This window comes from Macrococcus sp. PK (genome assembly GCF_022501545.1).
In the GTDB taxonomy this organism is placed as follows: domain Bacteria; phylum Bacillota; class Bacilli; order Staphylococcales; family Staphylococcaceae; genus Macrococcoides; species Macrococcoides epidermidis.
The window spans coordinates 1-57,168 of sequence record NZ_JAEPRF010000011.1 but is presented as its reverse complement, the minus strand read 5'-3'; the positions used below and the strand labels follow the sequence as shown (position 1 = coordinate 57,168).

The following is a 57,168-nucleotide window of genomic DNA, read 5'->3' as shown; positions in this document are numbered from 1 at the left end:
GAAATTGGTGAACCCCCAATTTCGAGAGAGGAGTCAAAGACGAAATGGATAAAACCCCAATTTCAGCATCAATTAAATTTATTAACGATAAAATGTTAATGGCCCATTCTTAAATATTTTATGATGTGTATTCAAATATGTACGTATCTTTTCGCTACTAATATGATTTTCTGTCCATTTTTTGACCAGATTCACGTTTAATCGTTCCATCGGATAAATTAAATGGATGTCTTCGATTGCTTTTTGTAAATAGTCATTACAGTTAACTTCTTTTTTGCATGCTGGACACTTAAATTTTCGATTCGAAACTTTTTCGTACTTTGCAACATGACAATGACATACAACGCCCATGCCTAAATCTTCAATATTAATACGCTTTCTAAAATTGAATTTTTCATCAGTGTATTGCAAATCTATTAATTTTTTAGCAATATGTTCATCATATTTATCGATAGTAATCTTGCTATTCTCTGTAATTATTCTGTAAATATCATGATACTCTAATATATTGTCATGAACTTGGTAACCATAAACTTTATAATCGGGATTAACAAATGTAGTGTAGTAGTTGAAGGGCAGGTCAATGTGGTTTTGTGTAAGAAGTATTTTAAATAATTTAGGTGTTCTAATTCTTTGTTCTTTTAATTTATCAATAGGTGTACCATTTAGAAAATAGAATAGATTGTCTTTATAGCAGACATCACAGTACATATTTTTGATTTCAAATATAAATATTTGTCCGTTCATAATAATGAGCGCATCAATTTGAAAGTATTGTTTACTAACTAAAAATCTTAAATTGTTTAGTATTAGCCCGTATTTGAGATTTTGCTTCACAATAGCATCAAAACTTCGTTCACCGTTTATTCCTTTTATCCGCGTATCAATATCTTCATTATCATCATAAGAAAGTTTAGCCCGAATACTTAGCTGCAGTAAATAGGATAAATCCATATCAAATTTTCTTTCTTTAATAATCATTAAAAATCTCCTTTTAACATTTCAATGATAAAATAATAATAACAAAATAGTATTAAACACATGTAAAATAATTGTAAAAATGGAGTGAGAATATGAAAATTGCGATTTATCAAATGGAGATTATTCCTGGTGAACCCGAGAAAAATATTGAGAAAGTTGCAAATTGGTTATCGACACTCGATGACGTTGATATTGCTGTATTACCAGAGATGTGGAACACGTCATATACATTAGAGGAATTAATAAATATAACATCTGAAGCAGGACAGCGAGAAATCGAAAAATTAAGTGAACTTGCAAAACAATATCAGATAAATATTGTTGGAGGATCAATTGCAGTCAGAGTCGAAGATAAGATTTACAATCGGGCAATTGTTATTAATAAAAATGGTGAACATATACATCAGTACGATAAATTACATCTAGTACCGATGTTGGATGAACCAAATTATTTAACACAAGGGAATAATATTTCAATTTTTGAAATAGATAATGTAAAGATGGGCGTTATTATTTGTTATGATCTGCGATTCCCTGAAATATCGAGGAAATTAGCTTTAGAAGGAATTGAAGTACTATTTGTTGTAGCAGAGTGGCCGATAGAACGTATCAGTCAATTTGAAAAATTACTCTATGCTAGAGCAATTGAAAACCAGGTTTATGTCATTGCAAGCAACAGTATCGGAAAATGTGATGATACGGTATTTGGTGGTAAATCGATGGTGATAAATCCATTAGGAGAAGCCACTACAAAAATAATATTAGGAGAAGGCACAATACAATCTAAAATTAATATAGAAGAGATTAGAAGTATTAGAAGTGACATACCTTTATTGAAAACACGTAGAGCAGATATATATTAGCACTTAATGTAAAAAAAATCGCTATATATAATTTGTCACAATTTAGACACATTTAAAGTAAATAATTCTACACAGAAATGATTATTTTTAACATATTAAATAATAAAGTGAATTAATCTGAAAAATATTATAAGAATATATTATTAAAATTAAATTTTATTCAAAAATATTTCATAATGATTGGTCTAACTGTTAAATTTCTATTTAATTGATCTATAAATATGTAGTAATGATTAAAATATTATTAAAATAAAGTTTAATGTAAATATTTTCAAAATAAATAACTTAGATTTGTAAATATAATACTTTTTCAAGAATACTGAAAATTATATTAATTTTAATCTTAAACGATTTAATAAGGGTTTACTTAGGAAAATAAAGTCTATAGAATTAAAGTGTATAATGTATTCATTGTAGCATTATTGCATGTTTTTATTTTAAAGGAGGATTTTGTATGAAAAAATCAAACAAAAGTAAATTAGATTTCCTTCCTAACAGATTAAATAAATTTTCAATCAGAAAATTTTCATCTGTGGGTACAGCTTCAATTTTAATTGGATCTTTAGTGTTTACAGGAAGCCAAGCAAGTGCAGCAACAGATGATACAGCAACGACTGAGGCAGCGACTACAGAAGCAGCGGCAGAAGCTACTTATTCTATTAGTGGTAGCATTTTTGATGATTTACAACAATACGATGCAAACGGTAATTACCTTGCAGCTAATGATAATTTAAGAGGAGCTAACGAGACTTTATTATTAGCGACTCCAGAAGAATTAGCAAACTTTAAAGTTGTATTGAAAAACGGTGCAGGTGAAATAGTAGAAACTAAGTCATTAGATGCATCAGGCGCATACTCATTCTCTGGTTTGAAAAATGGAGTATATCATTTAGATTTCCAAAATCCATTAACATGGTCGCCGGTTATTGCAAATATTGATAACAATGCACATGATGCTAATGATTCAGATGGACCAACTGGCGTTCGTATTGAAATTAAAGATGCGAATGTAACGAATGTAGACCAAGGGTTTGCTTCAGGACATACAACTAAAGATATGGCAGAAGTAATCAATCCAACACCAACAACAGAAGCGCCAACAACAGAAGCGCCAACAACAGAAGCGCCAACAACAGAAGCACCAACAACAGAAGCACCAGTTAAAGATACTGGCGATCACAAGATTGCTGGTCGTATCTTTGACGATCTTTTAGGCGCTAACGGTGAAGCGAACAACAACTTACGTGATGAAAATGAAAGTTTAGTGTTAGCTACTCCAGAAGAGTTAGCGGCTTTCAAAGTTGAATTACGTGATGAAGCTGGTAATGTCGTTGCGGAAAAATCTTTAGATGCAACTGGTTACTATGAGTTTACTGGTTTAAAAAATGGTACTTATAATGTAACGTTTAAAAACCCATTAACTTGGTCACCTGTTATCGCTAACGTTGATTTTGATGCAAGTGATGATAGAGACTCAGATGGTCCAACAGATGTACGTGTTGTAATCAACAACAATGATTCATTACATGTAGACCAAGGATATAAAAAAGGTGCAGGACATTCAGTAAATGATTTACCAGATACAGAAGCGCCAACAACAGAAGCGCCAACAACAGAAGCACCAACAACAGAAGCACCAACGACAGAAGCACCAACGACAGAAGCACCAACGACAGAAGCACCGACAACAGAAGCACCAGCTAAAGGTAAATATTCTTTAGGTGACAAAGTTTGGGAAGATAAATTAGAAGAAGATACTAAAGCGCCAAATAATGTTCAGGATGCTGACGAAAAAGGTATCGAAGGTATTAAAGTAACTTTACATGACTATGCTGGTAACTTTGTAGGTGAAACTTACACGGATGCTAACGGTCAGTACAGATTTGATAACTTACCAAATGGTACTTACCGTGTTGATTTTGATACACCACTTGGCTGGTCACCAGTTATTGCTAACTTAGGAGACGAAGTTATTGATTCAGACGGTCCTGTGGCAGTTTTAGCTGATATCAATGGTAAAGACAATCTGGATGTAGACCAAGGTTATGTAAATAATGGTGGAGGTGGAGTAGTTACTCCGGTTCCAACGCCAGATCCTGGTAAACCAGAACCGACTCCAGAACCAACCCCAGACCCAGTTAGACCTGAAGGGAAATACTCTATCGGAGATAAAGTATGGTGGGATGATCAAGATAAAGAAGGCAACTTAGATAACTTACAAGATCCAAATGAAGCACCTGTTAAAGATTTAAAAGTTACAATTCGTGACGAAGCAGGTAACTTAATCGGTACAACTTATACTGATGCAAATGGTCATTATCAATTTGATAACTTACCAAACGGCACTTATATCGTTAATTTCCACAATCCATTAGATTGGTCACCAGTTATTGCTAACTTAGAAGCTGATTTACATGATGTAATCGATTCAGATGGACCAACAGATGTACGTGTAGTAATTAATGGTGCAAGCAACTTTGATGTAGACCAAGGTTATGTATTAAAAACTGGTTCTCCTGTTATCGTACCTCCAGGTGGCGGTGGAGAAGTAACACCACCAGTAACGCCTCCAGGTGGCGGTGGAGAAGTAACACCTCCAACAAAATTACCATTACCTCCAGAAGTATGTTCTGTCGTTTCTATCGGCGAAGGTGCAGCGGGTAACTTATCTATCGGAAACAAAGTATGGTGGGATGCTAACCGTAACAACATGCAAGACGCGGGAGAAAACCCAGTTGTAGGATTACGTGTAACACTACGTGACTACTCTGGTAATACAATTGGTGAAACTTATACTAATGCTTGGGGAGAATATGCGTTCCACGGTTTAGCTGAAGGAACTTACATCGTAAACTTCCACAATCCATTAGACTGGTCACCAGTAATTGCTAATATCGAAGCAGACTTACATGATGAAGTAGATTCAGATGGTCCAATCGATGTAATCGTAAATTTAAAAGATAAATCTAATGCTAACGTAGACCAAGGTTATTATGGTACTGGCGAAGCAGGTCCTAATTGTGATACAGGTATTACACCTCCTGGCGACAAYGGTGGCGGAGATAAAGATCCTGGCACTAAACCTGGCGACAACGGTGGCGGAGACAAAGATCCTGGCACTAAACCTGGCGACAACGGTGGCGGAGATAAAGATCCTGGCACTAAACCTGGCGACAATGGTGGCGGAGATGACAAAACTCCAGTAACACCTCCAACAGATGGTGGCGGAGACGATAAGACTCCAGTAACACCTCCAACAGATGGTGCTCAATTACCTGACGTTAAAGATTCTGAAAAAGCTACTGTAACTCCGGATAGCAATTTACCGGACACAGGTGAAGCAAACAACGCAGCAGTTGCAACTGGTGCAGCAGCAGCATTATTAGCTGGTGGCGCATTAATCGCAGCTTCTCGTAAAAGAAGAGACGAAGAAATTTAATAATTAACCTGAAAAGGAAGATCTCAAATTTGAGGCCTTCCTTTTTTGTATATTATTTAAATATTTGTTTGACGTATCTGAATTTTCCTTTGTAAGGTGGAAACATAATACCGGATTCCAATTTCGTGCTTTTTGTCATATAAGCTTTTTGATGACTGAATAATTCAAAGGTATATTTCCCATGATAGTGTCCCATGCCTGAATGCCCAACACCACCGAATGGCAAGTATGGATTCGCAACATGCATGATTGTATCATTTATACAGCCACCACCAAATGATACACGTGTGAATACGTCTCTAATAAAATCATGATCATCGCTAAATATATATAATGCCAATGGTTTTTCATATTGCTGAATTGTTTCAAAAATTTCTTCTTTGTAATTGTAACCGATGACCGGTAAGATAGGTCCGAATATTTCTTCCTGCATTGATAAGTCGTTTAATCGAGCATCAATAAGTGTCGGTGCAATATGTAGTACATCTGCTTTTGAAGCGCCTCCAATAAGAATACGGTCATGTGCTTCATCAATCATTGCTGTTAAGCGATTAAAGTGCTGGTCATTGATAATGTGACCATAGTCTTCACTTTCTAAAGCATTTTTCCCGTAAAATTCATTCAATGTAGATTGCATCGCTTTAAGAAATTTGTCTTTCACTTTATTGTCAATCAATACGTAATCAGGTGCGATACAAGTTTGTCCGGCATTCATGAATTTACCGAACGCAATGCGTTCAGCCGCCACTTTAATATTAGCTGTATCATCTATGATTGTAGGGCTCTTTCCACCGAGTTCCAGCGTAACTGGTGTAAGGTGTTTACTAGCTTTTTCATAGACGATTTGTCCTACTTTTGTACTACCTGTAAAGAAGATATAATCAAATCGAACGTCCAGTAAAGCTGACGTTACTTCTTTTTCTCCTTGAATCACTTTTACGTATTCAGGTTCAAAGACTTCCTTCAAAATTTGTTCGATAACAATGCTTGTTTGAGGTGTATGTTCTGAAGGTTTGACAACTACACAGTTTCCAGCTGCGATAGCACCAATTAATGGGGACATAACAAGTTGGAATGGATAGTTGAATGGTCCGATGATAAGCACAGTACCGTATGGTTCATACATTAAATAACTTTTACCAGGAAATTGCATCATCGGCGTATTGATTGATTTCACCTTGCTCCAGTTTTTGATTTCCTTGATATATGTAGAAAGTTCTTTTAACACGATGCCAATTTCAGTAGCGTACGCTTCAACTTTTCCCTTCCCAAGATCGCTGTTTAAAGCATCGATAACATCTGTTTCATGGGCTTTTATTGCTTTTTTTAACGCTTTTAATTTTTTTCTTCTTAGTTTAATCTGCTTTGTTTCGTGCGTTGCAAAATAGTCTTTCATCTTTTTGATATCTTCGTGAATATTCATGAAAATTCCTCCATTTAGCATTGTTAAGGTGTATACTATTTAATAAACAAACGATAAAAATTACGGGGTGAAATAAATGAAATTTGGTCTTATCGGAACAAACTGGATTACTGATCGATTTATCGAAGCAGGTATTACTGTTCCAGAATTTGAACTACATAGCGTCTATTCCAGAACGATTGAACGTGCGCAAAGTTTTGCAGAAAAACATCATATTCCTAACTTTACAGATAATATGGATAAATTGTTGAATGATGAAGCAGTGGATATCATTTATATAGCTACACCAAATATATTACATCATCAACAGGCAATACAAGCAATGAATCGTGGGAAACATGTTTTATGCGAAAAACCGATCGCCACAAGTGAAAAAAACTTTAATTTAATGTATCAGGCGATGGAAAATAATGATGTGTTCTTCATGGAAGCGATGAAAAGTATCTACTCACCATCTTTTAACAAACTTCATGAATGGATTAAAGAAATCGGAATCATTCGTCGTGCCAACTTCCACTATAATCAATATTCCTCTCGCTATGATAAATATAAAGATGGTATAGTAGAAAATGCTTTTAAACCTGAACTGGGAAACGGAGCATTAATGGACTTAGGTGTCTACACGATTAGTCCTTTAGTTAATTTATTTGGAATGCCTAAAACAATTCAGGCGACTGGCAAACTGTTGTCAACTGGCGCTGATGGGCAAGGTACGATTATTTGTAATCATCATTATATGACATCTGTACTCAGCTATTCAAAAATTATTGATAGCCATTTACCATCAGAGATTATTGGCGAAGAAGGTATTATATTAATTGATAAAATCTCTGCACCAAATAAAGTTCAGAAGTTGAATCGTCATGGAGAAGTTATTGATGAAATAGTGAGTGATGCACCACCTATGTCATATGAAATAGCCCATTTCATAGAAGCGATTAAAAATAAAGATTTTAAGGCGCTCAATTTAGAGACTTCACATCAAACAATGAAAGTAATTGATGAAGTAAAAAAACAAATTGGCATTTTAATAAAATAAGTTATTGATTATTCAGAAAATTTAAATTATAATAAAGCCATACCATTTTTTCATTCTTTCAAATATAACAAAAAGAGACGCACCCCGCGTCTCTTTTTATTATTTAATCAGTTCTTTTAACTCGGTATCACGCTCCATTACGATACGTGCATATGAACATAAAGGAATAATCTTTAAATTATTTGCCTTGGCATAATCTGTAACTTTTAATACTAAAGCTTTAGCGATACCCTGACCACGTAACTTTGGATCTGTATATGTGTGGTCGATTGCGATTGTGTCTTGTCCTGAAGGCTGGAAAGTGATTTCTGCTTCTGGTTGTGCTTCATCACCGATATAAAATTTATTATTTCCTTGAATAATTTCCATGACAAACACCTCTTCTATTTATGATAATACATCTGTAAGCTGTGGAACAACTTGTTTCTTACGAGATACGACACCTTCAAGTACAGCTGTGTTTTTATCTAATACGACATTGAATGCTTTTTCAACTGCTGCTTGTTGTTGTCCTAATGCTAACACTTTAGAGTTAGAGTTTAAGATGTCAGTAACAACAAGGACAAATAATGCATATCCTTCTTGTGCTGTTTCAGCATTGATTGCATTTTCTAATTCTTCCTGACGGCTTAATACTTCATCGATATCAACAGTATTTACTTGAGCAACGCGAACTTCGTGCTCACCCATTGAGAATGATTTTGCATCGATATTTAATAATTCTTCAGCTGTCTTATCGGCAGTATTTGCGCCAGCTTTTAACATATCTAATCCGTAAGATTGAATATCAACGTTAGCAATAGCAGCTAATTCTTCAGCAGCTTTAACGTCTTCATCTGTACAAGTTGGAGATTTAAATAATAATGAATCTGAAATAATAGCAGATACCATTAAGCCTGCAATTTCAGGTTTAATTTCAACACCATGTTCTTTATACATCTTGTTTAAGATTGTTGCTGTACAACCAACTGGTTCTGCACGGTAGTATAAAGGTCCTGCTGTTTCAAAGTTAGCAATACGGTGATGATCTACTACCATTAAGATATTCGCATCTTCAATGCCGTCAGCTGACTGTTGAAACTCGTTATGGTCAACTAAGATAACATCTTCACCATGTAAGCGTTCGATCACGCGGGGAGCATTTACATTGAAGTGTTTTAAAGCATATTCTGTTTCACCATTTAAGTCACCTAAACGAACCGCTTCGATGTCTTTTCCTAAAGCTTTTTGTAAATCTTCCATTACTAAAGCTGATGTTACTGTGTCTGTATCTGGGTTTTTATGTCCGAAAGTTAAAATTTTCATAATAGTCTCCTTTTAGTATAATTCTTATCTATTTTATCATGATTATTTGATCTCTTCTACAGTCATGCCTAATACGTTCTTGAAGTGTTGTAGTGCATAACGATGACCTTCCGGATTGAATGAAGCAACCGCGCGTTCATCGACTGACATTTCAAAGCCTAAATTATACCCTTCTACTGCTGTATGAAGTACGCAAATATCAGTGCATACCCCAGCAAGTTCGATCTCTTTTATATTTCTTTCGCGTAAAAGTTGTAATAAAGGCGTACCACTAAACGCACTATATCGCATTTTATCAATCCAGAATACGTGGTTATTATCTTTATCACGCAAATAGAGTTCATGCAACTTACCATAAAGATGTCTACCATCCGTATCTTTAATGTTGTGCGGTGGGAATAATTTCGTTTCAGGATGATAAGTATCATTTTCAAAATGTAGATCCATCAATACAAAAATCGGCTTATTGTTATCTTTATAGTCATTCCATTTTTTAACCATCGTATCTTCCAGTGCAATTGCAGGTTCTCCGCACGTCAGTTTACCATCAAGTGCTACAAAGTCATTAGAATAATCAATAATTAATAAAGCTTCACTCATCGTCAACGCTCCTTTAAACGTAAGTTTTAAATTTAGAGTATACTGTTGATTAAAACAGGGTATAATCTTAATTACATTATAAATGATTTGAAGGTGTTATAAATGAAAAAGATTGATATTAAAGATTTTGGTGCGAAGGGTCGCCATGTTCTTTTTGATACGATTGGCTTACAGCGTGCACTGAATCAGGCAAAAAAAGAGCCTGTAGAAGTTTATGTTCCAGAAGGGACATATTACATCGGTAAAGAATTAGTGATTTATGCACACACTTATTTACATTTGCATCCTGATGCTGTTTTGCGCCGAATGAGTCCTTTTGCAATGCTTAAAAATGGTAGGAAAAGTGAAGGATATAAAGGGTACGATGGTAATGGTTATATTAAGATTGAAGGTGGGACGTTTGATCAATATGGTCATGTCCTAAATTTCAATAATAGTATTATGTCGCTTGGTCATGCGCGTGAAATTGAAATTAAAGATGTAACCTTTAAAAATGTTGTTCAGGGCCATGCGATAGATGCATGTGGTATCGATGGTTTTAAAGTATCGGGATGTAAGTTTCTCGGGTTTCGTGATGATAGTGGAGAACGTGCTTTTAGTGAAGCGATTCAACTAGATCTACAACTGAAAGACTCTTTCCCTAAGTTCGGTGAATATGATGGCACAGTGACGAAGAATGTCATCATTGAAAACTGTTATTTCGGTAATTCTAATGAACCGATGATGAAACCGTGGAACAGAGCGATAGGCAGTCATGCCAGCACATATGAAATTTATTATGAGAATATCACTGTAAAAAATAATACGTTTGACAAGATGGGAGATTATGCACTTACTTTCCTAAAATCAAAAGTATTGCATGTATATGATAATACCTTTAATGACTGTAATGGTGGTATACGTTATTTAGCAACGAAGCAGGGGAAATATTCACTTGATCTATACGGGAGAGACCATGGTGCTCAAGCAGGTGAAATGACTGTTATACGTAACAATCATTTTCACTCTATCAATGATAAATACGCAATATTATTTCAGAGTTATGATGGTAAGAAGAATAAAGATATCTATATCATCGATAATCAATTCAGTGAAGACAATACATGTACCATAAAGATAGGTGCAGCGAAAAATGTCGTGTGTATGCAAAATAAAAACTTAAAAAAGATTAAAAAGATAGAAGTAGATGATTTTTATGCAGAAACGATTGCTAAAGATGAATCTGTTGGTGAGTTATAAAAGCAACGTGTCCTAATGAAACGGACACGCTGCTTTTTTATTTTTATAATAAAAATTCGGTTCGTGATACGTATTGTCGTAACCTTTGTGCCAGTTATGAACAAGGGAAGGAGATATCGGAGGAATAAGCCACGTCCAGTCTCCAGTTACTTTTCTATTATTTGCCGCTTCATTCTCTTCAAATTTTAAAAATTGTCTGCTGGCGTTGTAATGATCAACGATGGAATAGCCTTGCTGTTTAAATGAATGATAAACTGCATAGTTTAATTCAACGACGACTTTATCGCGCCAGTAACTCGTCGTTCTGCTTGTATCTAAATCCATACTGCGGGCGATAGGCTCCAGTAAGTTATAACGATAATCATCTAGAAAATTACGACTTGCAATCTCACTTTCCATATACCAGCCATTAAAAGGACAAAGTGGATAAGTAATACCGCCGATAGATAAATCCATGCCAGATATAATCGGTACAGCATACCAATGAAGATTTAAGTCATTAAACTTTGGAAAGTCAGGATGTTCAATACGTACTTCTTTTATAAGGTCAGGATGAATTTCATATGTTTTGTATTGATTATCATAACGATAGAGTAACGGTAAAAATTTTCCGAATGATTTGTAACCGGTATGTTCAATTAATTTTTTCGTATCACTAACAATTGGATCATCAGCATATCGAATAAGCTGATCGTTTAGCAGTTCGAAATTAATGTTAGCTTGCTGATTAAAGATTGTGATAGTCGGAATAATTTTCCCGTTATTTGTTGCACGCTCGATATGTGTTTCAAGTGCAGTGAGATAGTCTTTTTCCTCTGTTACATGGCGCATATCAACGACATTTAACTTATCCCATATAAGACGACCGATACAGCGATTACTATTGCGCCAGGCAAGACGTGCACCGTATGTCAATTCTTCTGTTGTATGGATATAAGAGCCGGTATGCTCGATTTCTTGTTGAATTGACAGTAATCTTTTATTAATCGTATCTTCTTCAATGTTTAATTCATTGCCCATCTGTTTTATAAATGATTTAGCTTTTTCGAATAACAATTGTATCACCTCACTTTTATTTATTCTTATTATTTCTATTCTACAATAAAAAAAGCCCGATTTGGGCTTTTTGATTAATCTGTTTGTGGTTGTTGTCGCTTTTTATAATCGTAAAATGTAGCACAGCTTATTGCGAGTAATATAAAAGCGATATAGCTAAAAAATTGTGTGTTATGAGATATTTGAATCACTAGTCCTCCTAATATCGGACCTAATATACTGCCGATACTGAATATGAGACCGCACATTAAATTGCCTGCAGGTAACAAATATTTTGGAGTAATCTCCGTCATAAATGTTACACCTAAAGAATACATTGAGCCGACAAAGATACCGGTAATAAAAAAGAGTCCGACTAACACATAGCCTGAGTGACTGAAGATTTGGCACATCATAAATAGCATTGCACCGATGAAAGTCACGATAGTAAGTAAGATATTACGATTCATATTATCTGAAATCATACCAAGAGGTACCTGGAAGATAATCGCACCTAAACTGAACGCAGGTAAGATAATAATAATCAGATTAACAGGAATATCCTGCTTCATCGCATAAACAGGAAAGTTGCTGTTGAGACATGCTTCCAATATGCCGTACATCATCGGAAATAAGAATGCAACCCAGCTCGTCTTCATTACTTTACCAAAGTTGATAGTTGTTGATTTAAACGATATTTTTGAATGATTGTCTTCAGGAAATTCATTTTTTAGCATAAATACAAGGGCACTCGCTGTAATTGTGAATACTGCACTTAATAGAAACGGAAGGCTTGTATGTACTTCGTATAATTTAGCAAGTAATGGTCCTGCCATAAAGCCAAGTGAGAAGCTTAAGCCATAAAAAGAGATGATTCGGCCGAGTTTATGCTTCGGTGTTGTTTCAGTAAGCCATGATTGTGTAGCAAAGTGGAGCATATTATCGCCGACACCAACAAGCAGTCGTAATATAAACCAGAATGTCATTGCTTTATACACTGGGAAAAGTGACATCGATATTGCAATAATGATTGCGCCAATGACGACAAGATTCTTGTAACCTACTTTCCTTAGCAGACCTTCTAAAAATAATGATGCTAAAAAAACACCGATATATAAAGATGATGCATGTAATCCGTTGATAAAACTAGGGACATCATCACGTTCAAAGATGATGGCGATAAGAGGTAATAACATACCTTGTGTTAAACCGGAAATTGATACAATGATGGTGAGTATAATGAAATTTTTCTTAAACATAACGACCTCCTTATTTTTGATTGTATCAGAATGCGTTGGTAATGCCTAAATGTAAGCGGTATGTTAATATGAATTTAATATATATCAGTTCAAAACGTAAAATAAATCATTAATTGATAATTATAAAATTGTTGGGGAGATGAAGCAATGTACAACTATGCTGACGATAGTCTAATGTTACATACAGATTTATACCAGATTAATATGGGTGAAACTTACTGGAATGATGGTATCCACGAGCAAATAGCAGTCTTTGATGTTTATTTCAGAAGTATGCCATTTGATGGTGGTTATGCTGTGTTCGCGGGTCTGGAACGTGTCATTCATTACGTTAAAGGATTTAAATTTTCTGAAACGGATATGGAATATTTAAAGTCTTTAGGATATCAGGATGATTATCTCGCATATTTAAAAGATTTAAGATTTACAGGTAATATCCGTTCGATGCAGGAAGGAGAAATCTGCTTTAATAACGAACCGTTATTACGTATAGAGGCACCATTAATACAAGCGCAGTTACTGGAGACTGCAATATTAAATATTGTGAACTTCCAGGTACTTATTGCAACGAAAGCAAGTCGTATTAAACAAGTTGTTGGTGATGAAATTGTAATGGAATTCGGAACACGACGTGCGCAGGAAATGGATGCTGCAATTTGGGGGACACGTGCAGCATATATTGCTGGATTTGATTCGACAAGTAACGTTCGTGCAGGTAAGTTATTCGGCATTCCAGTGTCAGGGACGCATGCGCATGCGATGGTACAAGCGTATGATGATGAATATATTGCGTTTAAAAAATATGCAGAACGTCATAAAAACTGTGTCTTCCTTGTAGATACTTTCCATACGTTAAAGTCTGGTGTACCGAACGCGATTCGTGTAGCACAAGAATTAGGTGATAAGATTAATTTTGTCGGCATCCGTTTAGATTCCGGAGATTTAGCATACTTATCAAAAGAAGCACGTCGTATGTTAGATGAAGCGGGATTCCCGGATGCAAAAATATTTGCCTCAAATGACTTAGATGAAGAAACAATTACTAATTTGAAGTTACAAGGTGCAAAGATAACTGCCTGGGGTATCGGTACTAAATTAATTACAGCGTTTGATCAACCCGCATTAGGTGCAGTTTATAAACTTGTTGCCATTGAAAATAAAGCAGGGCAATTAGAAGATCGTATTAAAATATCAAATAATGCTGAAAAAGTAACGACACCGGGTAAAAAGAATGTATATCGTATTATAAATAATCAGACGAAAAAATCAGAAGGTGATTATATCACTTTAGATTTCGAAGAGCCATCTAAAGAAAAGCCGTTAAAGATGTTTCATCCGATTCATACGTATAAACAAAAATGGATCAATGATTTCACAGCAAAAGATCTTCATAAGGACATCTTTGTTGATGGAAAGTTAGTGTACGATGTACCTAATTTAGAACAGTCACGTGAATATTTAAAAGAGAATCTGGCATTATTATGGGAAGAAACAACGCGCTATTTAAATCCTGAAGAATATCCTGTAGATTTAAGTACGCTATGTTGGGAAAAGAAAAATCAGGAAATTTATGAAGTATCTAAAAAAGTGAAAGAAGTGAAGTAAATGTCATTACAACAAGATATTATAAAATCACTTTATGTTCAACCAGAGATTAATCCCGAAGAGACTTATAGAACTATCGTAGACTTCATAAAAAACTACGTTAAACAAAATCCATTTATCAAATCTCTAGTACTAGGCATTTCAGGCGGACAAGATTCTACTTTAGGGGGCAAACTATCACAAATTGCAGCAACTGAACTGCAAAGTGAAGGATTAGATGTGAAGTTTGTTGCTGTTAGATTACCTTATGGTGTGCAAAAAGATGAACAAGATTGTCAGGATGCACTTGACTATATCAATCCGGATAAGATTTATACAATAAATATTAAAGATGCAGTTGATGCGAGTATTGCGACATTAATTACTCAAGGTGTTACTTTAACGGATTTTCAAAAAGGCAATGAAAAAGCACGTGAGCGTATGAAAGCACAATATTCTATCGCAGCATTTCATAGTGGTATTGTTATCGGTACGGATCATGCAGCAGAAAGTATTACTGGTTTTTACACGAAGTTTGGTGATGGTGGAGCAGACATCTTTCCGCTTGCAGGCTTAAATAAACGTCAAGGTAAATCAATTCTTCAACTTCTTGATTGCCCGGAGCATCTTTACAATAAGGTACCGACTGCAGATCTTGAAGAGGATAAACCACAATTACCAGATGAAGTTGCACTGGGTGTAACATATAAGCAAATTGATGATTATTTAGAAGGCAAATCGATCGATGCTAAAGCTGCTAAGACAATAGAACAGCATTATTTAAGAACGCAACATAAACGTATGTTACCGATTACGCGTTTTTCTGTCCATGAAATCATTCGATAATAATGGTATAGTGTTAATGTATTAAAGCCAGGAGGATTGAAATGGATATATTAAGTAATCAATGGGCAGTAGTGGCACTGATATTTATCATTAATATTTTTTATGTCACTTGCCTAACAATGCGTATGATATTAACGTTAAAAGGTTATCGTTATTTAGCAGCTGCCGTATCAGTAGTGGAAGTTATTATTTATGTAGTAGGACTAGGACTTGTCATGAACAGTCTAGATAAAATCGAGAATATTATTGCTTATGCACTAGGATTTGGTGTAGGGATTATTGTCGGAATGAAAATAGAGGAGATGATAGCTTTAGGTTATATTGTTGTCAATGTTACGACAGCAGAATATGATAAAGAAATCCCTCGTACGTTACGTGACTTAGGTTATGGTGTAACGCATTATGCTGCACAAGGTCGTGACGGAGAACGTTTAGTCATGCAAATCTTAACACCACGTAAATATGAATTAAAATTAATGGATACAGTAAAGAATCTTGATCCAAAAGCGTTTATTATCGCATATGAACCTAAGAATATCCACGGTGGTTTCTGGGTGAAGGGTGTTAAAAGTACTCGTTTAAAGGCGTATGATGCAGATGAAATTTGAAGTGAGAGATAATGAGACGATTGCCGAATGTTTAGAACGTATGAGAGAAGCTGGGTATACGCCGGTAAAAAGATTCCAAAAACCAATTTTCAAGGAAAACGAAAAAGGTGAAATCGAAGTATATAAAGAACAGATCATCTTTACCGGCAAGAAGATAACCGAATAAATGAAATGGCAGACTGAAACATATGTTTCAGTCTGTTTTTGTAAGCAAATATGAATGGTACATGATAAACTAAATATAATAAATGACTAGTTGCTAATTTTTACGAACTTTTTTAGTAATCAAAATAACAATGTACGGATTTTGATTTTTTTGTTATACTACTATTGACTTTAAAAAACGGAGGAATTTATTCATGATTGAACGTTATTCAAGAGAAGTAATGTCTAATATCTGGACGGAGCAAAACAGATTTGAAGCATGGTTGGAGGTAGAAATTTTAGCAAGTGAAGCTTGGGCAGAGCTTGGATATATCCCGAAAGAAGATGTTAAATTAATCCGTCAGAATGCACGTGTAGATGTAGAACGTGCGAAAGAAATAGAACTAGAAACGCGTCATGATGTCGTTGCATTTACACGCCAGGTATCTGAAACTTTAGGTGAAGAGAAGAAATGGGTGCATTACGGTTTAACGAGTACAGATGTTGTCGATACTGCATTAAGCTATATGATCAAGCAAGCAAATGACATTATCGAGGAAGACCTTGAGAAATTCATCGAAGTATTAAAACAAAAAGCTTTAAAGCATAAAACGACTTTAATGATGGGTAGAACGCACGGTGTACACGCAGAACCTACAACATTCGGTTTAAAGATGGCATTATGGTATATGGAAATGCAACGTAACTTAAAGCGTTTCAAAGAAGTACGTAAAGAAATCGAAGTTGGTAAGATGAGTGGTGCTGTTGGAACATTTGCGAACATTCCACCTGAAATTGAAAGCTACGTATGTGAGAAATTAGGATTAGGATGTGCTGAAATCTCTACACAGACATTACAACGTGACCGTCACGCTTACTATATTGCTACATTAAGCTTAATCGCAACATCTATCGAGAAGTTTGCAGTAGAAGTGCGTGGACTTCAAAAGACCGAAACACGTGAAGTTGAAGAAGCGTTTGCTAAAGGTCAGAAAGGTTCTTCAGCAATGCCACATAAACGTAATCCGATTGGTTCAGAGAACGTTACTGGTATCGCGCGTGTCATTCGTGGCTACTTAACAACAGCTTATGAAAACGTACCATTATGGCACGAACGTGATATTTCACATTCATCTGCTGAACGTATTATGTTACCAGACGTTACAATCGCGTTAGATTACATGTTAAATCGTTTCACAAACATCATCGATAACTTAACAGTTTACGAAGAAAACATGAAAGCGAACATGGAAAAAACTTTTGGTTTAATCTACTCACAACGTGTAATGTTAACGTTAATTGATAAAGGTATGGTACGTGAGGAAGCGTATGATACAGTGCAACCGAAAGCGATGGAATCATGGGCAACGAAGACACCTTTCCGTGAGTTAGTTGAACAGGATAGCAAAATCACTGACTTATTATCAAAAGAAGAATTAGATGAATGCTTCAACGAAAATCATCATTTAAATCAAATCGATACATTATTCAAACGTGCTGGTTTAGAATAACGTTTAAAAAAGAATCTCTTCGGAGATTCTTTTTTTTAGTACTTTTAAACTTTTTTAACAATATTAAATTAAAAAGTAATTTACATTTTTTTAAAATTTGAATAAAATTATATTATACGTTTTTTGGTTAAATGATATAGAGTGATATACTGTATTGCTGTACTTTAACAATGTAATGCATTAAAATATAAGTACTAAAGTTTAAGGGGTGTTGATATTGCAAATCGAGAAAATTAAGGGGAAACAACTAGATGAATTGTTCGATGCAATTCTAACGCTGGAATCTCGTGAAGAATGTTATCAGTTCTTTGATGATCTTTGCACAGTGAATGAAATTCAATCTTTATCACAACGTCTACTTGTTGCTAAGATGATTAAACAAGGATATACATACGCTGCAATTGAAAAAGAATCAGGTGCATCAACAGCTACTATCTCAAGAGTGAAACGCTCTTTACAATGGGGAAACGATGCCTATACGATGGTTTTAGACAGAATGAATATCGAAACAAAATCTTAATTTCCAAGTACTGGGTCATATTTGATTCAGTACTTTTTTTGGCATATAATAGTAAATGAAATGAGGAGAAGACATGAAAAAATCTTTGCTTGTATTGTCAGCTATCCTATTAGCTGCCTGTAATCAAGGTGAAACCAATCAACAAACACATAAGAACTCAACACAGCAGACAGAAATGTCTTCAGAAAAAGAGACTACTGTTTCTGATGCTACTACAACGCCGTCAAACCATAAAAAACATCAAAAAGAAGTCAAAGATGGTATAACTTATGTTGATAATATATTAATCGTGAATAAAGATATTGCCTTACCTGAGTCGTATGCACCAGGCGAAATACAAGAAGCAAGACAAGCGATTGATCAGTTAATACAGCAAGGTAATGCACAAGGTCTAAACCTGGTATTACGCAGTGGATTTAGAAGTTATGAGACGCAAACTGAATTATATAACAATTACGTAGCACGAGACGGTCAAAGTAAAGCGGATACGTATAGTGCGCGTCCAGGGCATTCTGAACATCAGACAGGATTAGCATTTGATTTAGGCAATACTGCCGGAACAGATGATTTTAAAGTTTCTTTTGAAAACACGGCTGAAGGTAAATGGATAAAAGAAAATGCTCAGGATTATGGATTTATCATAAGATATCCTAAAGGCAAAACAGATATTACCGGTTATCAATATGAACCTTGGCATTTGAGATATTTAGGTAAAGAAATAGCTCAGAAAGTCAAATCAAGTGGATTGACACTAGAAGAATACCTTGATTTGAAGTAGTTAGATATTAAGGAGAAACAAATGAAGAAAATATTATTAGCATCAGTGTTATTACTTACAAGCTGTAGCCTTCCAGAGTCTATAGTTAAGCCTGAAAAAAGCGAAGAAAAAGCAGCTGATACAAAAGACGCACAAAAGAAAAATAAAGCAGTACAACAGAAAAAAGAAACATTGCAGAAAAAACAGGTAACAAAATACAAGAAAGAAGTTAAAAATGGTGTGACATATATTAACGGAATTCTTATTGTAAATAAAAAAATTAGTTTACCATCAACGTATAATCCTGGAGAAAATAAAAATGTCAGAAAGATATTAAATAAGATGATTGTGGATGCCCAAAAAGATAATATGCATCTTGTTGTACGCAGTGCATATCGCAGTTATGCTGCCCAGAAAGCATTGTATGATAAATTTGTTGCTTTAGATGGTCAGCAAATTGCAGAATCATATAGTGCAAAACCTGGGCAATCAGAGCATCAGACAGGTCTTGCATATGATATCGGTTCACGTGAATCAGTAGCCAACATGAGTATTCAGTTTGGACAAACACCCGAAGGAAACTGGTTAAAAGAAAATGCACATAAATATGGCTTTATTATCCGTTATGGCAAAGATAAAACGCATATTACCGGCTACCGCTATGAACCGTGGCATATTCGCTATGTTGGGAAAGTTCATGCAGCAAAGTTATACCGCTCTGGTCAAACTTTAGAAGAATATTTAGGTGTATACAAAAAGCCGGTTGCGAAAAAAATCTCTCGAAAAGTAGCAACAACGGAACAACCAACAACTGAAGCATCAACATCAGAAATATTAACCATAGAACAACCAATATCAGAACAACTTACTTCAGAACAACCCATATTAGATCAACCATTAACAGAGCAACCAACAATAGAAATTAACACCTCACAGTAGGTGTTATTTTTATGCAAACATATGTTTCGTTTCGCATTAAAAATGCACAAAAAAATGATATAATATTCATTATTATTATAAAAGGAGACACCTTATGTACGAGATTCAAGACTGGCAACATGTATTCAAGTTAGATCCTGCAAAAGAAATCAGCGATATTGATTTAGAACGTATTTGTGAATCAGGTACAGATGCAATTTTTATCGGTGGCTCAGATAATGTGACGATGGAAAATGTATTAGATTTAATGAGTCGCGTTCGCCGCTATCCTGTACCATGTGTATTAGAAATTTCAAATATCGAAAGTGCGATTCCAGGGTTTGATCATTATTTAATTCCTTCAGTGTTAAATAGTGATAACGTTCATTTTCATAATGGTATGCTACACGAAGCGATTAAACAGATGGGGCATATGATGGATTATGATTTATTTACTATGGAAGGATATGTAGTGTTAAATCCGGAAAGTAAAGTAGCGAAGTTAACGCGTAGTCATACAGATTTAAATCACGACGATATTGCTGCTTATGCAGATATGATTGAGCAGTTGTATGGGTTGAAAGCAATGTATATCGAATATAGTGGTACATATGGAGATGTAAGTATGGTTAAGGCAGCCAAAGAAAGACTGAATCAAACGCGACTTATCTATGGAGGCGGTATTGATTCATTACAGAAAGCGCGTGAGATGTTCGAAGTAGCAGATACGATCGTAGTAGGAAATGTAATTTATACAGATATCAAAAGTGCATTACAAACTGTAAAGGTTAGGGGTTAATATTGTGAATGATTTATTAAAGAACATGAATGAAGAGCAACAGAATGCAGTGAAGACGACAGAAGGACCACTCCTTATCATGGCAGGAGCAGGTTCCGGTAAAACACGTGTTCTAACACACCGCATTGCTTATTTAATCGATGAAAAAGATGTATCACCTTATAAAATATTAGCAATAACATTCACAAATAAAGCAGCCAAAGAGATGAAAGAGCGTGTGAAGAATATTATCGGCGACGCATCAGACGTAATATGGATTTCAACGTTTCACTCGATGTGTGTGAGAATTTTAAGACGTGATATCGATAGAATAGGTATCGAACGCAATTTTACAATACTTGATCCGACTGATCAGCGTTCGGTCGTAAAAGATATACTGAAAAAAGAGAATATTGATCCGAAAAAATATGATCCAAGAATGTTTGTCGGTGAGATTTCTAATTTAAAAAATGAACTAAAAACACCTGATGATGCACAAGCGGATGCAAATGATTTTATGAGTGTGATGGTTGCAAAAGTGTATAAACAATATCAGGAGAAATTACTTAAAAACCATGCGCTCGACTTTGATGATTTAATTATGATGACATTAAAGTTATTTGAACGAGTACCGGATGTATTAGATTATTACCAGAATAAATTTCAGTATATTCACGTCGATGAATATCAGGATACAAATAGGGCGCAATATATGCTTGTTAAGATGCTCGCTGACAAGTTTAAAAATTTATGTGTCGTAGGGGATTCAGATCAATCTATCTATGGGTGGCGTGGTGCAGATATTTATAATATTTTAAGTTTTGAAAAAGATTATAAAGATGCGAAGACGATATTTTTAGAGCGAAACTATCGTTCAACGAAAAATATATTATTTGCTGCCAATGAAGTGATAAAAAATAACACAGAACGTAAGCCTAAAGCATTATGGACAGATAATGATCACGGTTCTAAAATTAATTATTATAAAGCACAGTCTGAACGTTCTGAAGCAGAATATATTGTATCTGAAATATTGAAGAAAAAGCGTGAAGGTTATGCTTTAAAAGATATGGCGATTCTATATCGTACGAATGCACAATCTCGTGTACTGGAAGAAACTTTGATGAAATCAAATGTTAATTATACGATGGTTGGCGGAACAAAATTCTACGATAGAAAAGAGATTAAAGATATTTTAAGCTATTTGAGATTAATCGCCAATAGTAATGAAGATATTAGTTTTACACGTATTATTAATACGCCTAAACGAGGCATTGGACCATCTGCTTTAGATAAAATTGTAGCCTATGCTGAGAATAATGGTTTGAGCTATTTTGATGCTTTAGCTGAAGTTGACTTTATCGGTTTACCGAAAAAGACGACTGAAAAGCTTGTCCAGTTCTATAATATGTTAGATAACATTATGAAACAGCAGGAATTCTTGTCTGTTTCTGAACTTGCGGAAGAAGTGCTTGAACAAACAGGTTATATGCGTATGTTAGAAGCAGAGAACACATTAGAATCTCAGTCTCGTATTGAAAATATTCAGGAGTTTATGAGTGTACCGAAAGATTATGAAAAAGAAACACCCGACGAAGAACAGTCATTGATTAATTTCCTGACGGACTTACAACTTGTTGCAGATGTTGATAATGCAGATTTAGAAGCAGGTATTACATTGATGACGATGCACTCAGCAAAAGGTCTGGAGTTTAAAGTGGTATTTATTGCAGGACTTGAAGAAACGATCTTTCCACATTCAAGAAGCTTGAATAGTGACAGTGAGATGGAAGAAGAACGTAGATTGATGTACGTTGCAATTACACGTGCTGAAGAACATCTCTATTTAACGCATGCAGATATGCGCAGTTTATTCGGTAGAACTCAGGCGAATAGAAAGTCAAGATTTATTACTGAAATTCCTGACGACATTTTAGATACACCGACTAGACCAACATACCCTAAAGGTGTGAAACGAGGACCTGCAAGACGAATGGCGAGTACTGCAACCCAGCAGAGTGCAGCACCGAGTGACTATAAAGTTGGGGATAAAGTTATGCATAAAGCCTGGGGAGAAGGTTTAGTAAGCAACGTTAGTGAAAAGAATGGTTCAACAGAACTTGATATTATATTTAAATCAGTTGGTATGAAACGTCTATTAAGTCAGTTTGCACCGATTGAAAAAAAGGAGTAACCAATGGAAAAAAGAGTTCAGGAATTACATCAACTTTTACATCGATATAATTATGAATATCACGTATTGGATAATCCAACAGTACCGGATGCAGAATATGATAAGCTATTACACGAATTAATTGCTATAGAAGAGAAGCATCCTGAACTGAAAACTCAGGATTCACCAACGGTTCGTGTCGGAGCTGAACCTTTATCCAAGTTTGATAAAGTAAATCATGATACACCGATGCTAAGTCTAGGTAATGCTTTTAGCGAAGAAGATTTAATCGCATTTGATACACGTGTTAGAAACGAAGTAGGTAACGTAGAATATATGGTAGAGCTAAAAATAGATGGACTAGCTGTTTCACTAAAATATGTGGATGGCGCCTTTGTTCAGGGATTAACACGTGGTGATGGAACGACTGGTGAGAATATCACTGAAAATTTAAGAACCATCTATGCGATACCATTAACGATTAAAGAACCGTTAACGTTTGAAGTACGTGGAGAAGCTTATATGCCGAAAAAATCATTTATCGCATTAAATGAACAACGCGCTGCAAATGGTGAACAATTGGCAGCAAATCCACGAAATGCTGCTGCAGGTTCATTACGTCAGCTTGATTCAAGGCTTGCCGCTAAACGAAAGCTTGATATCTTCTTGTACAGTGTGAATGATTTACGTGAGATTAATGCATCAAGTCAAAGTGAAGCATTAGATCGACTTGATGCAATTGGATTTAAGACAAACCCTGAACGTAGATTATGTAAGGATATGCAGGAAGTTTTTGAATATATTAAGCTCTGGACAGAAAAACGTGAAAATTTAGCATACGATATTGATGGTATCGTTATTAAAGTTAATGATTTAGCGAAACAGGATGAATTAGGATTTACAGCTAAATCACCGAAATGGGCAATTGCTTATAAGTTTCCTGCAGAAGAAGTTGTAACGACATTAAACGATATTGAACTATCTATCGGAAGGACGGGTGTGGTAACACCAACTGCGATTTTAGAACCTGTTAATGTTGCAGGTACGACTGTTGGACGTGCATCACTTCATAATGAAGATCTGATTCACGAAAAAGATATTCGTATCGGAGATTCTGTCGTTATTCGTAAAGCTGGTGAAATTATTCCTGAAGTTGTCCGTGTCGTACTTGATCGTAGACCTGAGGGTGCAACAACTTATCATATGCCTGAAGTATGTCCGTCATGTGGTCATGAACTTGTACGTATTGAAGGAGAAGTGGCATTACGTTGTATTAATCCGAAATGTGATGCGAAACTTGTAGAAGGAGTCATACACTTCGTTTCAAGAACCGCGATGAATATCGATGGACTTGGTGAACGCATTGTACAAAGCTTATATCAGGAAGGTATCATTCATGATGTTGCAGATATTTATAATTTAACACGTGAACAACTTCTACCGCTTGAACGCATGGGTGAGAAGAAAGTAGATAAATTACTCAGCGCAATAGAAGCATCGAAATCCAATTCACTCGAAAGATTATTATTCGGTTTAGGCATTCGTCATCTAGGTGCTAAAGCAAGTCAAATATTAGCACAGGAATATCATACAATGGATCGCTTAAAATCTGCTACAATAGAAGCATTAACTGAAATAGATGATATTGGACATAAAATGGCGCAGTCACTCGTTACTTATCTGCAAAATGAAGATATTATTAATTTAATTGATAAACTCGCTGCGAGTGGCGTTAATATGACGTATAATGGACAGAAAAAAGAAGATATCGAAATTCATCCGGTATTCGGTAATAAAACCATTGTACTGACAGGTAAATTAAATATAATGTCACGTGGTGATGCAACAAAAGCACTTACTAATCTGGGTGCTAAAGTGACAAGTTCTGTAACGAAGAAAACAGATTTAGTCATAGCAGGAGAAGACGCTGGAAGCAAGCTTGAAAAAGCACAAACTTTAGGTATTGAAGTCTGGAATGAAACAATGATGATAGAAGCACTTAAGTAATAATAGTTAGGAGAAAAAGATGAAACGTTTAGGCTATTTAGTATTATCGACACTTATATTAGCAAGTTGTTCGAATTCTGAAACGACGACTAATGAGCAGAATAAAGAAAAAGAAGAAAAGCAAATTGCTACTGATATTCAAATTTCAAATGACTATTTTAGAACGTTATTACCGTTTAAAGAAAGTCAGGCACGTGGATTAACAAGTACAAATATGTCTAGCAGCTATAATGGAGAAGCATTTGAAACAGGTTTATTACGTATCAGTAAGAACGTTTTTTCTCCTGATGAGTATTTGTATCGCGATGGCCAATTACTGACAAAAAGTGCTGTAGAAAGTTATCTGGAACCACAATATACAAAAGCTGAAATAGACAAGATGGACAAAGATGAACGTATCGAAAAAAATGCATATGCCAACTTCGGTTTGAATCCATCGCATAAAGGTGAAACAGATCCAACGAAGATTGCAAAAGAATCGCCAGCTTATTTATCGCATATTATTGAACAGGACTTCTTTACGGAATCAGACGCAAAACGTAAGAGAATTTCCGGTATGACAATCGGCCTTGCGATGAATAGTGTTTACTACTATCAAAAAGAAGCATATGGTGAAGTGTATAGTGAAAATTTAGATAAAAAAGAAGTTGAGAAAAAAGGGAAAGCAATGGCAGATGAGATACTATCTCGCTTACGTGTGAAACAGGAATTAAAAGATATTCCGATTACGTTTGCAATCTTTATACAATCATCATCGGAAAGTATTACTCCAGGGAATTTTGTCTCTTACGCTGTAAGTGAGGAAAGCAGTAAGAAGATTGGAAAATGGAAGTCTGTAAATGAGAAGTATGTATTGCTACCTTCAGCTGATGCAGATAAATTAAATGAGAAATTAAATAATGATTATAAACAATTTAACGATCAGCTACAAACGTACTTTCCAAACTTTACGCAATCCATAGGAACAGGTTATTTTGTAAACGATTCGATTAAAGAGCTGAATATTAATGTGCCATTAGACTACTTTGGTAAAGCAGAAGTAGTAGGGGTTACACAATATATTGCAGACTTAGCAATGAAGAATTTCAGTCAAGTCGATAATTTAGAAATCTCTATCGTAGATAACGATAAACCACTTGCGTTAATCGTGAAAAATAAAGGTGATAAAGAACCAACGATTCATGTATATCGTCAGTAAATTATGAAAAAGCCATTCAATACGAAATTGTATTGAATGGCTTTTTTATTATGCATGTAATCTTCGTTTCATTTCATTAAACAATGAAGTAACATCATATTTATCTTTATAAGTGATTAAACTAACTATGACAGTTGCGAGTATACTTACAATATATCCAGGGATAATTTCATAAAGTTCAAAAATGCCACCTTTGTCTTTTAACATGATCCAGATAATAACAGTAAGCGCCCCTGACACCATACCGGCAATCGCGCCTTGTTTTGTGAGTTTCTTCCAGTATAACGAGAAGATAACGAGTGGCCCGAACGCTGCGCCAAATCCTGCCCAGGCGTTTCCGATAAGATTAAGAATCGTATCATTTGGATTCCATGCTAAGAACGTAGCGACAATAGCAACAAGGAATACAGCAAGTCTTCCTACCATAACAAATTCTTTGTCACGATTTTTACCGTCATCAGTTTTGCGTAATAACATGTAGAAATCTTGCGTTAAAGCTGAACTTGTTACAAGTAGTTGAGAAGACACAGTACTCATAATCGCGGCTAATATTGCAGCTAAGATAAATCCTGCTACAAATGGATGTAAGAAAATTTGACTCATTACGATAAAGATAGTTTCTGGATTATCTAATTTTGTGCCAGTCTTTGCAATAAATGCAATACCGATTAATCCTGAAAGACAAGCACCTAATAATGAAACAACCATCCATGAAATACCGATACGTCTAGCTGCAGGTAATAATTTGTGCGACTTGATAGACATAAATCTTACGATAATATGAGGTTGACCAAAGTAACCTAATCCCCAAGCTAAAGCAGAAATAATACCTATCAAAGTTGTTCCTTTAAATAAATCTAAATTTGAAGGTTTTACATCTGCAATTGTTCCAAATGTGTCCATACCTCCAAGTTCCATAAAGGCTACAATCGGTACTACAACCATTGAAAGTAACATAATGACACCCTGGAAAAAGTCTGTTAATGAAACGGCTAAGTAACCGCCGAAAAGTGTGTAAAGTACAACGATTGCACCAGTAATAATTAATCCCCAGTGATAATCTAATTTAAAAGCACTTTCGAACAATACGCCACCAGAAACTAAGCCTGCATGTGTATATAATGTAAAGAATACGACGATAATTAGTCCTGAAATGATCTTTAAGACACGTGTATGGTCATTGACGCGTTTTTCGAAGAAATCAGGAATTGTTATTGCATTATCTGTTAACTCAGTAAATACACGTAGTCTAGGTGCTACAATTATATAATTTAAATACGCACCGACAGATAGTCCAATAGCAATCCACAATCCAGCTAACCCAACTGAATACATTTCTCCCGGTAAGCCCATAATCATCCAGCCACTCATATCTGAAGCACCTGCTGATAATGCAGTGACCCAAGGACCTAAATTTCTACCACCTAACATATACTCATCTAAATTTCCTGTTGCTTGTTTATACGCGTAATAACCAATGGCAAGTAATACTGCGAAGTAGGCTATAATCATGACATATGTCATCCAGTTTACTTCAATTTGCACATTTTGAAAGGTATTACCTAAAAACAATGACATCTCCTCCTTATAATTTTTAGAAACTAAATTTCGACATAAAAAAAGACATATCTTTGAATATGTACGTCTTTCATTATAGAGAAGTGAGTATTTAAAGCAAATTCAGTTTGGGAGTTAACCGCTTACATTGACGAAAAATAAGAAATTTATTTTCTGTTTTTATTATTGTGACAAAATATTAAATCATTATATAGTTTTTATATACTGAAAATATGAAAGAGAATATTTTATTTCAAAAGTAAATTTTTAAATAACTAAATTTTCTCAAAAAAATTATATATCTATGTAATTTGTGTGACTTATACACATAAAAGCGACTTCAAAATAGGTCTGAAGCCACTTTCGCACCTCACCATCTTTCAAAATAAAAAAGGACCTCAAAATAAATCTGAGGTCACTTTCATAAAAATATATTATGGTTAACTTCTTACAATACGTTTCATTTCATCAAATTCATCAATAATACGTTGTTCTGGCTTTGGTGTCATCAGAGATACTAATACAGTAGAAACGAAGCTGATGATAAATCCAGGAATAATTTCATAATATTCGAAGATGCCGCCATGAGATTTCATGAAGATCCAGAAGATTACTGTAATTGATCCTAATACCATGCCTGTAATTGCACCGTGTTTTGTTAAACCTTTCCAGTATAATGATAACAATACAAGTGGCCCGAATGCAGCACCGAATCCAGCCCATGCATTTCCGACTAAGTTTAAGATTGTATCATTAGGACTCCATGCAATAGCACCAGCTACGACTGCTACAAGTAATACAGATATTCTTCCTACCAATACAAATTCTTTCTCACGACTTGTATCCTGTAAGCTGGATTTAGTAAATAACATGTAGAAGTCTTGTGTTAATGCTGAACTTGTTACAAGTAGCTGAGAAGATATTGTACTCATAATTGCTGCTAAAATAGCTGCTAAGAAGAATCCAGCAATTAGCGGGTGGAAGAGTACTTGACTCATTACAACGAAAATTGTTTCTGGATTATCTAATTTTGTGCCAGATTCATGAATAAAAGCAATACCTACTAATCCAGTTACAACAGCACCGATTAGTGAGGTTGCCATCCAAGAGATACCGATACGGCGTGCTGCTGGTAACATTCTATGCGATTTAATTGACATAAATCGTACGATAATATGTGGTTGTCCAAAATATCCTAGTCCCCATGCTAGTAATGAAATGATTCCTACAGTTGTCGTTCCTTTGAAGATATCTAAGTTTGTTGGTTTTAATTCAACCACAGTGTCAAACACTTCTAAACCATTCAATTTCATAATCGCTACGATTGGTACTAATACTAACGCGATCAACATAATAACACCTTGGAAGAAGTCAGTTAATGATACTGCTAAATATCCACCGAACAAAGTATACAGAATAACGATACCTGCCGTTAAAATTAATCCTACATGATAATTTAATCCGAATGCACTTTCAAATAATACACCACCTGATACCATTCCGGCATGTGTATATAATGTGAAGAACACGACGATTACTAAACCTGAAATAATTTTTAAGATACGTGTATGATCACTCACACGCTTTTCAAAGAAATCAGGAATAGTAATTGCATTGTCTGCAAGCTCTGTGTATACGCGAAGACGTGGCGCAACTAATATGTAGTTAAGCCATGCACCGAACGTTAATCCAATTGCAATCCATGCTGCTGAAATACCTGTTGAGTATACTGATCCAGGTAATCCCATTAACATCCATCCACTCATATCAGCAGCACCTGCTGATAATGCTGTAACTAAAGCACCAAGATTACGACCGCCAAGCATATACTCATCTAGTGTGCTTGTTGATTGCTTATAGGCGTAATATCCGATGCCAAGCAATATCAGGAAGTACACAGCAATCATGACATATGTCATCCATGTTGCTTCGATTTTTACGTTTTGAAACGTATTACCTAATAAAAACATTAATTATCCCCCTTTATCCCTTTTATCCCTTTAATACATTAAATCAGAATATTTTGTACACTTTATTATAAGTCCTTTTAAAGCGTTTTCATAGATAATTTTTAATAATTTTAGATTTTTCTTAAAAAATTTGATAAAATTTAAGGATGATATAAAGTTCAGGAGGAATATATTCATGTCAAAAGTAACAAACGAGCAGGTAAAGCACGTTGCACATTTAGCACGTCTTGAAATTACTGAAGAAGAAGCAGCGAAGTTCAGCTCTCAATTAGAAGCAATTCTTAACTTTGCAGATCAATTAGAAGAGGTTGATACAGACAATGTTGAACCAACATTCCATGTGTTAGATCTTCAAAATGTATTGCGTGAAGATGTTGCAGAAAAGAGTTTAACACAAGAAGAAATCTTAAAAAATGCGCGTAGTACTGAAGCGGGTCAATTTAAAGTACCATCGATTTTAGACGGAGGAGAATAACAAATGTCATTAAGATATGAATCTATAGAAAATTTAACGAAATTGATTCAAGAGAAAAAAGTAAAACCTTCTGAATTAATTGAAGAAACATTTAAAAATATTAAACAAACTGATGCAACAATCAATTCTTTCTTAGCATTAGATGAAGCTGTTGCTATGGATAAAGCGAAGGCGATGGACAATCAGGAACCTACGGGCAAACTATTCGGTATTCCGATGGGGATTAAAGATAACATCGTGACAAAAGATTTAGAAACGACTTGTGCATCAAAAATTTTAACAGGTTTTAATCCTGTATATAATGCGACGGTTATGAATAAGTTAAATGCGGAAAACGGTATTGTTGTCGGAAAATTAAATATGGATGAATTTGCAATGGGTGGATCAACTGAAAACTCATTCTATAAGAAAACTGTCAATCCGTTTGATCATTCTGCAGTACCTGGTGGTTCTTCAGGTGGATCTGCCGCTGCTGTTGCAGCTAGTCTAGTACCATTTTCTTTAGGAAGTGATACTGGTGGATCAATTCGTCAGCCAGCATCATACTGTGGTGTTGTCGGTATGAAGCCAACATATGGTCGCGTATCGCGTTATGGTTTAGTTGCATTTGCATCTTCTCTAGATCAAATCGGACCGATTACAAGAAATGTTAAGGATAATGCAAAAGTATTAGAAATTATCTCTGGACACGACAATATGGACTCTACAAGTGCGCCGGTAGAAGATGTTGACTTTTCTTCTAATATTGAAAAGGACATTAAAGGTTTACGCGTGGCAGTACCTAAAGAATATTTAGGTGAAGGTGTGTCTGAAGAGGTACGTACTTCAGTGCAGAACGCGATTAAAGAACTAGAAAAAATGGGTGCTGAAATTTCAGAAGTTTCGTTACCAAATTCTAAATATGGTGTAGCTACGTATTATATTCTTTCTTCAAGTGAAGCGTCAGCGAACTTAGCGCGTTTCGATGGTATCCGCTATGGTTATCAGGCAGAAGGTGCTAAAAACTTAGAAGAGTTATACAAAAAGACGCGTCAGGAAGGTTTTGGTGATGAAGTGAAACGTCGTATTATGCTGGGAACGTATGCTTTAAGTTCTGGTTACTACGATGCTTATTATAAAAAAGCGCAAAAAGTCCGCACGTTAATTAAACAAGACTTCGAACGCGTGTTTGAAGCATACGATGTTATTGTTGGACCTACTGCACCAACTGTTGCATTCAATATCGGTGCTCAAATTGATGACCCACTAACAATGTATGCAAATGATATATTAACTATTCCAATTAACTTAGCAGGTCTTCCATCGATGTCTATTCCATGTGGAGAAGCAAATGGACGTCCAATTGGTTTACAGTTAATCGGTAAGCCGTTCGATGAGAAAACATTATACAACGTTGCATTTAACTACGAGCAAGTATTTAATATGTCTGAACGTTATCAATCATTATAAGGAGAATATACTATGCATTTTGAAACAGTAATCGGACTTGAGGTCCATGTAGAACTTAAAACAGAATCAAAAATGTTTTCGGCTTCTCCTGCACATTTCGGAGCAGAACCGAACACAAATGTTAACGTGATTGACTTAGGATATCCAGGTGTATTACCTGTTGTGAATAAAACTGCTGTAGACTGGGCGATGAGAGCTGCTATGGCATTAAACATGGATATTAGAACATCTACGAAATTCGACCGTAAAAACTACTTCTATCCAGATAATCCAAAAGCTTATCAAATCTCACAATTTGATGAGCCGATTGGTGAGAATGGATATATTGATATCGAAGTCAACGGTGAAACTAAACGTATCGGTATTACACGTCTTCATATGGAAGAAGATGCTGGTAAACTCAGCCATAAAGACGGTTATTCATTAGTCGATTTAAACCGTCAGGGAACGCCTTTAGTAGAAATCGTATCTGAACCAGATATTCGTACACCAGAAGAGGCATATGCTTACTTAGAGAAGTTAAAAGCAATCATCCAATACACTGGTGTATCTGACGTACGTATGGAAGAAGGATCACTAAGATGTGATGCCAACATTTCACTTCGTCCAGTTGGTCAAGAGAAGTTTGGTACGAAAGCAGAGCTAAAAAACTTAAACTCATTCTCTTATGTTAAAAAAGGGTTAGAGCATGAAGTGAAACGTCAGGAAGAAGTTTTACTAAATGGAGGAGAAATTCTTCAGGAAACACGTCGTTTTGACGAATCTACTGGTAAAACAATTCTGATGCGTGTTAAAGAAGGTTCAGATGATTATCGTTACTTCCCTGAACCGGATTTAGTACCTTTATTCATTGATGAAGCATGGAAAGAGCGCGTGCGTGCTTCTATTCCTGAACTTCCCGATGTACGTAAAGCGAAATATGTTTCGGAATACGGATTACCTGCATATGACGCACACGTATTAACATTAACGAAAGAAATGTCAGATTTCTTCGAAGCTATGATTGCTTTAGATGCAGATGCTAAACTTTCTTCAAACTGGTTAATGGGTGGCGTAAATGAATATTTAAACAAAAATCAAAAGGATTTACATGATACGAAATTAACACCAGAGAATTTAGCTGAAATGGTTAAATTACTTGCAGAAGGTACAATTTCTTCTAAAATTGCGAAGAAAGTATTCGCCGAAACGGTTGAAAGTGGTAAAGCACCGAAAGTGATTATGGAAGAACAAGGATTAGTTCAAATTTCTGATCCTGAGCAATTAAAAGCATTCGTTACGGAAGCTTTAGATAACAATCCACAATCAATCGAAGACTTTAAGAATGGTAAAGGCAAAGCGACAGGATTCTTAGTTGGTCAAATCATGAAGATTTCTAAAGGACAAGCTAATCCGCAAATGGTTAATAAAATTCTTAAAGAAGAATTAGAAAAACGTTAATATATTTATTTTCAGCTCTAAAAATAGGACAATTTGTGCCTATTTTTAGAGCTTTTATAATACAATGATAGTTAAGCGTAATAATTAACAGTTAAAAAATAATTGACAATTATTATCAAATTGATACTATTATTTTAATGAACTTAGGACGAGGAGAGAAATAGAATGATTGATATTCATAACCATATATTATTTGGCATCGATGATGGTGCACAAACAAAGGAAGATATGCTTGAGATGGCAAAAGCAGCACATGCAGAAGGAATAACGGATATTATTGCGACACCCCATCATAAAATTGGTGTGTATGAAAATTTTGGTCCGAAAATTAAAGCTTTGACAGAAGAAGTGAATACAATCATTGCTTCTGAAGGTATACCAGTAAAAGTACATGCTAGTCAGGAAGTAAGAATTTATGGAGATGTTGTTGAAGATTTAAAAAATGGCCAGGCTTTAACTTTATCTGAAGATAGTCCTTATGTGTTAATTGAGTTTCCTTCGCATGAAGTACCAATATTTACAGAGCAATTATTTACGAAGATGGCTTTAGAAGGATATATTCCAATTATTGCGCATCCTGAACGTAATGCTGAGTTGCAGAAGAATCCAAATAAATTAGCTGAACTTATAGAACTTGGTGCGCTAGCTCAAGTTACAGCAGGTGTGGTATGTGGTCAATTAGGTGAATTTAGTAAGCAGTGTGCTGAAATGATGATGGATCATCGTTTAATCCATATCGTAGCGAGTGATGCGCATAATGTAACATCTAGAAACTATTATATGAATGAAGCGTATGAAGCAATTGCCGAGAGATATGGCGACGAAGCCGTTAATAAGTATAAAGAAAATGCCCAAAAAGTGTTGAAGGGTGAAACGATTCGTTATGTCAGTCCAATTGAAGTAGAGAAAGAAGATAAAATTGAGAAACCTGTAAAGAAAAAGAAAAAGAAATTTCTGGGATTATTTTAAATACAAAAAAAGCTTGTCTCCAAAATTATTGGAGACAAGCTTTTTAACTATTCAACTTTATCATTAAATAAATAATCTGAAATTGATGTTACCCATCTTGCTACACCACGATCTGTCAATAACCCATCATCTACGTTATAATAATCTTCAATTGCCTTATTATTCGGCCATTTACTAGATTGATTCACATAGAAAAATTCGTTATTTTGACTACCGAAATAATCTGCTTCTGCTTTTTGATATTTAGCAAAATTAGAATCATTATATTCAGGTCTTGTACCAATGATTACGACAGGCGTATTATCGTTACCTGCTGCAGAATAGATACTTTCAACCGTTGCGATGTGATCGTTTGAAGATACATCTTCAGAGAAATCGTTTAAAGTTAATGCATCTAATATGACTAAGTCAGGTTTCGTTTTATTAATTTTATCGATACTTACTGTTGAAGAAGAACCAGATACTTCTACCTCATTCACTTTAATATGATCATCAGAAGCATATGCTAATTCATCTTTGACGGTCGTGTTCTCGTCAGAAGTTTGATACGGTGTAGACACCAGCGTGATATTCATAACTTTCTTATCTTTAACTGCATTGTTATAGATAGACTGGAAAGTTTTGTTTTTGAATAGATTTGTGTTCGGTTTCTTGCTTGTATCTTTTTTTACTTCTTTTTTCGTCGTGTTATCTTGTTCAGCATAGTAATCTTTACCGCTTTGCTCAGAGATTGCTTTTTCTCTAGCATCAGAGTCAGTTACACGTGTTTCCCAGAATGTATAACCTACTGCAATTAGAATAACTGCTGCAACGATATAAATCCAAAATAATAAATTCTTCATTGCGAATTGTTCCTCCATCTTTATTCCATACTAATATAGTAACAAAAAACTGAGAAAATTTATACATACAAGTACTATTTGATAAATTTTTCTTTAAGATATATACCCTAAACATATACAGTTAAGACATAAATAAAATAAAATTTTAAGTTTAATACTACTTTTTTAGGATAATATAAGTAAATATATTTCACATCTGCAAATTAAGTTGTGAACATTACAAATTGGAAAATGATTAAAATGAGATAGTAATACTACAATTAATATGGTAAAATATCTCTATATAAGTGTCGATAGTATCATTTCCCGAATCGGAGGATATTTATGATTGATTATACGCCATGGAATGAAAAAGATTATCATCAGATTTTTATCCATGAGGCAAAAGAACTGATAGAAATTTTCAGAAATGAAATCGTTGAACTTCATCATTTTGGAAGCACTTCAGTGAAAGATTTACCTGGTAATCAGACGATAGATATATTACCAATCGTAAAAACTTTATCACAAGTGAGTTTATATAAAGATAAGATGGAGGCTATCGGTTATAAAGAAGTTGAAGTAAAAGAGATGACTGATGAACAGTGCAGGCTCTTTGTAGCAAAGAAAAATCAACTGACGTTCTATGTAACGATGATTGAAAGAACAAACTTTAATGCAATTACAAGAAGACTCGCATTAAGAGACTATTTACGTGAACATAAACTTGAACGTCTGGCATATGCCAAATTTAAGATGCAACAAGCAGTGCAACATAGAAATGACTTCAACACTTATAATGTAACGAAGAATGACTATATTTTGAAATTAGAAGCAAAAGCACTTCGCTGGTATGAAGCGAAAAGAGGTTAAGCATTATGCTTAGCCTTTTTTTATGTCAAAATTGCATAATATATAGATTATTGTAAAATAAAAAGTAACGATGCAAAACAAAAAGGGTAGGGATATGGATGACGTCAGTAAATATTGCGAAAAATACGAATGATATAACTTTACAATTACAAATGGCAAATCGTCACGGATTGATAGCCGGTGCAACGGGTACAGGGAAAACTGTAACATTAAAAGTTTTAGCAGAACAATTTTCAAAGTCAGGTGTACCGGTATTTTTGGCTGATATTAAAGGGGACTTGGCAAGTATTGCTGAACCGATGACGATAAATGAAAAAATTGAACAACGATTAAAAGACTTAAATATTACAGATTACCAGCCGAGAAGTTATCCTGTCCGTTTGTGGGATATATTTGGCGTTGATGGCGCACCAGTTAGAGCTACGATCTCTGAAATGGGACCGATGCTTTTAGCGCGTTTATTAGAATTAAACGATACGCAATCTGGTATTTTAGATATAGCCTTTAAAATTAGTGATGATAATGGATTATTGCTATTAGACTTAAAAGACTTGCAATCTTTACTGAAAGAAATGGCGGATAATGCATCTGTTTATAGCAGCAAATATGGAAATATTACTAAACAATCAGTAGGAGCGATTCAACGCAAACTGTTATCATTTGAATCACAAGGTGCTGAGAACTTCTTCGGTGAACCAGCGTTAAATTTAACTGATTTTATGGAAGTAAATGCTAACGGTGAAGGTATTATCAATGTGCTAATGGCAAATAACTTATTTACAAAACCCGTACTCTATTCAACTTTTCTTTTATGGTTATTAACAGAATTGTTTGAGGAATTACCTGAAGTGGGTGATCTGGATAAACCGAAACTTGTATTTTTCTTTGATGAAGCACATTTATTATTTAAAGATGCACCAACGTCATTTATTACGCAAGTAGAACAGGTTGTTCGCCTTGTCCGTTCAAAAGGTGTTGGCGTGTATTTCATTACCCAAAATCCGATAGATTTACCTGATGAAGTTTTAGGACAACTTGGTAACCGTGTACAACATGCGTTACGTTCATTTACGCCTAGAGATCAAAAAGCAGTGAAAAGTGCTTCTGAAACGTTCAGACAAAATCCAGACCTGGATGTTGCAGCTGTTATCGGTGAATTAAAGACAGGTGAAGCATTAATATCATGTTTAAATGAAGAGGGTCAACCTAGCATTGTAGAACGTGCCTTTATTCGACCACCTGAAAGTAAGATAGGTGTTATCGATAGTATCGTTAAACAAACTGTCCTTGCAGAAAATCCTTATCAAGCAAAATATGGCACAGCTATCGACCGAGGAAGTGCGTATGAAATGTTACAGGAAAAGTTTACACAAATAGAAGCAGAAAAAGAAAAGGCAGCAGAAGCTAAATTACAAGCTAAAACGGTTAAAGCTGAAAAAAGAAAACCAAAATCAGAATTACAAAAAGTTGCGACAAGTGTACTTACTAGTGTTGGCAGACAAATCGGTCGTGAAATTGTACGAAATATATTCGGCGGGAGAAGAAGATAATGAAAAGTGGATGGATTTATATTATACTCATCGCAATTAATATTTCATTGATGATTGTATTGATGACACCAACTGTCCAGAATAACGAAATATATATTAAAGGTGTACAAGTATGTATCGTGATTGTGACATTTATTTTATTTAGAATGTATTTGAGAGAACGTGGATTTTTAAAAGAGAAGAAATAGGTGGTGTGCTTTTTGAGAAAAAGAGCGAGAATTATTTACAATCCAACATCTGGACGAGAATTATTTAAGAAGTCATTAGCAGATGTGTTAATTAAACTTGAAGATGCAGGATATGAGACGAGTGCCTACGCAACAAAAGCAGAAGGTGATGCGATACAAGCAGCACGACAAGCTGTAGAGGATCGCTTTGATCTTATTATTGCGTCGGGTGGTGACGGGACGATTAATGAAGTAATAAACGGTATTGCTGAACAGGAATACCGCCCGAATATCGGTGTAATACCGATGGGTACAGTAAATGATTTCGGTAGAGCATTACTCATTCCGAAAGATATTTTACAAGCTGTAGATGTGATAATAGAAGGAAACACTGTACCGGTTGATGTAGGTAAGATGAACAATCGTTATTTTATCAACATTGCAGGTGGTGGTAAGATTACTGAAGTAAGTTATGAAGCGCCGAGCAAACTTAAGACTGTCCTTGGACCTTTAGCTTATTATATTAAAGGGTTAGAGATGCTGCCGGAAATAAAAGCAACGGATATTCGTATTGAATATGATGGTAAAGTCTTCAGTGGAGAAGTCATGTTATTTTTAATCGGTTTAACAAACTCAGTAGGTGGCTTTGAAAAGTTAGTACCGAATGCATCGATAAATGATGGCTACTTTACATTATTATTTTTAGAAAAAGTAAATTTTGCTGAATTTGGACATGTCTTCTCACTTGCTTCACGTGGTGATCACATTAAACATCCGAAAGTACATTATATAAAAGCGAAAGATATTAAAGTATCATCTTTTGAAAAAGTACAGCTCAATGTTGATGGTGAGTTTGGTGGGATCCTACCGGCGCATTTTGTAAATTTAGAGCGACATATCAATGTATATAGTCAGTTAGATAAGATTCATCCGGATAAAGAAAATGAGATTATCATTCAATATAAACAAGACCTTGAAAAAGAAGAATAAAATAAAGACTGCTCTCTCAATTCGAGAAAGCAGTCTTTATTTAAATTTCATCTGTAAAGGATTCTAATAATGCATCGTATTCGAAATTACGATGTGAAGGATAAAGGCTGAGTCCACCATCTGCCACAATCGTTTGACCTGTAATATATTTACTTTCTTTGCTGGCTAAAAATGCAGCCACACTAGCAATTTCTTCTGGTTCGGCAACATAGCCCATAGGAACAAATAAATCAGCATCTCGTTTTGCTTCAGGTGTTTTAAAATTCTCGGCATTGATCGGTGTATTGATACTGCCAGGAGCGATATTATTAATACGAATTTGAACGCGCGCATATTCTAACGCTAAACTTTGCGTCATTAATTTTACCCCACCCTTACTAGCGCTATAGTGAGCGTAATGTGGCCATGGTATGATTTCATGAACACTTGAAATATTAATGATACTACCTTTAAATTTGCGATCCATAAAATGCTCTAATGCCAGTTGACAACCGATAAATGTACCACGAAGGTTAACAGCAATTACTTTATCAAACTCATCAATTGGCATCGTATGGCTCGGTATATCAGACTGAATACCTGCATTATTTACCATAATGTGAAATGCACCGAAATGGTCTATTGTTTGTTTCACTAAACTTTCCATTTCGTTTTTGTTTGTAGTATCTGCTTTTATTGCAAGTGCATCAACACCAATCTCTTTTACAATATCGACAAGTGCATTTGCTTCATCCTCACGAGAATGATAGTTGATAACTACGTTGATGCCTTCTTTTGCAAAGCGAATTGCTGTTGCTCTTCCAATACCTGATGCTCCGCCAGTAATAATAGCCACTTTTCCTGTTAAATCGTTATACATGAAGTCACTCCCTTTTTTGATTCAATACCCGTAAATTACAAGATTAATCTATGATAGAAAAAATGACATTCAACTGAAATTTTAATAAAATAAATGTGAAAGGTGGCGCACATATGTATAGATTATCGATTTTAGCAACGACAGATACGCATAGTCATATTAGTTTATATGATTATTTTTTAGAAAGTGATTTGAAAATTAATGGATTAATACTTGCCGGCAGTAAGATTGAAGCGATAAAAGCAGCTAATGAAAAGGCTGATGTTGCAACGGTTGTTGTAGATAATGGTGATATACTGCAAGGCAATATTATGGCAGATTACGCCGCAGAAATGCGTCCCGACATTCATCCGGCAATTAATATGATGAATGAGATTGGCTATGATGCCGGTACTTTAGGTAACCATGAATTTAATTATGGACTAGAGTATCTAGATAAAGCCAATCAGCAGGCATTGTTTCCATTAGTCAATTGTAATGTGAAATATATCAATGGTGACTTCGTTGTTGCGCCTTTCCATATCGTTGAAAAGTCATATAAAGATGGTACGACGGTAAAAATCGGTATAACAGGCGTCGTACCTGAACAAATTATGAAATGGGACGAAGACCATTTAACGGATCGAGTAATTGTTGAAGACATGTATGATGCATTGTATCAATATAGCAATCAGTTAAAAGCATTTGGTTGTGATATTGTCATTGCATTGATGCATACTGGATTAGATCAGGAGCAATTAGAAAATATGAAAGGCATTGAAAATCAGGTATATCGTCTGGCACAGATTGAATCAGTTGATACATTTGTGTTTGGTCATACACATCAGCAATTCCCTGGATCTGATTATGTAAATATTCCGGAAGTCGATAATGAGAGTGGACGTGTATTTCATGCTTATGGCGTCCAGCCTGTATGTTTTGCCAGCCATCTAGGACGCATAGATCTGACGCTCGAGAAAACAGAACAAGGCTTTAAGATTGTGAACGGTAAAAGTAGCGTCATCGAATTAAAATCAAGTGATGTGGAGATTAATACACATTTTATAGATGTGAATCAAACTGCGCATCAGGGTGTGTTAGATTACGTAAAACAACCCATTGGCATGACTAAGCATCATCACGATAGTTATTTTGCGCAAGTTGGTACAAGCACGGTTGTAGAAGTCATAGCTAAAGCGGGTAAATATGCCGTTGAACAAATGATTAATAATCATCAGCTCAAACTAGCGAGCACAAATATTATATCAACAAGTGCACCGATAAAAGCCGGAAGAGATGGCGTAAATGATTATATTGAAATTGACAGTGGTGAATTAACACTTAAAGATGCAATTAATATTTATCGCTTTCCAAATAAGATGTCAGCAGTAAATGTTTCTGGTCGTGTATTACGAGAGTGGGTTGAATGGAGCGTATCATGCTTCAATACAACTGATAGTGAATATATGCTTAAAGATAATAAATCAACAGCACCTGGATTTCCAAGTTACAACATGGATATATTCTATGAATTAAACTATTGTATAGACTTATCACGTGAAGCACGGTACAGTAGTGTAGGTGAGAAAATAAATGACACGTATCGTATTAAAGATTTAACCTATTTAAATCAACCTGTAACGGATGATCAGCAATTTACAGTACTAACGACTGATTATCGTACAAATTTTTGTCCAATATTAAATGATGCATCAGTGACTAAGATACAATTAGAAGATATTGAAATTAGACAGATTATTATTGATTATATCAAAAGATTTGGGGTTGATTTTCAACCAACAAGACCATTTACGTTTTTACAGGATGGAACATATAAATTTAAATCAAGTCCAAAAGGAGCAGCATATTTGCAACCAGGGATTACGCCAACAGAAACATACGACGATGACTATTTAATTTACGAACTTAATACAGCATTAACATGAGGATAGGACGATACCTTAGTACGACATTCGAAATCATTGTGTCTTATCAATATTTTGAAATAAAACATTAGGAGAAAATATGAAACAAATTAAATTTAACAAAAATGACGAATTACAAGGGACAGTAGTAGACTTAACGCATGAAGGATCTGGTGTTGTTAAGATTGACGATTATCCATTTTTCGTTGAAGGCGCATTACCAGGAGAAGACGTGACAATTAAAGTGATGAAAGTCGGTAAGACATTTGGATTTGCACGTCTTGTGTCAGTTCAAAATGAAAGCCCAGACCGTGTTGCAGAGAAAGATATCGTTGGCCGTCAAATCGGAACGATGACATTACAACATTTATCATATCCAGCACAATTAAAGTTCAAACAACATTTAGTAGAAAGTGCATTTGAGAGATTAGGCAAGTTTAAAGGTGTAAAAGTTGCTGAAACTGTTGGAATGGAAGTGCCTTATGAATACCGAAATAAAGCGCAAATTCCAGTAAGAACTGTTAATGGCTTGCTTGAGACAGGATTCTTTAGAAAGAACAGTCATCAACTTGTGCCTGTTGAGAATTTCTATATTCAGCATAAAGCAATCGATGCAGCGATTGTGAAAGTAAGAGATATCTTACGTAAATATGATATTGTACCTTATAACGAGCGTAACCATAACGGTGAAATCCGTCATATCGTAGTGAAACGTGGCCATTATACAGGACAATTAATGATCATTTTAGTGACGAATAAAAAACGCCTGCAAAACATCGAATCAATTACACATGATATTGTGAACGAAATCGAAAATGTTGAAAGTGTTGTATTAAACTTTAATAACCAGGAAGGTAACGTGATTTTAGGACGTAATAATACAGTACTACACGGTACGCCGTATTACACTGATAAGATGTTAGGATTAGAATTCAGAGTATCACCAAACTCATTCTTCCAGGTCAATACACCACAAGCAGAAGTGTTGTATCAATTAGCTTTAGAAGCAGCAGATTTAAATGGTACTGAAACAGTGTTGGATGCGTATTGTGGTATTGGGACGATTTCTTTAGCATTAGCACAGCAGGCGAAACAGGTCTATGCGATGGAAATTGTGCATGAATCAATTAAGATGGCGAAACAGAACGCTAAGATGAATGGCATTGATAATGTACATTTTGAGACAGGTGCAGCAGATGAAATCCTGCCGAAGTGGAGCGAGGAAGGCGTTAAGTTTGATGTAGCAGTAGTCGATCCACCACGAAAAGGATTAGACGATGACTTTATTCAGACATTAATTGCACAAAACCCTAAAAAGATCGTCTATGTCAGCTGTAACCCCTCAACATGTGCGCGTGACTGCCGTAAGTTCGCAGATGCAGGTTACAAGTTAGAAACAGTGAAACCAGTCGACTTATTCCCACAAACGCCGCATGTAGAGTGTGTCGTTAGACTTACGAAGTAAGCATTTTATTAAAGCCTTGTTATCAAGGCTTTTTATTTTATTGAACTTTAGATAAAAACTAAATATAAAATCTTAACAAACGGTTCTTCTATTCTATAAAATACACTTGATAATCTATTAAGGAGAGAAAATATGAATATAATATTAAAAAGTACCTTCAAAAAATATGAATCGATGTCAGAGATACTAGTACCTAAACTTGTAAAAATTTTGTTGAGTCTTGATAACCTTGAAAAAGAGATTTATGAGCGAAGTAAAATAGAATTAAGTGAATACCAAGATGGTTATGGAAACTTTAAAGAAGAATATCATCCGAAATCGAAAGCACTATTCAAAGAATTAAATGAAAAGCATCATGAAATAATTAAAGATAATGTTAGCGAAAAACTTAAGTCGATCAGTTATGGGGGCAGTTACGGCAAACCAAGCGAATATTTTTATATTCAAGATGATAATCTGGATATCTACTTTACAATGCGAAAAAAAGATATGGCTACTATTGTAATTTATTATGAATATGCTCTTAAAAAGAAGCATAAATTTATTTTTAGATTGATTGATAACAAATGGTTAATTGACGAGAAATATTACGGCTTTAGTGATAAGTCATGGTATAAAAATGGTATATAGAAATAATTATTTTTGGATATTAATAAATAATTCTGAAATACTTATTGATTAAAGCTCTTCAAATGGGCTTTTATTCAGAATGGTTTGAAGCGGGTGCAGCAGATGGCTTCTGGATTATACCAGATGTATTTGAAACAGATTTAGCACGATTTGTAGATGAAGTTGTTCCAATTTTACAGGAACGTGGTGTCTTCCATAAAGATTATGAAGGAAATACGTTGAGAGAACATTTAGGTGTACCGTATCAATATGGTTTAGATGAGCGATTGAAATAGATTTAGGTATTTAAGCACAGATTTTTGTAGTCTGTGTTTTTGTTATGTGGCTGCTTTCGCAAGCGGTAGTATTAAAGAAATACAACCGCTTCCACACGGAAGTATCCCGAATTATCTTCTCACGCACTTTTCATATATAATTAAAGTACTAGAAAATTAAAGAAGTGATAATATGGAGAGAAGAATCATTCACATCGATATGGATGCATTCTATGCACAAGTTGAGCAGCGGGATAATCCTGACCTTAAAGGTAAACCTGTTATCGTTGGTGGAAAGAGTCGCAATCGTGGTGTTGTGGCAACGGCGAGTTACGAAGCGCGTAAATTTGGTGTGCATAGTGCCATGCCTACTGCACGTGCACATCAGTTGTGTCCAGACGGATATTATGTAAGTCCTAGATTTGATGTATATAAAGAAGTTTCGAGTCAAATTATGTCGATATTTAAAGGCTACACTGATATTGTACAACCAGTATCACTAGATGAAGCGTATTTAGATATAACACATCTTGTACGTAAAGATCTTGGTGCAAGTCAAATTGCAGCTTTTATTAAGAGAGATATTATGACTGCTACAAATCTAACGTGTTCAGCTGGTGTTTCTTATAATAAATTTTTAGCGAAGATTGCCTCAGGTATGAATAAGCCAAATGGTTTAACAGTTATCCATTACGGGAATGTTGAACAGATATTATCCGACCTTCCAATCGGTGAATTTCCAGGTGTAGGGAAAGTGACAGAGGAGAAGATGCAAAGACTTAAGATAATGAACGGCAAAGATTTACGTGGTAAATCTGAACTTGAGTTAATTGAATTATTCGGTAAGAAGGGCAGTAGTTTGTATCAAAAAGCACGTGGTATTGGCTCTGACATAATAAATATGGACCGAGTAAGAAAATCAATTGGTAAGGAATCAACATTTTCTCATGATGTTCAGGATGAGGCATTTATTCTACAGACGATGCGCACACATTCAGAAAAAGTAGCATTAAAACTTCAGAATTTAAACAAAGTAAGTGATACGATCACCGTCAAAATAAAAACTAGTGACTTTGAATCACATACAAAGCAAACAAAAATAATAGACTTTACAGATCAAGCGGATACCATTTATAATACAGCTGTGTTATTATATACTGACCTAAAAGAGGAGTTTAACAATATACGTTTAGTAGGCGTCTCTGTGGGTAATTTAAAAAATAAAGTGTATGAAAATCTAACAATATATGATTTTCTTTAGAAATGAGGAAGTATTATGAAATTTAAATTTGCAATCATTGGTATAACTGCACTTCTCATTATGATGTATATTATGGAAACGGTAGAACACGGTTTTAAGGTGTTGCCGCTTATCGGTATTATTTTAGTTGCAGGATTTTTATTCTGGATTGATCATAAATTAGAACGACCAGTGAACCGTCACACCATTAAAAAGACTATCAAAAATAACACGACTACTCATAAGAAGTAGTCGTGTCAGATTGAAGACAAACTCACAATTCTAAAAGTGAGTTTGTCTTTTTTCTTCGAAAAATATTGTTATTTTAAAGAAATTAGCAAAATATCCAGCTTAACCTGCTAGATAATTTGCTAATTTCTTTAAATTCATGCATGCGAAAATAAGCGTGGTCTCCATGGTGACTTTTTGAATTCCTTTGTACTTAGTCCATCGCAAACCATGCTGTTCTTTAGCATCAGCAAAACGTCTTTCTATTGTTTGACTACGCAATTTATATATAGCTTTTATAGTATCTATGAATCTCAAGTCATCAACAATATCAAGATATTGTTGCCATATATGTCTCGTAACGATTTTTTTCTGTTCTTTACTCTTAGTACATTTATTAAGTAAAGGACAATCCTTACATTTATTTGGATTAGAAATATACAAACGGTAACCATCGCTGTCTGTTCTTTGATATTTCAACATTTGATTATTAGGGCAAATATAACAATCATAGTATTCGTCATATAAAAATTCATTTTTATTCATTAAGTCCTTCGGACCCATGGGACGTTTATATGGCATAGCTGGTAGAATTTCTTTATCTAATAAATACTTAGCATTATGAGGTGTTTTATATCCAGAATCCACAGCAACATATCTCGGTAGTAGTTTTTTACTTTCCAGCCTGTCAATCATAGGTACTAACTGTGTACTATCATGAACATTACCAGGAGTTAAATGAAAATCAACGATATAACCATACTTATCGCAGCATGTATGCGCACTATAGGCAAATTGTTTTTCTCTTTCACTTTTAACATAGTAACCAGCATCGGGATCATTATTACTTATTTTTATTACTTTAAGATTCTCCTCCTTTCTTGAAGCTAAAGGCTTTTTTTCTTCAGACTCTCTAATAGAATTGATATCTTCAATAAGCTCTTGTTCATAATATTTAGCAGTCTTCTGTATTTCTTGTTTAATAAATTTCTTCTTGTTGGCATTGGCCTTAATATGCGTTGAATCAATAAATAGTGAAGTATTATCTACGAAGTTATTATCTATAGCAATTTTGAGAATACGAGAAAAGATTTCTTCGAAAATCTGATTATCATAAAATCTTCTAGAATAGTTCTTACCGAAGGTAGAAAAATGAGGTACTTTATCGTTAACGCCTAAACCGAGATACCATTTGTACGCAAAATTAGTTTCAATCTCTTTAATTGTCTGACGCATTGATTTGATACCAAAAAGATGTTGTATTAATACAATTTTTATTAATACAACCGGATCAATACTTGGACGGCCATTATCTGTAGAATACTTTTCTTCTACTAAATCATATACAAAGGATAAATCGAATACTTTATCAACTTTTCTTAGAAGATGATTTTCTGGTACAAGGTCTTCTAATGAATACATTTCAAATTGACTGCGAATGATATTAATATCTTCAGACTTACTTCTCTTAATCAAGTAAAACACCACCGTTCAATGATATATCTATATTTTATCAAAAAAAGACTGTAAACTTCATCTCCGAAGGAGACTTTGTCTACAGTCTGACGCAGGACATTGTCCTGCGTTTTTTCTAATGGGTGTAAATATTGATGATATCCATAAATGAAATAAAGAAAGTCTGATGATTACTTGTCACAGAACCGATAATAATGGCTGCCCATTGATCTATTTTCTCTATCGTCATATCGACAGACTGAATATAACCATCCATATAGTATTCGATTGTCACATCCTGATGTTTAGCAAGTGCAATGTGCAATGTTTCATTGATTTCCTGCACACGGTCTTCAGAAAGCTCTGGGCGTTCAAGTTTATTTTGATTTTCTATTTGTCGTCGTACATCGGCAAATTGTTGTGGCATCGTAGCAAATGGCGCCCATTTAATCATACCGCGCCCTTTAGGAATGTTGCGGTTCAGTTGCTCCGGTTCAACTTTTCTGTAATCAGTTTCGCCATAGATAGGGTGGATCATTGCCTCACATCCTTCTTCTTTTCTTTTATTATACGAACATACGTTCTTTTTTACAATAAAAATAAGCAGTGGAATTTTCCACTGCTTATTTGTTCGTTTTAAATTGATGTTTACCAGGGAGATTAAGTGCAGTGACAATCAGCGGCACACCTACAATACCAAGCAGTGCGACATAGACACTCATCATCACACTGTTTAACACAACACCCACGATTAAACCGGAACTTGCTACAAGTCCTGCACCGCTATAACCAAGCGAACTAAATGCGATATAGCTTGCGCGTGCATCATCTGGCATCAGTTTCGCCATATATACAGAATAAATCGGACTTTGAATCAATTCTCCGATAGTTGCAAATAATATACATAGCATGAGCATCCACCACACTGTAATTGTATGTGTTAATGCATATCCGAATGTGTACATTAGTCCACCAATGACAAGCATTGTACGCTGATTAAATGGTTCGACGAGTTTATTGATCAGAAACGTAATCGTTACAACAAGTACTGTATTTTCAATGAGCATTAAACTCATCATGCGTACACCATCAATGTGTACGCCGAACAAATCAATAGGTTGAAACACTTCATGTAAACGTACTCCGATATAATTGGTTAAAGCAAATTCAGCAGAAAAGATAAATACGGCAGCAGCAGTGAAGAGCACGAAGCGCGTATCCTTCAAAGCAACTTTATATTTACCGAATAGATCGCGCATCCAGTGCATATCAACGATGACTTTCTCTTTCTCGGTCGTTGGATCTTTTAGAAACTTGTAGAAGATAAACGTATTAATTAACATGATTGCAATGATAATGATAAAGAGTAGGAAACGATGTTCTTTATAAAATAGTCCACCAATTGCTGTTCCTACAGCAGTAGCGAGGTTATTCGACCAGTATGTCGTCACATAAACTGATTTTCTGCTAACTTCATCGGTTGAGTCAATAATCAATGCTTCAAGTGCCGGGAAGATCATGGCACTTGGAATAGCGAGACACATAAAGATAATGGCCACAAACCATGCAAGATTAATATCCGGGTGAATGAAAATCGCCATCACTGTAAAAAGAATCGCAAATATAGTTTGTCCCCAGATAAGCTGTCCTTTCCGACTGAAGCGGTCTGCAAAGTAGCCGCCGACAAGATTACAAAGCAATCCGAAAATAACATTCAGTGACATGAGGATACCCGAAGTGACTTTACCGAGTTCATCAGCAATATATAAAACCATGAAAGGCATAACACTCATTGACGCAGCGTGATCAAAGAAACCACAAATAATTCGCAGTTTAACATTAGATGGAAAGTCTTTAAATTTCATTACGGGATACCTCTAGTTGTTTTTATTCTTATTATATTTCATAATAATCTGAAAATATACATAAAAAATAAGCTAGAACAAAAGTTCTAACTTATTTCGTAATTGAAAGCAATAGTTCACGTGCAACTTTCGCTGCAACAGCATTAGAGACGCCACTGTGGTCGTATGGTGGTGACAATTCTACAATATCAGCTGCAACAACGTTCAGTTGTTCGAATACTTTAAATGCAGGTTCAAGTTCTTTGTACGTTAATCCACCAGGTTCAGGTGTTCCTGTACCAGGGAAGATTGATGGGTCTAAACAATCCAGATCAATTGTAACATATACTGGCGCATTACCGATAATGCCTGGTAAATCCTTTAATGTATCGATTGAGAATTTCTCAAGTACGGTATGTGTTTCGCTCCAGTCGAACTCTTCTTTCGTACCTGAACGAATACCGTACTGATAAATTCTATTATCACCGACAAGGTCATGTATACGACGTACGACTGTCGCATGGGATAATGGCTCTCCCATATAGTCATCACGTAAGTCCGTATGAGCATCAAGTTGCACAAGGATCGCATCCGGATACTTTTCAAGAACAGCACGCATAGGGCCAAGCGTTACTAAATGTTCGCCGCCAATCATAAATGGCAGTTTACCTGCATTTAAAATCGTGCGTGCCGTATCTTCAAGTTCTTCTAATACTTTCACTTTGTTACCGATTGTAATATCGACGTCTCCTGAATCCATAATACGGACATCTTCTAGATCTTTGTTTAAGTATGGGCTATATGTTTCAAGACCATATGATTCAGAACGGATTGCATCAGCTGCAAAGCGGGTACCAGGACGGTTTGAAACAGTACCGTCAAATGGCGCGCCGTACATTACTGTTGTCGCTTCATCGAATGAAGATTCGCAGCTCATATACACATGTTTATTCGGTTGCATCATCGAGCATCTCCTTAACGAATGTTGGAAGAGCGAATGCACCAGTATGAATATCAGTGTTATAGTATTTAGTTTTTAAGCCAAGCGCGTTCCATGCATCCAGATCAGCATCTTTTAATGGGTCGAACTTCTTAGAAGCAAACCCGAATAACCAGTGACCAGATGGATAAGTCGGCATATGGAACTGGTACACACGTGTAATCGGGAATAATCCTTTAATTTTAGAATGTGCACGCTTCATTTCATGTGCGTAGCTTGGATAATAAGGTGATTCATGCTGGTTAATTAAAATACCGTCATCTGTTAACACTCGGAAACAGTTGTTATAGAAGTCATGTGAGAACAAACCTTCACCAGGACCGATTGGATCCGTAGAGTCCACTAAGATAAGGTCATAGTAACCATCTTCTTTGTTCTTCACGTATGCTAAACCGTCTTCGAATAATAAAGTGACACGTGGATCTTCTAGTTTCCCTGCAGTAATTGGAAGGTACTCCTGAGATAAACGTACAACGCGCTCATCAATTTCAACCATATCAATTTGTTCGATAGATGCGTAACGTGTTAACTCACGTACTGTACCGCCATCGCCGCCACCGATAACGAGTACTTTCTTAATGTTAGGATTTGTTGCCATTGCAACGTGTGTAATCATATCGTGATACACGAATTCATCTTTTTCGTTAACCATCATTAAACCATCTAAAGTGAAGAAAGTACCGAATTCTTCAGATTTGAAGAAATCAATTTGCTGGAATGGTGTTTTTTCAGTTAAGATATGCTCAGTTGTTTTAATAGAGAATTTCACGTTATCCGTGTGATTTTCTGTATACCATAAATCTAACATGTACAATTCCTCCTTATTTAACTTCTACTTCAACAGGTTTGAATGATTCTACGACGATTTCACCTTTAGAATATTTGTGGATTTTGTCAGCCATACCACGACCGATTTCATATGAATCAGAAAGTTCAGCTTTTAAAGCTTTTTGTAAGTAATCTTCTGCACGCCATGGGTCTACAGTGTCCCCACAAGTAAATACGTCAACTGAAGCGTAGCCATATTCAGGCCATGTATGGATTGTTAAATGTGATTCAGAGATGATAACAGCACCACTTACACCGTATGGATTGAATGTATGGAAACAACTTTCCACGATGGTTGCACCACTTACGCGGGCAGCTTCGTTCATGATTGCTTCAACTTTATCATGGTCCTTTAAAATATCTTTGTCACAGTTATAGTATTCGATTAAAACGTGTCTTCCAAGTGTAGTTAATTTCATTATTAAATATCTCCCTTATTATCAATTATAAATACTTCATTTTTGTTTTCTGCGCCAATCTTAATAATTGGCTGGTCGTTAATAAATTTCCAGTAGTCGATGACTTCCTGGGTGATCATTTCACCTGCCATCAGTATCGGAATACCCGGTGGATAGATCATTAAACTTTCTGCACATACTTCGTTTAAAGCATCTTCAATCTGCACGACTTTCGTCTCAGAGTAAAAGACATCTCTTAAGCCCATCTTCTGCATCGGAATCGACATCTGCTTCAGAATCGGTGGAACGAAAGGTTTGTCTGGGTTAAAATGTTTAGCGCTAATATCTGAGAGTGCATCAAAGAGTTGATTCAATTCACTTTCATTATCCATAAATGACACAATTCCCATGACGATATTAGGTTCTGCAAGTTCCATCTGTATATCGTAGTCGCTACGCAACAAGTGATACACTTCAAAACCAGATAAATCAAGACGATGATCAATATAGATTGTCAGTTTAGTTTCGTCTAGCTGTTGGTGATATTTCCGGTTAAACTTTTCTGGTTCTAACATGTAGAATCCAGGAATTTTGTTGATGCTTTGTCGAAATGACTGAACGAGTGATAATACATTGTTGATTTTCTCTTCGCCGTGCAGTGCTAAATGATGACGTGCAATATCAAGTGATGACATCAGCAGGAATGAAGCAGAGGTTGATGTCAGCATATTGATAATACTCTTTACTTTATGCTTATCAATGAGTCTGCTGTTAAACAAAAGAACACTTGTTTGAGTAAAAGAGCCACCTGTTTTGTGTAGACTCGTTGCTGCCATATCGGCACCAGCTTCCATACTGGAAAGTGGAAGTTCATCTGAAAAGCGATAATGTGCACCATGTGCTTCGTCCACAAGAACAGGAATGCCGGCATTGTGCGCAATTGAAACAATTTCTTTTAAATCACTTACTGCCCCGAAATATGTGGGGTTCATGATAAACAATGCTTTGGCATCTGGATGTGCTGCAATCGTTTCGCGTACAGTTTCTACACTGATATTATGTGCAATCCCGTATTCTGTGTCGAATTCAGGTACCATATAAACGGGTGTAACATCAGCGAGTGCCATCGCATTTAAAACAGATTTGTGAACATTTCTTGGAAGCAACAGTTTATCTTTTGGCTTGAGTGTAGACAGAATCATTGCCTGTATACCAGACGTCGTACCATTTAATAAAAAGTGTGCTTCCTCTGCTAGAAACAAATCAGCCATCAAAGCTTGTGATTTCTGAATGACACTTGTTGGATGATCAAAGTTATCTAGCGTTGGCATCGAATTTACGTCATGACGTAAAGTGCGCATGCCATAATAGTTCAATTTATAGTCAGGGTCCAGGCCGCGTTTATGTCCTGGAACATCAAAACTTGTAACGTGTTGTTCTTCGTACTCTTTTAAGGCCGTAAATAAAGGAGTCAATGCATGCTTTGCTTTATCGATACTATGAAAAGCCTTGGAGTAATATGTTTGAGTCATTGGCCACTCCTTAAAATTGGTAAAGATTTAAATATTAGTCTTACTTAACTATTAGTAATGTAAAACTGTCATTTATTAATACCAAACAAATTGTAATGTATTACTAAACTATAAGCAACAAAAATTTTTATTTTTGCTAAATTATTTTCAACTTTTCGCAATCTGAATGTGATTTTGTTAAAATGAAATTAAGAGGAGGCGCTACAATGAGTGAAGTAAAAGGATTTATTGGATCATATACAAAGCAAGACGGTAAAGGGATTTATAGCTTTACATTGGATACAGAAGAAAAGACGATTAAGACGGTAGAAACAGGATACGAAGTGTCTGGCTCAACATATATTCAACAACATGGCGATAAATTGTATGGTATTAAAAAAGCAGACAGCAATGCAGGTATACAAAGCTATCAAATTAATGAAGATGGGACATTAACAGTAATTAATGACAATTTATCATCTACAGATTCAGCGTGTCATATATGGATTTCTGAAGATGGAAAATATTTATTAGAAGCGGTTTACGGACCAGGTGTTGTGAGGTTATATAAATTAGATGAAACAACTGGTGAAGTATTAGAATTAATTGATATTGCACAGCAAGAAGGAACGGGACCAAATAAAGAGCGTCAGGATCACGCACATACGCATTATATCCAGGAAACACCAGATGGAAAATATGCAGTTGCTGTTGATTTAGGAACTGATGAAGTGATTACATTTACTTTTGGAGATCATGGATTTAAACATGTTGAGACTTTAAAAGTTGAGCCGGGAATGGGACCAAGACATTTAATATTTAATGATAATGGCAAATATGCATACTTGTTTACAGAGTTAAGCAATGAAGTTGTTGTATTGAAATATGCAGAAGGTAAATTTGAAGTGCTGGATAAATTATCTTCTATTCCTAATGACTTTACAGAAAACTCACAAGGAGCAGCAATTCGATTAAGCCATGACGGTAAATATTTATATGCTTCCAACCGTGGACATCAATCTATTGCTGTATTCAAAGTATTAGGTGATGGAGAAAAAATTGAATTAGTTGAAATTGTAGGAACGGGTGGAGACTGGCCACGTGACTTTAATATCGATCCAAGCGATACATTTCTTGTTTGTGCACATGAAGCTGATGGTGTATTGACGCTATTTGAAAGAGATAAGGAAACAGGAAGATTAACAATGTTAGAAAATGATAAACGTGCACCAGAAGGCGTATGTGTTCAATTTTTATAGAGATAATTCCTACCTCGAATTGAGGTAGGAATTTTTTTGTATGGATTAGGATTCGAAATTGGTGAATCCCCAATTTTGAGAGCGGGGTAGATGCTGAAATTGGTGAACTCCCAATTTCGAGAGAGGGGTAGATGCTGAAATTGGTGAACCCCCAATTTCGAGAGAGGGGTAGATGCTGAAATTGGTGAATCCCCAATTTCGAGAGCGGGGTAGATGCTGAAATTGGTGAACCCCCAATTTCGAGAGAGGGGTAGATGCTGAAATTGGTGAATCCCCAATTTCGAGAGCGGGGTAGATGCTGAAATTGGTGAACCCCCAATTTCGAGAGAGGAGTCAAAGACGAAATGGATAAAACCCCAATTTCAGCATCAATTAAATTTATTAACGATAAAATGTTAATGGCCCATTCTTAAATATTTTATGATGTGTATTCAAATATGTACGTATCTTTTCGCTACTAATATGATTTTCTGTCCATTTTTTGACCAGATTCACGTTTAATCGTTCCATCGGATAAATTAAATGGATGTCTTCGATTGCTTTTTGTAAATAGTCATTACAGTTAACTTCTTTTTTGCATGCTGGACACTTAAATTTTCGATTCGAAACTTTTTCGTACTTTGCAACATGACAATGACATACAACGCCCATGCCTAAATCTTCAATATTAATACGCTTTCTAAAATTGAATTTTTCATCAGTGTATTGCAAATCTATTAATTTTTTAGCAATATGTTCATCATATTTATCGATAGTAATCTTGCTATTCTCTGTAATTATTCTGTAAATATCATGATACTCTAATATATTGTCATGAACTTGGTAACCATAAACTTTATAATCGGGATTAACAAATGTAGTGTAGTAGTTGAAGGGCAGGTCAATGTGGTTTTGTGTAAGAAGTATTTTAAATAATTTAGGTGTTCTAATTCTTTGTTCTTTTAATTTATCAATAGGTGTACCATTTAGAAAATAGAATAGATTGTCTTTATAGCAGACATCACAGTACATATTTTTGATTTCAAATATAAATATTTGTCCGTTCATAATAATGAGCGCATCAATTTGAAAGTATTGTTTACTAACTAAAAATCTTAAATTGTTTAGTATTAGCCCGTATTTGAGATTTTGCTTCACAATAGCATCAAAACTTCGTTCACCGTTTATTCCTTTTATCCGCGTATCAATATCTTCATTATCATCATAAGAAAGTTTAGCCCGAATACTTAGCTGCAGTAAATAGGATAAATCCATATCAAATTTTCTTTCTTTAATAATCATTAAAAATCTCCTTTTAACATTTCAATGATAAAATAATAATAACAAAATAGTATTAAACACATGTAAAATAATTGTAAAAATGGAGTGAGAATATGAAAATTGCGATTTATCAAATGGAGATTATTCCTGGTGAACCCGAGAAAAATATTGAGAAAGTTGCAAATTGGTTATCGACACTCGATGACGTTGATATTGCTGTATTACCAGAGATGTGGAACACGTCATATACATTAGAGGAATTAATAAATATAACATCTGAAGCAGGACAGCGAGAAATCGAAAAATTAAGTGAACTTGCAAAACAATATCAGATAAATATTGTTGGAGGATCAATTGCAGTCAGAGTCGAAGATAAGATTTACAATCGGGCAATTGTTATTAATAAAAATGGTGAACATATACATCAGTACGATAAATTACATCTAGTACCGATGTTGGATGAACCAAATTATTTAACACAAGGGAATAATATTTCAATTTTTGAAATAGATAATGTAAAGATGGGCGTTATTATTTGTTATGATCTGCGATTCCCTGAAATATCGAGGAAATTAGCTTTAGAAGGAATTGAAGTACTATTTGTTGTAGCAGAGTGGCCGATAGAACGTATCAGTCAATTTGAAAAATTACTCTATGCTAGAGCAATTGAAAACCAGGTTTATGTCATTGCAAGCAACAGTATCGGAAAATGTGATGATACGGTATTTGGTGGTAAATCGATGGTGATAAATCCATTAGGAGAAGCCACTACAAAAATAATATTAGGAGAAGGCACAATACAATCTAAAATTAATATAGAAGAGATTAGAAGTATTAGAAGTGACATACCTTTATTGAAAACACGTAGAGCAGATATATATTAGCACTTAATGTAAAAAAAATCGCTATATATAATTTGTCACAATTTAGACACATTTAAAGTAAATAATTCTACACAGAAATGATTATTTTTAACATATTAAATAATAAAGTGAATTAATCTGAAAAATATTATAAGAATATATTATTAAAATTAAATTTTATTCAAAAATATTTCATAATGATTGGTCTAACTGTTAAATTTCTATTTAATTGATCTATAAATATGTAGTAATGATTAAAATATTATTAAAATAAAGTTTAATGTAAATATTTTCAAAATAAATAACTTAGATTTGTAAATATAATACTTTTTCAAGAATACTGAAAATTATATTAATTTTAATCTTAAACGATTTAATAAGGGTTTACTTAGGAAAATAAAGTCTATAGAATTAAAGTGTATAATGTATTCATTGTAGCATTATTGCATGTTTTTATTTTAAAGGAGGATTTTGTATGAAAAAATCAAACAAAAGTAAATTAGATTTCCTTCCTAACAGATTAAATAAATTTTCAATCAGAAAATTTTCATCTGTGGGTACAGCTTCAATTTTAATTGGATCTTTAGTGTTTACAGGAAGCCAAGCAAGTGCAGCAACAGATGATACAGCAACGACTGAGGCAGCGACTACAGAAGCAGCGGCAGAAGCTACTTATTCTATTAGTGGTAGCATTTTTGATGATTTACAACAATACGATGCAAACGGTAATTACCTTGCAGCTAATGATAATTTAAGAGGAGCTAACGAGACTTTATTATTAGCGACTCCAGAAGAATTAGCAAACTTTAAAGTTGTATTGAAAAACGGTGCAGGTGAAATAGTAGAAACTAAGTCATTAGATGCATCAGGCGCATACTCATTCTCTGGTTTGAAAAATGGAGTATATCATTTAGATTTCCAAAATCCATTAACATGGTCGCCGGTTATTGCAAATATTGATAACAATGCACATGATGCTAATGATTCAGATGGACCAACTGGCGTTCGTATTGAAATTAAAGATGCGAATGTAACGAATGTAGACCAAGGGTTTGCTTCAGGACATACAACTAAAGATATGGCAGAAGTAATCAATCCAACACCAACAACAGAAGCGCCAACAACAGAAGCACCAACAACAGAAGCGCCAACAACAGAAGCACCAACAACAGAAGCGCCAACAACAGAAGCGCCAACAACAGAAGCGCCAACAACAGAAGCACCAACAACAGAAGCACCAGTTAAAGATACTGGCGATCACAAGATTGCTGGTCGTATCTTTGACGATCTTTTAGGCGCTAACGGTGAAGCGAACAACAACTTACGTGATGAAAATGAAAGTTTAGTGTTAGCTACTCCAGAAGAGTTAGCGGCTTTCAAAGTTGAATTACGTGATGAAGCTGGTAATGTCGTTGCGGAAAAATCTTTAGATGCAACTGGTTACTATGAGTTTACTGGTTTAAAAAATGGTACTTATAATGTAACGTTTAAAAACCCATTAACTTGGTCACCTGTTATCGCTAACGTTGATTTTGATGCAAGTGATGATAGAGACTCAGATGGTCCAACAGATGTACGTGTTGTAATCAACAACAATGATTCATTACATGTAGACCAAGGATATAAAAAAGGTGCAGGACATTCAGTAAATGATTTACCAGATACAGAAGCGCCAACAACAG

The 57,168-nt window shown here is 35.1% G+C and carries 52 protein-coding genes; 33 read left to right on the top strand and 19 right to left on the bottom strand.

The genetic code is table 11. The annotated features are described in order from the left end of the window. Positions 1 to 81 precede the first annotated feature (81 nt). Entirely contained in the window at positions 82 to 981 is a 900-nt protein-coding gene (locus tag JJJ02_RS08570) for a nuclease-related domain-containing protein (RefSeq protein WP_240838334.1), read from the bottom strand. A gap of 92 nt (positions 982 to 1,073) precedes the next feature. Between JJJ02_RS08570 and JJJ02_RS08565 the strand changes: the two genes are divergently transcribed. Continuing rightward, complete coding sequence (locus JJJ02_RS08565; RefSeq protein WP_240838332.1) at positions 1,074 to 1,844, top strand: carbon-nitrogen family hydrolase; 771 nt, start codon at positions 1,074 to 1,076, stop codon at positions 1,842 to 1,844. A 454-nt stretch (positions 1,845 to 2,298) separates the two neighbouring features. Beyond that, positions 2,299 to 5,283, top strand: coding sequence for an SdrD B-like domain-containing protein (locus tag JJJ02_RS08555; protein ID WP_304653863.1), 2,985 nt, complete (start codon positions 2,299 to 2,301; stop codon positions 5,281 to 5,283). Between the two features lie 52 nt (positions 5,284 to 5,335). Here the strand turns inward: JJJ02_RS08555 and JJJ02_RS08550 are convergent, their stop codons facing one another. Further along, positions 5,336 to 6,706, bottom strand: coding sequence for an aldehyde dehydrogenase (locus JJJ02_RS08550; RefSeq protein WP_240838395.1), 1,371 nt, complete (start codon positions 6,704 to 6,706; stop codon positions 5,336 to 5,338). Positions 6,707 to 6,782: 76 nt separating this feature from the next. Between JJJ02_RS08550 and JJJ02_RS08545 the strand changes: the two genes are divergently transcribed. Then, positions 6,783 to 7,745, top strand: a complete 963-nt coding sequence (locus JJJ02_RS08545) for a Gfo/Idh/MocA family protein (protein ID WP_240838393.1) — start codon at positions 6,783 to 6,785, stop codon at positions 7,743 to 7,745. 99 nt (positions 7,746 to 7,844) lie between these two features. On the opposite strand, the gene JJJ02_RS08540 is transcribed toward JJJ02_RS08545, so the two are convergent. The 3 genes from JJJ02_RS08540 to JJJ02_RS08530 are packed head-to-tail and all read right to left on the bottom strand — an operon-like array spanning position 7,845 to position 9,650. Beyond that, complete coding sequence (locus JJJ02_RS08540) at positions 7,845 to 8,114, bottom strand: GNAT family N-acetyltransferase (protein WP_111715788.1); 270 nt, start codon at positions 8,112 to 8,114, stop codon at positions 7,845 to 7,847. 18 nt (positions 8,115 to 8,132) lie between these two features. After that, positions 8,133 to 9,053: a manganese-dependent inorganic pyrophosphatase gene (locus JJJ02_RS08535; RefSeq protein WP_170122503.1), complete on the bottom strand. Its 921-nt coding sequence runs from the start codon at positions 9,051 to 9,053 to the stop codon at positions 8,133 to 8,135. 39 nt (positions 9,054 to 9,092) lie between these two features. Further along, a complete protein-coding gene (locus JJJ02_RS08530) occupies positions 9,093 to 9,650 on the bottom strand; it encodes a cysteine hydrolase family protein (protein WP_240838391.1) in 558 nt (185 codons plus the stop codon). Positions 9,651 to 9,752: 102 nt separating this feature from the next. Between JJJ02_RS08530 and JJJ02_RS08525 the strand changes: the two genes are divergently transcribed. Beyond that, entirely contained in the window at positions 9,753 to 10,889 is a 1,137-nt protein-coding gene (locus JJJ02_RS08525) for a glycosyl hydrolase family 28-related protein (RefSeq protein WP_239243156.1), read from the top strand. Positions 10,890 to 10,901: 12 nt separating this feature from the next. On the opposite strand, the gene JJJ02_RS08520 is transcribed toward JJJ02_RS08525, so the two are convergent. Both JJJ02_RS08520 and JJJ02_RS08515 read right to left on the bottom strand, forming a co-directional pair. Further along, a complete protein-coding gene (locus JJJ02_RS08520; RefSeq protein WP_240838389.1) occupies positions 10,902 to 11,945 on the bottom strand; it encodes a nitric oxide synthase oxygenase in 1,044 nt (347 codons plus the stop codon). A gap of 74 nt (positions 11,946 to 12,019) precedes the next feature. Continuing rightward, positions 12,020 to 13,183: an MFS transporter gene (locus JJJ02_RS08515; protein ID WP_111715797.1), complete on the bottom strand. Its 1,164-nt coding sequence runs from the start codon at positions 13,181 to 13,183 to the stop codon at positions 12,020 to 12,022. 147 nt (positions 13,184 to 13,330) lie between these two features. On the opposite strand from JJJ02_RS08515, the gene JJJ02_RS08510 reads away from it, so the two are divergent. The 12 genes from JJJ02_RS08510 (at position 13,331) to JJJ02_RS08455 (ending at position 26,227) form a co-directional block, all read left to right on the top strand. Continuing rightward, positions 13,331 to 14,788 (top strand): nicotinate phosphoribosyltransferase, encoded by a 1,458-nt coding sequence (locus JJJ02_RS08510; protein WP_111715799.1) that lies wholly within the window; start codon positions 13,331 to 13,333, stop codon positions 14,786 to 14,788. Continuing rightward, on the top strand, positions 14,789 to 15,613 hold the full coding sequence (gene nadE / locus JJJ02_RS08505; RefSeq protein ID WP_240838387.1) for an ammonia-dependent NAD(+) synthetase: 825 nt from the start codon (positions 14,789 to 14,791) through the stop codon (positions 15,611 to 15,613). It begins immediately after the preceding gene. 41 nt (positions 15,614 to 15,654) lie between these two features. Continuing rightward, on the top strand, positions 15,655 to 16,221 hold the full coding sequence (locus JJJ02_RS08500) for a DUF2179 domain-containing protein (protein ID WP_111715802.1): 567 nt from the start codon (positions 15,655 to 15,657) through the stop codon (positions 16,219 to 16,221). Then, positions 16,211 to 16,387, top strand: coding sequence for an NETI motif-containing protein (locus JJJ02_RS08495; protein WP_111715804.1), 177 nt, complete (start codon positions 16,211 to 16,213; stop codon positions 16,385 to 16,387). Before JJJ02_RS08500 ends, JJJ02_RS08495 begins: the two co-directional genes overlap by 11 nt. 193 nt (positions 16,388 to 16,580) lie before the next feature. Continuing rightward, positions 16,581 to 17,876 (top strand): adenylosuccinate lyase, encoded by a 1,296-nt coding sequence (gene purB / locus JJJ02_RS08490; protein WP_111715806.1) that lies wholly within the window; start codon positions 16,581 to 16,583, stop codon positions 17,874 to 17,876. A 217-nt stretch (positions 17,877 to 18,093) separates the two neighbouring features. Continuing rightward, positions 18,094 to 18,396 (top strand): YerC/YecD family TrpR-related protein, encoded by a 303-nt coding sequence (locus tag JJJ02_RS08485; protein ID WP_099581011.1) that lies wholly within the window; start codon positions 18,094 to 18,096, stop codon positions 18,394 to 18,396. A 73-nt stretch (positions 18,397 to 18,469) separates the two neighbouring features. Further along, positions 18,470 to 19,174 carry a M15 family metallopeptidase gene (locus tag JJJ02_RS08480; protein WP_240838379.1) on the top strand — a complete coding sequence of 235 codons (705 nt, stop codon included), beginning with the start codon at positions 18,470 to 18,472 and terminating at the stop codon, positions 19,172 to 19,174. A gap of 21 nt (positions 19,175 to 19,195) precedes the next feature. Further along, on the top strand, positions 19,196 to 20,092 hold the full coding sequence (locus tag JJJ02_RS08475; RefSeq protein ID WP_240838377.1) for a M15 family metallopeptidase: 897 nt from the start codon (positions 19,196 to 19,198) through the stop codon (positions 20,090 to 20,092). Between the two features lie 94 nt (positions 20,093 to 20,186). Then, on the top strand, positions 20,187 to 20,870 hold the full coding sequence (gene pcrB / locus JJJ02_RS08470) for a heptaprenylglyceryl phosphate synthase (RefSeq protein ID WP_111715811.1): 684 nt from the start codon (positions 20,187 to 20,189) through the stop codon (positions 20,868 to 20,870). 4 nt (positions 20,871 to 20,874) lie between these two features. Further along, on the top strand, positions 20,875 to 23,043 hold the full coding sequence (pcrA, locus tag JJJ02_RS08465) for a DNA helicase PcrA (RefSeq protein ID WP_240838375.1): 2,169 nt from the start codon (positions 20,875 to 20,877) through the stop codon (positions 23,041 to 23,043). 3 nt (positions 23,044 to 23,046) lie between these two features. Beyond that, a complete protein-coding gene (gene ligA, locus JJJ02_RS08460; protein ID WP_240838373.1) occupies positions 23,047 to 25,029 on the top strand; it encodes an NAD-dependent DNA ligase LigA in 1,983 nt (660 codons plus the stop codon). A gap of 19 nt (positions 25,030 to 25,048) precedes the next feature. Further along, entirely contained in the window at positions 25,049 to 26,227 is a 1,179-nt protein-coding gene (locus JJJ02_RS08455) for a CamS family sex pheromone protein (RefSeq protein WP_111715816.1), read from the top strand. A 48-nt stretch (positions 26,228 to 26,275) separates the two neighbouring features. On the opposite strand, the gene putP (JJJ02_RS08450) is transcribed toward JJJ02_RS08455, so the two are convergent. Then, positions 26,276 to 27,805 (bottom strand): sodium/proline symporter PutP, encoded by a 1,530-nt coding sequence (putP, locus tag JJJ02_RS08450; RefSeq protein ID WP_239243160.1) that lies wholly within the window; start codon positions 27,803 to 27,805, stop codon positions 26,276 to 26,278. Between the two features lie 419 nt (positions 27,806 to 28,224). Then, positions 28,225 to 29,754, bottom strand: a complete 1,530-nt coding sequence (putP, locus tag JJJ02_RS08445; RefSeq protein ID WP_240838371.1) for a sodium/proline symporter PutP — start codon at positions 29,752 to 29,754, stop codon at positions 28,225 to 28,227. A 175-nt stretch (positions 29,755 to 29,929) separates the two neighbouring features. Between putP (JJJ02_RS08445) and gatC the strand changes: the two genes are divergently transcribed. From gatC to JJJ02_RS08425, 4 genes are all read left to right on the top strand, one after another. After that, positions 29,930 to 30,229 (top strand): Asp-tRNA(Asn)/Glu-tRNA(Gln) amidotransferase subunit GatC, encoded by a 300-nt coding sequence (gene gatC, locus JJJ02_RS08440; RefSeq protein ID WP_099581026.1) that lies wholly within the window; start codon positions 29,930 to 29,932, stop codon positions 30,227 to 30,229. A 3-nt stretch (positions 30,230 to 30,232) separates the two neighbouring features. Next, entirely contained in the window at positions 30,233 to 31,678 is a 1,446-nt protein-coding gene (gene gatA / locus JJJ02_RS08435; RefSeq protein ID WP_240838369.1) for an Asp-tRNA(Asn)/Glu-tRNA(Gln) amidotransferase subunit GatA, read from the top strand. A gap of 12 nt (positions 31,679 to 31,690) precedes the next feature. Then, positions 31,691 to 33,118 (top strand): Asp-tRNA(Asn)/Glu-tRNA(Gln) amidotransferase subunit GatB, encoded by a 1,428-nt coding sequence (gatB, locus tag JJJ02_RS08430; protein ID WP_240838367.1) that lies wholly within the window; start codon positions 31,691 to 31,693, stop codon positions 33,116 to 33,118. A 165-nt stretch (positions 33,119 to 33,283) separates the two neighbouring features. After that, a complete protein-coding gene (locus JJJ02_RS08425) occupies positions 33,284 to 34,087 on the top strand; it encodes a tyrosine-protein phosphatase (protein WP_111715825.1) in 804 nt (267 codons plus the stop codon). Between the two features lie 47 nt (positions 34,088 to 34,134). Here the strand turns inward: JJJ02_RS08425 and JJJ02_RS08420 are convergent, their stop codons facing one another. Beyond that, positions 34,135 to 34,929, bottom strand: coding sequence for a hypothetical protein (locus JJJ02_RS08420; protein ID WP_111715826.1), 795 nt, complete (start codon positions 34,927 to 34,929; stop codon positions 34,135 to 34,137). 324 nt (positions 34,930 to 35,253) lie between these two features. Here JJJ02_RS08420 and JJJ02_RS08415 point away from each other — a divergent pair, with 324 nt between their 5' ends. From JJJ02_RS08415 to JJJ02_RS08400, 4 genes are all read left to right on the top strand, one after another. Next, the gene (locus JJJ02_RS08415; protein WP_239243163.1) at positions 35,254 to 35,781 is read left to right on the top strand and encodes a GrpB family protein; all 528 of its coding nucleotides are present in this window, start codon (positions 35,254 to 35,256) and stop codon (positions 35,779 to 35,781) included. A 98-nt stretch (positions 35,782 to 35,879) separates the two neighbouring features. Beyond that, the gene (locus tag JJJ02_RS08410; protein WP_240838364.1) at positions 35,880 to 37,331 is read left to right on the top strand and encodes a helicase HerA-like domain-containing protein; all 1,452 of its coding nucleotides are present in this window, start codon (positions 35,880 to 35,882) and stop codon (positions 37,329 to 37,331) included. Beyond that, a complete protein-coding gene (locus JJJ02_RS08405) occupies positions 37,331 to 37,519 on the top strand; it encodes a hypothetical protein (protein WP_111715832.1) in 189 nt (62 codons plus the stop codon). Before JJJ02_RS08410 ends, JJJ02_RS08405 begins: the two co-directional genes overlap by 1 nt. 12 nt (positions 37,520 to 37,531) lie before the next feature. Continuing rightward, the gene (locus JJJ02_RS08400; RefSeq protein WP_099581042.1) at positions 37,532 to 38,488 is read left to right on the top strand and encodes a diacylglycerol kinase; all 957 of its coding nucleotides are present in this window, start codon (positions 37,532 to 37,534) and stop codon (positions 38,486 to 38,488) included. Positions 38,489 to 38,528: 40 nt separating this feature from the next. Here JJJ02_RS08400 and JJJ02_RS08395 read toward each other — a convergent pair whose 3' ends face one another. Beyond that, entirely contained in the window at positions 38,529 to 39,347 is an 819-nt protein-coding gene (locus tag JJJ02_RS08395) for a glucose 1-dehydrogenase (RefSeq protein ID WP_239243164.1), read from the bottom strand. A 113-nt stretch (positions 39,348 to 39,460) separates the two neighbouring features. Between JJJ02_RS08395 and JJJ02_RS08390 the strand changes: the two genes are divergently transcribed. From JJJ02_RS08390 to JJJ02_RS08365, 6 genes are all read left to right on the top strand, one after another. Next, on the top strand, positions 39,461 to 41,272 hold the full coding sequence (locus JJJ02_RS08390; protein WP_239243165.1) for a 5'-nucleotidase C-terminal domain-containing protein: 1,812 nt from the start codon (positions 39,461 to 39,463) through the stop codon (positions 41,270 to 41,272). A 79-nt stretch (positions 41,273 to 41,351) separates the two neighbouring features. Next, positions 41,352 to 42,716, top strand: coding sequence for a 23S rRNA (uracil(1939)-C(5))-methyltransferase RlmD (gene rlmD, locus JJJ02_RS08385; RefSeq protein WP_240838362.1), 1,365 nt, complete (start codon positions 41,352 to 41,354; stop codon positions 42,714 to 42,716). Positions 42,717 to 42,848: 132 nt separating this feature from the next. After that, positions 42,849 to 43,346, top strand: coding sequence for a hypothetical protein (locus JJJ02_RS08380; protein WP_111715838.1), 498 nt, complete (start codon positions 42,849 to 42,851; stop codon positions 43,344 to 43,346). 62 nt (positions 43,347 to 43,408) lie between these two features. Further along, positions 43,409 to 43,621, top strand: coding sequence for a hypothetical protein (locus tag JJJ02_RS08375; protein WP_240838360.1), 213 nt, complete (start codon positions 43,409 to 43,411; stop codon positions 43,619 to 43,621). Positions 43,622 to 43,793: 172 nt separating this feature from the next. Then, the gene (gene dinB / locus JJJ02_RS08370) at positions 43,794 to 44,861 is read left to right on the top strand and encodes a DNA polymerase IV (RefSeq protein WP_240838357.1); all 1,068 of its coding nucleotides are present in this window, start codon (positions 43,794 to 43,796) and stop codon (positions 44,859 to 44,861) included. A 15-nt stretch (positions 44,862 to 44,876) separates the two neighbouring features. Next, positions 44,877 to 45,092, top strand: a complete 216-nt coding sequence (locus tag JJJ02_RS08365; RefSeq protein WP_099581060.1) for a hypothetical protein — start codon at positions 44,877 to 44,879, stop codon at positions 45,090 to 45,092. A gap of 99 nt (positions 45,093 to 45,191) precedes the next feature. Here the strand turns inward: JJJ02_RS08365 and JJJ02_RS08360 are convergent, their stop codons facing one another. The 7 genes from JJJ02_RS08360 to JJJ02_RS08330 all read right to left on the bottom strand — a co-directional run bounded on the left by JJJ02_RS08360 (position 45,192) and on the right by JJJ02_RS08330 (position 52,125). Beyond that, a complete protein-coding gene (locus JJJ02_RS08360; protein ID WP_396614717.1) occupies positions 45,192 to 46,490 on the bottom strand; it encodes an IS1182 family transposase in 1,299 nt (432 codons plus the stop codon). 169 nt (positions 46,491 to 46,659) lie between these two features. Then, positions 46,660 to 47,061 (bottom strand): YolD-like family protein, encoded by a 402-nt coding sequence (locus JJJ02_RS08355; RefSeq protein WP_240838349.1) that lies wholly within the window; start codon positions 47,059 to 47,061, stop codon positions 46,660 to 46,662. An 85-nt stretch (positions 47,062 to 47,146) separates the two neighbouring features. Beyond that, positions 47,147 to 48,388, bottom strand: coding sequence for an MFS transporter (locus tag JJJ02_RS08350; protein WP_240838347.1), 1,242 nt, complete (start codon positions 48,386 to 48,388; stop codon positions 47,147 to 47,149). A 91-nt stretch (positions 48,389 to 48,479) separates the two neighbouring features. Beyond that, a complete protein-coding gene (speB, locus tag JJJ02_RS08345; protein WP_396614735.1) occupies positions 48,480 to 49,328 on the bottom strand; it encodes an agmatinase in 849 nt (282 codons plus the stop codon). Then, positions 49,315 to 50,175 carry a polyamine aminopropyltransferase gene (speE, locus tag JJJ02_RS08340; RefSeq protein WP_086043247.1) on the bottom strand — a complete coding sequence of 287 codons (861 nt, stop codon included), beginning with the start codon at positions 50,173 to 50,175 and terminating at the stop codon, positions 49,315 to 49,317. Before speE ends, speB begins: the two co-directional genes overlap by 14 nt. Before the next feature lie 13 nt (positions 50,176 to 50,188). Further along, on the bottom strand, positions 50,189 to 50,614 hold the full coding sequence (gene speD, locus JJJ02_RS08335; protein WP_255724828.1) for an adenosylmethionine decarboxylase: 426 nt from the start codon (positions 50,612 to 50,614) through the stop codon (positions 50,189 to 50,191). A gap of 2 nt (positions 50,615 to 50,616) precedes the next feature. After that, entirely contained in the window at positions 50,617 to 52,125 is a 1,509-nt protein-coding gene (locus tag JJJ02_RS08330) for an aminotransferase class I/II-fold pyridoxal phosphate-dependent enzyme (protein WP_240838343.1), read from the bottom strand. A 206-nt stretch (positions 52,126 to 52,331) separates the two neighbouring features. On the opposite strand from JJJ02_RS08330, the gene pglS reads away from it, so the two are divergent. After that, positions 52,332 to 53,363 (top strand): 6-phosphogluconolactonase, encoded by a 1,032-nt coding sequence (pglS, locus tag JJJ02_RS08325; protein ID WP_240838337.1) that lies wholly within the window; start codon positions 52,332 to 52,334, stop codon positions 53,361 to 53,363. A 381-nt stretch (positions 53,364 to 53,744) separates the two neighbouring features. Here the strand turns inward: pglS and JJJ02_RS08320 are convergent, their stop codons facing one another. Further along, complete coding sequence (locus JJJ02_RS08320; protein ID WP_240838334.1) at positions 53,745 to 54,644, bottom strand: nuclease-related domain-containing protein; 900 nt, start codon at positions 54,642 to 54,644, stop codon at positions 53,745 to 53,747. Positions 54,645 to 54,736: 92 nt separating this feature from the next. Here JJJ02_RS08320 and JJJ02_RS08315 point away from each other — a divergent pair, with 92 nt between their 5' ends. After that, a complete protein-coding gene (locus tag JJJ02_RS08315) occupies positions 54,737 to 55,507 on the top strand; it encodes a carbon-nitrogen family hydrolase (RefSeq protein WP_240838332.1) in 771 nt (256 codons plus the stop codon). 454 nt (positions 55,508 to 55,961) lie between these two features. Beyond that, positions 55,962 to 57,168 (top strand): SdrD B-like domain-containing protein (locus JJJ02_RS08310; protein ID WP_240838330.1); only part of this gene is annotated, 1,207 nt, incomplete at its 3' end.

What these genes read in the sequence shown, in the direction of transcription:
- JJJ02_RS08570 (WP_240838334.1), bottom strand. Translation starts at nt 981, where the DNA reads ATGATTATTAAAGAAAGAAAATTTGATATGGATTTATCCTATTTACTG.
- JJJ02_RS08565 (WP_240838332.1), top strand. Translation starts at nt 1,074, where the DNA reads ATGAAAATTGCGATTTATCAAATGGAGATTATTCCTGGTGAACCCGAG.
- JJJ02_RS08550 (WP_240838395.1), bottom strand. Translation starts at nt 6,706, where the DNA reads ATGAATATTCACGAAGATATCAAAAAGATGAAAGACTATTTTGCAACG.
- JJJ02_RS08545 (WP_240838393.1), top strand. Translation starts at nt 6,783, where the DNA reads ATGAAATTTGGTCTTATCGGAACAAACTGGATTACTGATCGATTTATC.
- JJJ02_RS08540 (WP_111715788.1), bottom strand. Translation starts at nt 8,114, where the DNA reads ATGGAAATTATTCAAGGAAATAATAAATTTTATATCGGTGATGAAGCA.
- JJJ02_RS08530 (WP_240838391.1), bottom strand. Translation starts at nt 9,650, where the DNA reads ATGAGTGAAGCTTTATTAATTATTGATTATTCTAATGACTTTGTAGCA.
- JJJ02_RS08525 (WP_239243156.1), top strand. Translation starts at nt 9,753, where the DNA reads ATGAAAAAGATTGATATTAAAGATTTTGGTGCGAAGGGTCGCCATGTT.
- JJJ02_RS08515 (WP_111715797.1), bottom strand. Translation starts at nt 13,183, where the DNA reads ATGTTTAAGAAAAATTTCATTATACTCACCATCATTGTATCAATTTCC.
- JJJ02_RS08510 (WP_111715799.1), top strand. Translation starts at nt 13,331, where the DNA reads ATGTACAACTATGCTGACGATAGTCTAATGTTACATACAGATTTATAC.
- nadE (WP_240838387.1), top strand. Translation starts at nt 14,789, where the DNA reads ATGTCATTACAACAAGATATTATAAAATCACTTTATGTTCAACCAGAG.
- JJJ02_RS08500 (WP_111715802.1), top strand. Translation starts at nt 15,655, where the DNA reads ATGGATATATTAAGTAATCAATGGGCAGTAGTGGCACTGATATTTATC.
- JJJ02_RS08495 (WP_111715804.1), top strand. Translation starts at nt 16,211, where the DNA reads ATGAAATTTGAAGTGAGAGATAATGAGACGATTGCCGAATGTTTAGAA.
- purB (WP_111715806.1), top strand. Translation starts at nt 16,581, where the DNA reads ATGATTGAACGTTATTCAAGAGAAGTAATGTCTAATATCTGGACGGAG.
- JJJ02_RS08480 (WP_240838379.1), top strand. Translation starts at nt 18,470, where the DNA reads ATGAAAAAATCTTTGCTTGTATTGTCAGCTATCCTATTAGCTGCCTGT.
- JJJ02_RS08475 (WP_240838377.1), top strand. Translation starts at nt 19,196, where the DNA reads ATGAAGAAAATATTATTAGCATCAGTGTTATTACTTACAAGCTGTAGC.
- pcrB (WP_111715811.1), top strand. Translation starts at nt 20,187, where the DNA reads ATGTACGAGATTCAAGACTGGCAACATGTATTCAAGTTAGATCCTGCA.
- ligA (WP_240838373.1), top strand. Translation starts at nt 23,047, where the DNA reads ATGGAAAAAAGAGTTCAGGAATTACATCAACTTTTACATCGATATAAT.
- JJJ02_RS08455 (WP_111715816.1), top strand. Translation starts at nt 25,049, where the DNA reads ATGAAACGTTTAGGCTATTTAGTATTATCGACACTTATATTAGCAAGT.
- putP (WP_239243160.1), bottom strand. Translation starts at nt 27,805, where the DNA reads ATGTCATTGTTTTTAGGTAATACCTTTCAAAATGTGCAAATTGAAGTA.
- putP (WP_240838371.1), bottom strand. Translation starts at nt 29,754, where the DNA reads ATGTTTTTATTAGGTAATACGTTTCAAAACGTAAAAATCGAAGCAACA.
- gatC (WP_099581026.1), top strand. Translation starts at nt 29,930, where the DNA reads ATGTCAAAAGTAACAAACGAGCAGGTAAAGCACGTTGCACATTTAGCA.
- gatA (WP_240838369.1), top strand. Translation starts at nt 30,233, where the DNA reads ATGTCATTAAGATATGAATCTATAGAAAATTTAACGAAATTGATTCAA.
- gatB (WP_240838367.1), top strand. Translation starts at nt 31,691, where the DNA reads ATGCATTTTGAAACAGTAATCGGACTTGAGGTCCATGTAGAACTTAAA.
- JJJ02_RS08425 (WP_111715825.1), top strand. Translation starts at nt 33,284, where the DNA reads ATGATTGATATTCATAACCATATATTATTTGGCATCGATGATGGTGCA.
- JJJ02_RS08420 (WP_111715826.1), bottom strand. Translation starts at nt 34,929, where the DNA reads ATGAAGAATTTATTATTTTGGATTTATATCGTTGCAGCAGTTATTCTA.
- JJJ02_RS08415 (WP_239243163.1), top strand. Translation starts at nt 35,254, where the DNA reads ATGATTGATTATACGCCATGGAATGAAAAAGATTATCATCAGATTTTT.
- JJJ02_RS08410 (WP_240838364.1), top strand. Translation starts at nt 35,880, where the DNA reads ATGACGTCAGTAAATATTGCGAAAAATACGAATGATATAACTTTACAA.
- JJJ02_RS08405 (WP_111715832.1), top strand. Translation starts at nt 37,331, where the DNA reads ATGAAAAGTGGATGGATTTATATTATACTCATCGCAATTAATATTTCA.
- JJJ02_RS08395 (WP_239243164.1), bottom strand. Translation starts at nt 39,347, where the DNA reads ATGTATAACGATTTAACAGGAAAAGTGGCTATTATTACTGGCGGAGCA.
- JJJ02_RS08390 (WP_239243165.1), top strand. Translation starts at nt 39,461, where the DNA reads ATGTATAGATTATCGATTTTAGCAACGACAGATACGCATAGTCATATT.
- rlmD (WP_240838362.1), top strand. Translation starts at nt 41,352, where the DNA reads ATGAAACAAATTAAATTTAACAAAAATGACGAATTACAAGGGACAGTA.
- JJJ02_RS08380 (WP_111715838.1), top strand. Translation starts at nt 42,849, where the DNA reads ATGAATATAATATTAAAAAGTACCTTCAAAAAATATGAATCGATGTCA.
- JJJ02_RS08375 (WP_240838360.1), top strand. Translation starts at nt 43,409, where the DNA reads ATGGGCTTTTATTCAGAATGGTTTGAAGCGGGTGCAGCAGATGGCTTC.
- dinB (WP_240838357.1), top strand. Translation starts at nt 43,794, where the DNA reads ATGGAGAGAAGAATCATTCACATCGATATGGATGCATTCTATGCACAA.
- JJJ02_RS08365 (WP_099581060.1), top strand. Translation starts at nt 44,877, where the DNA reads ATGAAATTTAAATTTGCAATCATTGGTATAACTGCACTTCTCATTATG.
- JJJ02_RS08360 (WP_396614717.1), bottom strand. Translation starts at nt 46,490, where the DNA reads ATGTATTCATTAGAAGACCTTGTACCAGAAAATCATCTTCTAAGAAAA.
- JJJ02_RS08355 (WP_240838349.1), bottom strand. Translation starts at nt 47,061, where the DNA reads ATGATCCACCCTATCTATGGCGAAACTGATTACAGAAAAGTTGAACCG.
- JJJ02_RS08350 (WP_240838347.1), bottom strand. Translation starts at nt 48,388, where the DNA reads ATGAAATTTAAAGACTTTCCATCTAATGTTAAACTGCGAATTATTTGT.
- speB (WP_396614735.1), bottom strand. Translation starts at nt 49,328, where the DNA reads ATGCAACCGAATAAACATGTGTATATGAGCTGCGAATCTTCATTCGAT.
- speE (WP_086043247.1), bottom strand. Translation starts at nt 50,175, where the DNA reads ATGTTAGATTTATGGTATACAGAAAATCACACGGATAACGTGAAATTC.
- speD (WP_255724828.1), bottom strand. Translation starts at nt 50,614, where the DNA reads ATGAAATTAACTACACTTGGAAGACACGTTTTAATCGAATACTATAAC.
- JJJ02_RS08330 (WP_240838343.1), bottom strand. Translation starts at nt 52,125, where the DNA reads ATGACTCAAACATATTACTCCAAGGCTTTTCATAGTATCGATAAAGCA.
- pglS (WP_240838337.1), top strand. Translation starts at nt 52,332, where the DNA reads ATGAGTGAAGTAAAAGGATTTATTGGATCATATACAAAGCAAGACGGT.
- JJJ02_RS08320 (WP_240838334.1), bottom strand. Translation starts at nt 54,644, where the DNA reads ATGATTATTAAAGAAAGAAAATTTGATATGGATTTATCCTATTTACTG.
- JJJ02_RS08315 (WP_240838332.1), top strand. Translation starts at nt 54,737, where the DNA reads ATGAAAATTGCGATTTATCAAATGGAGATTATTCCTGGTGAACCCGAG.